This window comes from Sphingomonas sp. IC-56, from assembly GCF_021043375.1.
Classification (GTDB): Bacteria; Pseudomonadota; Alphaproteobacteria; order Sphingomonadales; family Sphingomonadaceae; genus Sphingomonas.
Map to the genome: position 1 here is coordinate 1 of NZ_JAJNDV010000008.1, position 43,927 is coordinate 43,927.

Annotated in this window: 34 protein-coding genes, 1 pseudogene and 2 riboswitches; of the genes and pseudogenes, 16 read left to right on the forward strand and 19 right to left on the reverse strand. The window is 66.6% G+C overall.

Features of this window, described 5'->3' with window-relative positions; all coding sequences use genetic code 11:
- Positions 1–118 precede the first annotated feature (118 nt).
- A complete protein-coding gene (gene rnr / locus LQ953_RS11570) occupies positions 119–2,425 on the reverse strand; it encodes a ribonuclease R (protein ID WP_231031061.1) in 2,307 nt (768 codons plus the stop codon).
- A gap of 136 nt (positions 2,426–2,561) precedes the next feature.
- Here rnr and LQ953_RS11575 point away from each other — a divergent pair, with 136 nt between their 5' ends.
- Complete coding sequence (locus LQ953_RS11575) at positions 2,562–2,894, forward strand: PilZ domain-containing protein (protein ID WP_231031062.1); 333 nt, start codon at positions 2,562–2,564, stop codon at positions 2,892–2,894.
- A 4-nt stretch (positions 2,895–2,898) separates the two neighbouring features.
- Here LQ953_RS11575 and LQ953_RS11580 read toward each other — a convergent pair whose 3' ends face one another.
- Entirely contained in the window at positions 2,899–3,498 is a 600-nt protein-coding gene (locus LQ953_RS11580; protein WP_231031063.1) for a TIGR02466 family protein, read from the reverse strand.
- Positions 3,499–3,503: 5 nt separating this feature from the next.
- Positions 3,504–5,036, reverse strand: coding sequence for a proline--tRNA ligase (gene proS, locus LQ953_RS11585; protein ID WP_231031064.1), 1,533 nt, complete (start codon positions 5,034–5,036; stop codon positions 3,504–3,506).
- 483 nt (positions 5,037–5,519) lie between these two features.
- On the opposite strand from proS, the gene LQ953_RS11590 reads away from it, so the two are divergent.
- Positions 5,520–6,425 carry a DMT family transporter gene (locus tag LQ953_RS11590; protein WP_231031065.1) on the forward strand — a complete coding sequence of 302 codons (906 nt, stop codon included), beginning with the start codon at positions 5,520–5,522 and terminating at the stop codon, positions 6,423–6,425.
- On the opposite strand, the gene LQ953_RS11595 is transcribed toward LQ953_RS11590, so the two are convergent.
- The 6 genes from LQ953_RS11595 to LQ953_RS11620 all read right to left on the reverse strand — a co-directional run bounded on the left by LQ953_RS11595 (position 6,426) and on the right by LQ953_RS11620 (position 12,753).
- The gene (locus tag LQ953_RS11595) at positions 6,426–6,947 is read right to left on the reverse strand and encodes a CcdC protein domain-containing protein (RefSeq protein ID WP_231031066.1); all 522 of its coding nucleotides are present in this window, start codon (positions 6,945–6,947) and stop codon (positions 6,426–6,428) included. It abuts the gene before it with no gap.
- A 60-nt stretch (positions 6,948–7,007) separates the two neighbouring features.
- Positions 7,008–8,579 carry an aminomethyl-transferring glycine dehydrogenase subunit GcvPB gene (gene gcvPB, locus LQ953_RS11600; protein ID WP_231031067.1) on the reverse strand — a complete coding sequence of 524 codons (1,572 nt, stop codon included), beginning with the start codon at positions 8,577–8,579 and terminating at the stop codon, positions 7,008–7,010.
- Complete coding sequence (gcvPA, locus tag LQ953_RS11605) at positions 8,576–9,934, reverse strand: aminomethyl-transferring glycine dehydrogenase subunit GcvPA (RefSeq protein ID WP_231031068.1); 1,359 nt, start codon at positions 9,932–9,934, stop codon at positions 8,576–8,578. The genes gcvPB and gcvPA overlap by 4 nt, the downstream gene beginning before the upstream one ends.
- A gap of 230 nt (positions 9,935–10,164) precedes the next feature.
- Positions 10,165–10,536: a glycine cleavage system protein GcvH gene (gene gcvH, locus LQ953_RS11610; RefSeq protein ID WP_184088529.1), complete on the reverse strand. Its 372-nt coding sequence runs from the start codon at positions 10,534–10,536 to the stop codon at positions 10,165–10,167.
- A gap of 3 nt (positions 10,537–10,539) precedes the next feature.
- Positions 10,540–11,703: a glycine cleavage system aminomethyltransferase GcvT gene (gene gcvT / locus LQ953_RS11615; RefSeq protein ID WP_231031069.1), complete on the reverse strand. Its 1,164-nt coding sequence runs from the start codon at positions 11,701–11,703 to the stop codon at positions 10,540–10,542.
- A 70-nt stretch (positions 11,704–11,773) separates the two neighbouring features.
- Positions 11,774–11,862: riboswitch (glycine riboswitch) on the reverse strand.
- A gap of 1 nt (position 11,863) precedes the next feature.
- Positions 11,864–11,955: riboswitch (glycine riboswitch) on the reverse strand.
- A 159-nt stretch (positions 11,956–12,114) separates the two neighbouring features.
- A complete protein-coding gene (locus LQ953_RS11620) occupies positions 12,115–12,753 on the reverse strand; it encodes a hypothetical protein (protein WP_231031070.1) in 639 nt (212 codons plus the stop codon).
- 113 nt (positions 12,754–12,866) lie between these two features.
- Here LQ953_RS11620 and ispH point away from each other — a divergent pair, with 113 nt between their 5' ends.
- From ispH to rnhA, 3 genes are all read left to right on the forward strand, one after another.
- A complete protein-coding gene (ispH, locus tag LQ953_RS11625; protein WP_231031071.1) occupies positions 12,867–13,820 on the forward strand; it encodes a 4-hydroxy-3-methylbut-2-enyl diphosphate reductase in 954 nt (317 codons plus the stop codon).
- Between the two features lie 89 nt (positions 13,821–13,909).
- On the forward strand, positions 13,910–14,866 hold the full coding sequence (gene thrB / locus LQ953_RS11630; protein ID WP_231031072.1) for a homoserine kinase: 957 nt from the start codon (positions 13,910–13,912) through the stop codon (positions 14,864–14,866).
- Positions 14,863–15,306: a ribonuclease HI gene (gene rnhA, locus LQ953_RS11635; protein ID WP_231031073.1), complete on the forward strand. Its 444-nt coding sequence runs from the start codon at positions 14,863–14,865 to the stop codon at positions 15,304–15,306. Before thrB ends, rnhA begins: the two co-directional genes overlap by 4 nt.
- A 75-nt stretch (positions 15,307–15,381) precedes the next feature.
- Here rnhA and LQ953_RS11640 read toward each other — a convergent pair whose 3' ends face one another.
- The gene (locus LQ953_RS11640; RefSeq protein WP_231031227.1) at positions 15,382–18,336 is read right to left on the reverse strand and encodes a TonB-dependent receptor plug domain-containing protein; all 2,955 of its coding nucleotides are present in this window, start codon (positions 18,334–18,336) and stop codon (positions 15,382–15,384) included.
- A gap of 187 nt (positions 18,337–18,523) precedes the next feature.
- Complete coding sequence (locus LQ953_RS11645) at positions 18,524–21,574, reverse strand: glycosyl hydrolase family 28-related protein (protein WP_231031074.1); 3,051 nt, start codon at positions 21,572–21,574, stop codon at positions 18,524–18,526.
- Between the two features lie 161 nt (positions 21,575–21,735).
- Here LQ953_RS11645 and LQ953_RS11650 point away from each other — a divergent pair, with 161 nt between their 5' ends.
- Positions 21,736–22,281 carry a gluconokinase gene (locus LQ953_RS11650; protein ID WP_330999421.1) on the forward strand — a complete coding sequence of 182 codons (546 nt, stop codon included), beginning with the start codon at positions 21,736–21,738 and terminating at the stop codon, positions 22,279–22,281.
- 3 nt (positions 22,282–22,284) lie between these two features.
- Here LQ953_RS11650 and LQ953_RS11655 read toward each other — a convergent pair whose 3' ends face one another.
- Positions 22,285–22,962 (reverse strand): FadR/GntR family transcriptional regulator, encoded by a 678-nt coding sequence (locus LQ953_RS11655; protein ID WP_231031075.1) that lies wholly within the window; start codon positions 22,960–22,962, stop codon positions 22,285–22,287.
- Between the two features lie 24 nt (positions 22,963–22,986).
- The gene (locus LQ953_RS11660) at positions 22,987–24,333 is read right to left on the reverse strand and encodes a GntP family permease (protein ID WP_231031076.1); all 1,347 of its coding nucleotides are present in this window, start codon (positions 24,331–24,333) and stop codon (positions 22,987–22,989) included.
- Between the two features lie 274 nt (positions 24,334–24,607).
- On the opposite strand from LQ953_RS11660, the gene LQ953_RS11665 reads away from it, so the two are divergent.
- Positions 24,608–24,868 (forward strand): helix-turn-helix domain-containing protein, encoded by a 261-nt coding sequence (locus LQ953_RS11665; RefSeq protein ID WP_443026576.1) that lies wholly within the window; start codon positions 24,608–24,610, stop codon positions 24,866–24,868.
- A 101-nt stretch (positions 24,869–24,969) separates the two neighbouring features.
- Entirely contained in the window at positions 24,970–27,969 is a 3,000-nt protein-coding gene (locus tag LQ953_RS11670) for a glycosyl hydrolase family 28-related protein (protein ID WP_231031078.1), read from the forward strand.
- 103 nt (positions 27,970–28,072) lie between these two features.
- Here LQ953_RS11670 and LQ953_RS11675 read toward each other — a convergent pair whose 3' ends face one another.
- From LQ953_RS11675 to LQ953_RS11685, 3 genes are all read right to left on the reverse strand, one after another.
- On the reverse strand, positions 28,073–28,480 hold the full coding sequence (locus LQ953_RS11675) for an acyl-CoA thioesterase (protein ID WP_231031079.1): 408 nt from the start codon (positions 28,478–28,480) through the stop codon (positions 28,073–28,075).
- Between the two features lie 99 nt (positions 28,481–28,579).
- Entirely contained in the window at positions 28,580–29,653 is a 1,074-nt protein-coding gene (locus LQ953_RS11680) for an NAD(P)/FAD-dependent oxidoreductase (RefSeq protein ID WP_231031080.1), read from the reverse strand.
- The gene (locus tag LQ953_RS11685) at positions 29,650–30,597 is read right to left on the reverse strand and encodes an alpha/beta fold hydrolase (RefSeq protein WP_231031081.1); all 948 of its coding nucleotides are present in this window, start codon (positions 30,595–30,597) and stop codon (positions 29,650–29,652) included. Before LQ953_RS11685 ends, LQ953_RS11680 begins: the two co-directional genes overlap by 4 nt.
- A 49-nt stretch (positions 30,598–30,646) precedes the next feature.
- Between LQ953_RS11685 and LQ953_RS11690 the strand changes: the two genes are divergently transcribed.
- The 8 genes from LQ953_RS11690 to LQ953_RS11725 all read left to right on the forward strand — a co-directional run bounded on the left by LQ953_RS11690 (position 30,647) and on the right by LQ953_RS11725 (position 38,421).
- Positions 30,647–31,120: an A24 family peptidase gene (locus LQ953_RS11690; protein WP_231031082.1), complete on the forward strand. Its 474-nt coding sequence runs from the start codon at positions 30,647–30,649 to the stop codon at positions 31,118–31,120.
- 53 nt (positions 31,121–31,173) lie between these two features.
- Positions 31,174–32,217 carry a Flp pilus assembly protein CpaB gene (gene cpaB / locus LQ953_RS11695; RefSeq protein ID WP_231031083.1) on the forward strand — a complete coding sequence of 348 codons (1,044 nt, stop codon included), beginning with the start codon at positions 31,174–31,176 and terminating at the stop codon, positions 32,215–32,217.
- Positions 32,217–33,857 (forward strand): type II and III secretion system protein family protein, encoded by a 1,641-nt coding sequence (locus tag LQ953_RS11700; protein WP_231031084.1) that lies wholly within the window; start codon positions 32,217–32,219, stop codon positions 33,855–33,857. The genes cpaB and LQ953_RS11700 overlap by 1 nt, the downstream gene beginning before the upstream one ends.
- Positions 33,858–33,877: 20 nt before the next feature.
- Positions 33,878–34,507, forward strand: a complete 630-nt coding sequence (locus LQ953_RS11705) for a CpaD family pilus assembly protein (RefSeq protein WP_231031085.1) — start codon at positions 33,878–33,880, stop codon at positions 34,505–34,507.
- Positions 34,504–35,781: an AAA family ATPase gene (locus tag LQ953_RS11710; RefSeq protein WP_231031086.1), complete on the forward strand. Its 1,278-nt coding sequence runs from the start codon at positions 34,504–34,506 to the stop codon at positions 35,779–35,781. Before LQ953_RS11705 ends, LQ953_RS11710 begins: the two co-directional genes overlap by 4 nt.
- A gap of 51 nt (positions 35,782–35,832) precedes the next feature.
- Positions 35,833–36,807 carry a type II secretion system F family protein gene (locus LQ953_RS11715; protein ID WP_231031087.1) on the forward strand — a complete coding sequence of 325 codons (975 nt, stop codon included), beginning with the start codon at positions 35,833–35,835 and terminating at the stop codon, positions 36,805–36,807.
- Between the two features lie 4 nt (positions 36,808–36,811).
- Complete coding sequence (locus LQ953_RS11720) at positions 36,812–37,798, forward strand: type II secretion system F family protein (protein ID WP_231031088.1); 987 nt, start codon at positions 36,812–36,814, stop codon at positions 37,796–37,798.
- A gap of 77 nt (positions 37,799–37,875) precedes the next feature.
- Complete coding sequence (locus LQ953_RS11725) at positions 37,876–38,421, forward strand: hypothetical protein (RefSeq protein WP_231031089.1); 546 nt, start codon at positions 37,876–37,878, stop codon at positions 38,419–38,421.
- 138 nt (positions 38,422–38,559) lie between these two features.
- On the opposite strand, the gene ppdK is transcribed toward LQ953_RS11725, so the two are convergent.
- The 3 genes and pseudogenes from ppdK to LQ953_RS11740 all read right to left on the reverse strand — a co-directional run.
- A complete protein-coding gene (ppdK, locus tag LQ953_RS11730; RefSeq protein ID WP_231031090.1) occupies positions 38,560–41,220 on the reverse strand; it encodes a pyruvate, phosphate dikinase in 2,661 nt (886 codons plus the stop codon).
- 163 nt (positions 41,221–41,383) lie between these two features.
- A complete protein-coding gene (glyS, locus tag LQ953_RS11735) occupies positions 41,384–43,588 on the reverse strand; it encodes a glycine--tRNA ligase subunit beta (protein WP_231031091.1) in 2,205 nt (734 codons plus the stop codon).
- A 235-nt stretch (positions 43,589–43,823) separates the two neighbouring features.
- Positions 43,824–43,927, reverse strand: a pseudogene (locus LQ953_RS11740) (glycine--tRNA ligase subunit alpha); the annotation flags it as partial.

Sequence of the window (43,927 nt, forward strand, 5' to 3'; positions counted from 1 at the left end):
GGGCTTGATGGCCTGGCTGGGGCTTTGGCCGTGACGGTTCTGCGTCTTCTTGGCGCGCAGACGCGCGCACCCACCCCCCTGCCCCTCCCTGCATACAGGGAGGGGTGAGAAGGAGGGATTATCGCCGTTTGCCTTGGTGGCGGATGTTGCCCGGGCGGCCGCGGCGTTTGAGGACGCGGGGTGGGCCGGACTTGCCTCGGCGAGCTTCGCTTGCCGGGCTGCCGGCTGAGCCTTTGCCGTCGGGGAGTTCGAAACGCAGCGCGCCGGAGACCGGGCTAGCCTCGGCCAGGCGCAGCTGGAGCCGCTGGCCGAGCTTGAACGCCTCGCCCGAATGTTCGCCGATCAGCTGCTGGCTCGCTTCGTCGTATCTGAAATACTCCGAGCCGAGATCGCGCACTGGCACGAGGCCGTCGCCGCCGATGCCTTCAATGGTCGCGAAGAAGCCGAAGCTCTGCACGCCGGTGATGCGCGCGTCCATGACCGAGCCGACATGCTCGGAAAGATACGCCGCGACATAGCGGTCGACGGTTTCGCGTTCGGCCTCCATCGCGCGGCGTTCGAGCTGGCTGATGCTTTCGCCGATGCGGTCCATGCTGCCGGCTTCTTCCGCCGTCAGCCCGCCCTGGCCCAGGCGATAGGCGTCGACCAGCGCGCGGTGGACGACGAGGTCGGCATAGCGGCGGATCGGCGAGGTGAAGTGGGCGTAGCTGCCCAAGCCAAGGCCGAAGTGACCGGTGTTGTCGGGGCCGTAATAAGCCTGGGTCTGGGTGCGCAGGACCTGCTGCATGATCTCGTCGCGAGCGTCCGACTCCCCTACGCGCTCAAGGATGCGGTTGAAGGTCGCCGGGCGGATCACCTGGCCGAGCGCGAACTCCAAGTCGAAGGTGGCGAGATAGTCCTTGAGCGCGGTCAGCTTTTCGCGCGTGGGCGGTTCGTGGTCGCGGTACATGACCGGGGCCTTCTTGGCCTCCAGCGCCTTGGCCGCCGCGACGTTGGCGGCGATCATGTAATCCTCGATCAGCTTGTGCGCGTCGAGGCGCTCGCGCGGGGCGACCGACATGATGCGCCCCTTTTCGTCTAGGACGATGCGGCGCTCGGGGAGATCCAGGTCGAGCGGCTCGCGCTTCTGGCGGGCGCGGTAGAGCGCGTTCCAGCAATCCCAGAGCGGCGCAAGGATGTCGCGGAGCTGCGTTTCCTCAGGCGACGGGCTGTAGGGCGCGTCGGCGTCCACAGGCTCGGCAGCGTCTGCGGCGCCGTAGGGCAGCGGACGCTTGTCGATCAGCGCCTGGGCGTTCTCGTACGGGATGTTGGCGGCGATGCGGACCAGCGCGCGGGTGAAGCGCCAGCTCTTGAGCGTGCCGTCCTTCGACACCTGAAGGTGGCAGGCCATGGCGGCGCGGTCGGCGCCCTGCTTGAGCGAGCAGACTTCGGCCGAGAGGATCTCGGGCAGCATCGGCACGACGCGGTCGGGGAAATAGACCGAGTTGCCGCGCTTGCGCGCCTCGCGGTCGATGGCGGAGCCGGGGCGGACATAGAAGGACACGTCGGCGATCGCGACGACGGCCTTCCAGCCGCCTTCGTTCTTGGGATCGTCGTCGGGGGTGGCCCAGACCGCGTCGTCATGGTCGCGCGCGTCGGCGGGGTCGATCGCGACAATCGGGAGATGGGTGAGGTCTTCGCGTTCGCCTAGCGGCTGCTTCGACACGCGCTCGGCCTCCGCCAGCAGCTCGTCGGAGAAGACGTTGGGGATGCCGTGCTTGTGGATCGCGATCAGCGAGAAGCTGCGCGGGGCGAAGGGATCGCCCAGGATCTCGGCCACGTGCGCGAAGATGCGCGGCGGCTTGCCGGCCTTGTTGGCAAGGACGAGGTCGCCGGGCTCGGCGCCGTTGCGCTCGGAGATGGGGTAGACAGTGCGCTCGCGCTTGTCGACGGGGTGGAGGTAGAGCCGGCCTTCCTCTTCGCGGACGACGCCGAGGACCTGTTCCTGGCCGCTGGCGAGCTTCTTCATCGGGTGGGCGATCAGGCCGCTGCCGGCTTCTTCGGTGCGTGCGAGGATACGGTCGCCGACCGCGAGGGCGGCGCGCTTGCCGCGCGGTTCGCGGACGCGCAGGCGGGGCACGGGAATACCCTCGGCCTCCCAGCGCTCGGGCACGGCCCAGACGGTGTCGCCGTCATTGTCGACGACGCGCAGCACGGTCACCTTGGGCACGCCGCCCATCTTGTGAAAGGCGCGTCCGGGGCCGCCGTCGATCAGGCCTTCGTCGGCCATGTCCTTCAACAGCGCCTTCAATGCGATCTTGTCCTGCGCGGACAGGCCGAACGCCTTGGCGATCTCGCGCTTGCCCGCGGGCGTGTCGGAGGAGGTGATGAAATCGAGGATCTGCTGCCGGGTGGGCAGGCCTGCTCTTGTCTTGGTTCTTGCCATTCAACCCTCACATAGGGACTCGCGTGCGATGTACCAACTTCCAAGCGGGCTTCGGTGTCCTGCGGCACGATTGGGTAAACGCCCGTTAAGCTCCTGTTGATGAACCTAGGTTATGGTGCGGCGCGAGGGAGCACGCATGGCGACGAGGTTTTCGCAGTATCGCGCGGTTGCGCCCGCGCTGGTGGAACAGCGCGGCGAGCCGCGGCACCGCATTCTGGTGACGCCTGCAACCGTGCGCGCCCATGGCGAGGAGCCCGATGAGGCGATGCTGCGCGACCTGTCGGTCTATGGATGCCGCATCACCTGTTCGGCCGGGTATCCCGAGGGCGAGCGGCTGTGGCTGCGCTTCAGCGGAAGCATGCCGATCGCGGCGACCGTGGTGTGGAACGATGGCGAGCAGGTCGGCTGCCGCTTCGACGCGCCGATCGAGCGCAGCCTGATGCGCGCGCTGACCTTAGTGCTCTGCTGAGAGCTCACCAGCGGTAATTGAAGCTGACGCTGATCCGCTTGGCGCTGCCCGAGCCGGGCGGGACTTCGTGGCGCATCCAGCTTTCCCAGAGCAGCACGGTGCCGGGTTCGGGTGCGATCTCGACAAAGGTCTGAAGCTGCTCGGGCGCGTCTTCGCGGCGGGTAGGCGCGGCCATCATCATCGCCAGACGCGGGTCCTCAAGCTTCAGCCCGCGCGAGCCTGGGGGCAGCGCCAGGTACAGCGTGCCCGAGACCACGCTGTGCGGGTGGAGATGCGCGCCGTGCCCGCCCTTCCCGTCCAGCACGTTGACCCACAGGCTGTCGAGCTTGAGCTTCTTGCCCGCCAGTTCGAAATGGCAGGCCTGCGCGAAGCGGGCGACGTGGCGGTCGAGCAGGCGCTTCAAGTCCGCGAAGGCCGGATCGCGGATCGGCAAGTCGTTCAAGGAGGCGTAGGAGGTGTAGCCGCGATAGCCATGCGCCTTGCACCAGCGGCGCCCGGCCAGGTCCTCTTGCGCCAATTGCAGGCAGGACGCCTCCAGCTCCTTCAGGAGGTCGGCGTCACCGAGCGGCTCCTGATAGAGCAGAGAGGCGAACAGCGTGCGCATGGGGATCAGTAGGCTCGCGCGACCAGGATGCGCTCGACGGCGGGCTGGCCGGTGAAGACGCACGCGCCCTCCGCCGGGGCCGCATTGCCGGGCACGTTGCGCATGGTGAGCTTGAGCTTCTTCAGACGTTCCACCACCTGGTCGAGATCGGCGCCGGTCGGCTTGGACCAGTTGACCTCGACCCAACCGGGATAGCGGATCTTGTCATCGAACGCGGCAGCGAGCCCGTCGAAATCGGTGACGTCGCGGCGGATGTTCGCGTCGAGGCGCCCGCGGGCCTGTTCGTGCAGCGCAGCCTGGATGCTTTCCAGCGTCTGCGCAGCGCCATCGACGAAATCGGCGCGGGCGATCACGGCGCTGTCGAGCTTGCCGTCCTCGCGGTACAGGCGATCACGGCGGACCACCGAGACATTGCCGCCGGCGACGTCGCGGCCGCCCACTTCGACGATGATCGGCGCGCCCTTCTTGACCCAGCCCCAGCGCTTGGTCGCGGCCTTGGCGGGCTTGAGGTCGAGCAGCGCGCGAACCGGCTCGCCGAGCGCCGAGAGTTTGGCGAGATCGGCCTGGAGCGCCTTGCAATAGTCGACGATCGCCTGATCCTCGGGCACGTCGCGCAGCATCGGCACGATCACGATCTGCCAGGGGGCGACGCGCGGCGGCACGCGCAGGCCGTCATCATCGCCATGGACCATGATGAGGCCACCAATCATGCGGGTCGACACGCCCCAGCTGGTGGTCTGGGCGAGTTCCTGCTGCCCCTCGGCATTCTGGAACTTGATGTTCTGCGCGCTGGAGAAGGTGGTGCCGAGGAAGTGGCTGGTGCCCGCCTGAAGCGCCTTGCCGTCCTGCATCATCGCTTCGATCGAATAGGTCGCGACGGCGCCGGGGAAGCGCTCATTCTCCGGCTTTTCGCCCGCGACCACGGGCATCGCCAGGCAATCCTCGGCAAAGCTGCGATAGACCTCAAGCATCTTCATGGTCTCTTCGCGCGCTTCCTCCACCGTGGCGTGGGCGGTGTGCCCTTCCTGCCAAAGGAATTCGGCGGTGCGCAGGAACATGCGGGTGCGCATTTCCCAGCGCACGACGTTCGCCCATTGGTTGATGAGGACGGGCAAGTCGCGCCAGCTCTGCACCCAGCGGCTGAAGGCGGCGCCGATCACGGTTTCGGAGGTGGGGCGCACGACCAGCGGCTCTTCGAGCTTCGCCTCGGGATCGGGAACGAGCTTGCCGTCCTTCTGCACCAGACGGTGATGGGTGACGACCGCCATTTCCTTGGCAAAGCCGTCGACATGCTCGGCCTCCTTTTCGAAATAGGAGAGCGGGATGAAGAGCGGGAAATAGCAATTCTCGTGGCCCGTCGCCTTGATACGATCGTCGAGCAGGCGCTGGATGCGCTCCCAGATGCCATAGCCCCATGGCCGGATGACCATGCAGCCGCGAACGCCGCTATCCTCGGCCATGTCGGCTTCGGTGATGACGGTCTGGTACCAGGCTGCGAAATCGGCTTCGCGGGTGACGTTGAGGGCGCGCTTGATCATGGCGTGCCTCTAGCGCGGCGGGTGGTCGGAGCAAAGGGTGCACGGTTCATGCGGGTTGAGGGGGAGGCGCGGGAGGCTTAGGGCCCTCGCAAAGCAGTGCTCCCCTCCCTGCAGGGGAGGGGCTTGAGGGTGGGTGCGCGCGTCTGCGCGCCTAAAGATTCCTTCAAGCGTTTCGTTGAAGGCGGCAGTCGGGGCATCGAGCCCCGCCTGTCGCTGAACCCACCCCTTGATCCCCTCCCTTCCCGGGAGGGGAATGAACAGGCAGGAAGTTGCCGCCGACCATGCAATCTGACCGACCGCCACACAGATCCTCCCCCGGAGGGGGAGGGGGACCACGCGAAGCGTGGTGGAGGGGTATTCTCCGCGAGCGGCCCAGCTCGTGGATAGCTACCCCTCCGTCAGCCCTGCGGGCTGCCACCTCCCCCTCCGGGGGAGGATTTATCGCTACGCTGGATGTTCAAGCGGTCTTGAGTCCCCTGCCCCATGCAATCTGACCGCATCTTTACCGGGCTGGGGCTGCGGCTGTTCGCGATCCTGTGCATGTCGACCATGTCGGCGCTGATCAAGCTGGCCGAGACGCGCGGCGCGACGTTGGTCGAGACGATGTTCCATCGCCAGTTGTGGGCGGTGCCGCTGGTGTCGGCGTGGATCGCGATGGGGCCGGGACTGGGATCGGTGCGGACCAAGCGGTTCAAGGCGCATCTGTCGCGCACCGCGGTGGGGCTGACCGGCATGGTCTTCACCTTTGGCGCGGTGCTGCTGCTGCCGCTGGCGGAGGCGACCACCTTTCAGTTCACCGTGCCGATCTTCGCCACGCTGCTGGGCGCGCTGGTGCTCAAGGAGGCGACCGGCTGGCATCGCTGGGGCGCGGTGATCGTCGGGTTCCTCGGCGTGCTAGTGGTGGCGCAGCCAGGGAGCACGCATATCTCGCTGTTCGGGGCGGCGGTGGGGCTGCTCGCCGGGCTGTTCGTCGCGATCGTCGCGATCCTGTTGCGCCAGATCGGCAGGACCGAAAGCGCCGGCACGACGGTGTTCTGGTTCTCGGTGCTGTCACTGCCGCCGCTTGGGATCGCCTATGCCTTTCAGTTGCAGGCGCATGACCTGGGCACCTGGGCGATCCTGATCGGCATCGGGCTGGTCGGGGGCGTGGGGCAGCTGGCGCTCACCGGATCCCTGCGCTTCGCGCCGGTCTCGGTGGTGGTGCCGATGGACTATTCGAGCCTAGTGTGGGGCACGCTCTATGGCTGGCTGCTCTTCGCGGCCTGGCCGACGCCCTATACCTGGCTTGGGGCGCCGGTGATCATCGCGAGCGGGCTGTACATTGTCTGGCGTGAGCGGGTGCGCAAGGTGGAGCAGACAGTGGCGGCGAACGACGCGCCGGCCAGCTGATCAGGCGCGCGCCGCCCGCGCGCTCTCCAGCATACGCCGGGCGCGCAGGTACATTTCCAGCCGGGTGGCGGCGACCAGGCCGAGCGCGAGTGCGACCAGGATGTCGGTCAGCGTCATGGCGTTGAGGTGGAGGAACGTGTCCCCTGCCCCGCTTGCCAGCGCCGAACGGGCGGCGAAGCGCACCGCGATCAGGCCGACGATGAACAGCAACGCCGCGGGCGAGGACCGCTGGTTGAGCATGTGCGTCTCGGGATCGATCTGGATGCGCATGAAGCGGCCGCGCTGCCAGCCAAGCGCGGCGCCGATGACGAGCGCGACCAGGCTGAGCGCCCAGCCGAGCGGCGATGGCGGGGCGGCGATGAACATGGAGGCAGTGGCGAGCGCGAGGATCGCGGGGACGATCCACAGCCGCTCGATCCTGAGCGGGCGGACCTTGTTCATCCGCCAGATGCGGATGCCGAGCACGAGCGCGATGATCGTGCCGCTGATCGCGTAGCTGATCCACGAATTCTGATACTGCATGCCGTTCCCCCCGGAGCCGAGGGGAACGGCATAGCAGCGTGGTTCAGCGAAGCGCCACGCTTATTCGGCGGCTTGCGCCTTGGGCGTGTCCTTGTAGGCCAGGATCGGCTTGCGCGCGGCCAGCGTCTCGTCGAGGCGGCGGCGGGGCGCGAAGTGCGGCGCGGACTTGAGCGCGGGCTCGCCATTCTTGGCGCGCGCCGCGACCGAGCAGAAGGCGCCGATGAACTGGTCGAGCGTCGCCTTGCTCTCGGTTTCGGTCGGTTCCACCAGCATCGCGCCGTGGACGACCAGCGGGAAATACACCGTCATCGGGTGATAGCCCTCGTCGATCAGCCCCTTGGCGATGTCGAGCGTCGAGAAGCCTTCGGCCAGGCCCTTATCGCTGAAGATCGCTTCGTGCATGCACGGGCCCGACTTGGCGAAGGGCGCGTCGAGCACGTCCTCCATCGCGCGGAGCACATAGTTGGCGTTGAGCACCGAATCCTCGGCGACCTGGCGCAGGCCATCGGCGCCGTGGCTGAGGATGTAGGTGAGCGCCCGCGTGAACATGCCCATCTGGCCGTGGAAGGCGACCATGCGGCCGAAGCTGCCGGCGTGATGCTCGCCCGCGGTCTCTTCCTCGACCAGCACGAACTGGTCGCCCTGCTTCTCGACGAAGGGCAGCGGCGCATAGGGGGTGAGTGCTTCGGAAAACACCACCGGGCCCGAGCCGGGACCGCCGCCGCCATGGGGGGTGGAGAAGGTCTTGTGCAGGTTGATGTGCATCGCGTCGACGCCGAGGTCGCCCGGGCGGACCCGGCCGACGATGGCGTTGAAGTTCGCGCCGTCGCAATAGACGTATCCGCCCGCGGCGTGGACCGCGTCGGAGATCGCCTTCAAGTCAGGTTCGAACAGGCCGCAGGTGTTCGGGTTGGTGATCATCACGCCGGCGATGTCGGGGCCCAGGCGTGCCTTGAGCGCATCCAGGTTTACGCGGCCTTCGGCGGTGGCGGGGATGTCCTCGACCGTGAAGCCGGCGAAGGCGGCGGTGGCGGGGTTGGTGCCGTGGGCGCTTTCGGGAACCAGGATGACCTTGCGCGCCTGCTGGCCCTTGGCATCGAGCGCGGCGCGGATCGCGAGGATGCCGCACAGCTCGCCATGGGCGCCGGCCTTGGGGCTCATCGCCACCGAGTGCATGCCGGTGAGCGTCACCAGCCAATGCGCGAGCTGGTGGATCACTTCGAACGCGCCCTGCACCGTGTCGACAGGCTGAAGCGGGTGGACGTCGGCGAAGCCGGGCAGCCGGGCCATGCGCTCGTTGAGGCGCGGGTTGTGCTTCATCGTGCACGAGCCGAGCGGGAACAGGCCGAGATCGATGGCGTAGTTTTGGCGGCTGAGGCGGGTGTAGTGACGAACGGTCTCGGGCTCGGACAGGCCGGGCAGGTTGATCGGCGCGGTACGGGCGAGCTTGCCGAGGCGCGACGTGGCAGCGGGCACTTCAGCAAAGTCGACGCCGGTGGTCTCGTTCGAGCCGATCTCGAAGATCAGCGCTTCATCGAGCATCAGCGCGCGGTTGCCGGTGAAGGTTTCGCCGGCGCTCTCGCCCTTTTCGGGCGTGGTCGGACGCCAGCCGGACTGGTTGATCGTGCTCATGCCAGCACCTCCTGGAGCGCGGAGGCAAGCGTCTCGACGTCCTCCGCCGTGGTGGTTTCGGTGACCGCGACGACCAGGCCGTTGGCGAGATCGGCAGCGTCGGGATAGAGGCGGCCGAGCGAGACGCCGGCCAGGATGTTCCTGTCGGCGAGCGCGCGGACGACCGGCCGGGCCTCGACCGGCAGCTTCAACGTGAATTCGTTGAAGAAGGTCGGGGTCACCAGTTCGACGCCGGGGATCTGCGCCAGACGGTCGGCGGCGGCACTAGCCTGGGCGTGGTTGATCGCGGCGAGCTGACGCAGGCCGGCTTCACCGAGCAGGGTCATGTGCGCCGACATGGCGAGCGCGCACAGCACCGAGGAGGTGCAGATGTTCGACGTCGCCTTTTCGCGGCGGATATGCTGCTCGCGGGTGGAGAGCGTCAGCACGAAGCCGCGCTTGCCTTCCGCGTCCACGGTTTCGCCGCAGAGGCGGCCCGGCATCTGGCGGACCAGCTTTTCCGAGCAGGCGAACAGGCCGACATAGGGGCCGCCGAACTGGAGGCCGACGCCAAGCGACTGGCCTTCGCCGACGACGATGTCGGCGCCCATCTCGCCCGGGGACTTGATCGCACCAAGGGCGACGGGCTCCGTGACGACGGCGATCAGCAGCGCCTTCTTGGCGTGCGCGGCTTCGGCGAGGGCGGACAGGTCCTCGATACGGCCGAGAATGTCGGGATACTGGACCACGACGCAGCTGGTGCCGTCGTCGATCTGGGCGATCAGATCCTGGGTGTCGGGCGCGGGGCTGAGCGTCGGCAGCGACGTCACCAGCTGGTCGCCGGTGAACTTGGCCATGGTCTTGGCGACCGAGACATAATGCGGGTGGATGCCGCCCGAGAGGATCGCCTTGCCGCGCTTGGTGAGGCGGCGGGCCATCGAGATGGCTTCCCAGCACGCGGTCGAGCCGTCGTACATCGACGCGTTCGCCACGTCGCAGCCGAGCAGACGCGCGACCTGGCTCTGGAATTCGAACATCACCTGGAGCGTGCCCTGGGCGATTTCAGGCTGATAGGGCGTGTAGGCGGTGAGGAACTCGCCGCGCTGGATGATGTGGTCGACGCTGGCCGGCACATGGTGGCGATAGGCGCCGGCGCCGAGGAAGAAGGGCACCTCCCCTGCGACCACGTTCTTGCGGGCGAGCGCGGTCATGTGACGCTCGACCGCCAGTTCGCTAGCGTGCGGCGGCAGTCCGGCGATCGGGCCCGACAGGCGGGCGGACTCAGGAACGTCGACGAACAGGTCGTCCACGGAAGCCGCGCCGATGGTGGCGAGCATCGCCTGGCGGTCGGTGTCGGTCAGGGGCAGGTAGCGCATTTCGACCATATCTCCCCCCTCCCTACTCAGGGAGGGGACTTTGTCGGGTCGAAATGCCTCCCAGGCATTTCTGGGCCATGCGGGGCATGGCCCACCCGAACAGTGGGTGGGTACCAGCGGCGGCGGAGGCTCGATGCCTCCGGCGTCGCTCTTTGGGGGTGCGGCAGGCGCTCGCTGCGCTCGCGACCCACCCCCAACCCCTCCCTTGAAAGGGAGGGGAGCAGTTCAGCTTACAGGCCGGCGACGAAGTCCTTGTAGGCGGCTTCATCCATCAGGGCTTCGACTTCCGCCGCGTTCGACAGCGTCAGCTTGAAGAACCAGCCTTCGCCTTCGGGGTCTTCGTTGACCAGTGCGGGGTTGTCGGCGAGCGCGGGGTTGCCTTCGACCACGGTGCCGCTCGCCGGGGCGTACACGTCCGAGGCAGCCTTGACCGATTCCACGACCGCGGCGTCGTCGCCCTTGGCGACGGTCTTGCCGGCGTCGGGGGTCTCGACGAACACGATGTCGCCGAGCTGGCTCTGGGCGTAGGTGGTGATGCCGACGGTGGCGGTGTCGCCGTCGACCTGGATCCATTCATGGTCTTGGGTGAAGTAACGGCTCATGTCTCAGGCTCCCTTGCGGACATAGCGGTGGGGGACGAAGGGCATCGCAGTGACCTCCGCGGAATGGGTCTTGCCGCGCTGGCTCAGCGTCACGCGCGTGCCGGGGGTGGCGAGCGCGGCGGGGACATAGGCCATGGCGATCGGCTTCTGGACCGACGGGGCGAAGCCGCCGCTGGTGACCTTGCCGATCTCCGCACCGCTGTCATCCACCACGGTGGCGCCTTCGCGAACCGGCTGGCGGCCCTCGACGATCAGGCCGACGCGCTTGGTGGCGGAGCCGTTGGCGCGGTCGGCGAGGATCGCCTCGGCACCGGGGAAGCCGCCATCCTCGCGGCGGCGCTTGGACAGCGCGAAGCCGAGATCGGCGGCGACCGGGTTGGTGTCGAGATCGAGGTCGTGGCCGTAAAGCGGGAGGCCGGCTTCGAGGCGCAGCGAATCGCGCGCGCCCAGGCCGATCGGCTTGACTTCGGGCTGGGCGCAGAGCGCTTCGGCGAACGCTTCGACGGCATCGCCCGGGATCGAGATCTCGAAGCCGTCCTCACCGGTGTAGCCCGAGCGGCTGACCCAGAGCGGGTTGCCCTGCCATTCAAAGGCAGCGGCGGTCATGAAGACCAGCGACGCCACGCCGGGAACGACGCGCTCAAGCGCAGTGACCGCTTCGGGACCTTGCAGCGCGAGCAGCGCCTGTTCGTCGAGATGGTTGATGACGACATCGTCGGGCAGCGCTTCGCGGAACACGCCCAGATCGTCCCACTTGGTCGCGCCGTTGACGACCATGTAGAAGGCGCCGGCGTCGATCTCGAACGCGTTGTCTTCGCCCAGGCGCGTGACCATGAGGTCGTCATGAATGCCGCCATTGTCGGCGAGCAGCAGCGAATAGCGCATGCGGCCGGGGGTCAGCCCCTTGATATCGCCGGGCAGCAGGGTCTCGAGCTGAACGTCGGCGTCCGCGCCCGAGAAGAGCAGCTGGCCCATATGGCTGACGTCGAACAGGCCGGCATGCTCGCGGGTCCATAGATGCTCGGCCATGATGCCTTCATACTGGACGGGCATTTCATAGCCGGCGAACGGCACCATGCGGCCGCCGCGGGCGCGGTGCCACTGGTCGAGCGGAAGCAGCTGCGGGGCGAGCGCTTCGCCTTCGGGTTCTTGGACGTCCTGGCTCATCACACACGGTTCCGGCGCAGTGGATCGACGACGGAACGCGCGCCTGCGTGTGCGCCCTGGTTCCATCGCCCCCTCTGTCACGGGACCTGAGAGCTTTCACGAGCCTTGGACTCGCTTACCCCTTCGGTGGCTACTTCTTCAGCAGCGCTTTCCAGAGTGTCGTGCGCGCGCGGTCCTCGGTGCCTGAGAGATTCCGGGGCGGTTGCTCCTTCGGCGGCCCGGTGAAACCGGACACTCTCCCGCGCGTGCCCATGCCGGTTGCCCGGCATCGACGCGGGGAGCCTTGGCGGGGCGGCGAGCGCGAGTCAATCGGGGTTTGCGTGCCGAAAAAGTAAAGGCCGGGGCATCGAGCCCCGGCCTTTGCTGTACCCACCCCTTGATCCCCTCCCTTGCAGGGAAGGGAGAGTGTCATCAGCGCGTCGCGTTGTACTTGAGCTGGTCCTGGGTGAGCTGGAAGCCCACCAGCGCCTCGAACGTGGCGGCGAGGACGGCGTCGCGCACTTCGGGCGTGGAGAGCGGATCCATCGCGGCGGCCTCGTCGCCGGCCTTGCGGCGCTCGGTCAGCTTCTTGCGGACCTCCTCGGGCAGCGTCGCGGCGGACTTGGCCACCGATCCGCTCACCTGGGCGCGCGTCTGGGCGCGGATCTGACCTTCCTCGAAGCGCAGAGTGACCTGGTTCACGGTCTTGGCAACTACCGACGAGCCGCCGCGGACGATCGCCAGGTAATAAGGCAGCGTCACTTCGCGCGCCGGGCCAGGCTGCGCGCGGCGGGCGAGCACATCGAAGGTAACGGTGGTGACGATCGGATCGAGCGAGTCGACGCAGGTGGACTGGAGATTGGTCAGCGTCGCGGTGACGTCGATCGCCGACGCCTCACGGCTGGCCGGCGGGTTGAACAACGTGATGTCGCCGGTGCCGGCGGTGACGCCGACGCGCGGGCAGGCGGAGCGGACCGCGGAGATACCACCCGCAGTGATCTCGCCGGTGCGGGCGCAGCCGCCTGCGGCGAGCAGGACAAGGGCAGGAACGGCGAACTTGGCGAGCGACACGGGCGGAACACCTTTCACAAACACGGGCCGCGATCAAAGGCGGCCCGGAAACGGGCGGCACCATAGGAACCGCCTTTCGCCCGCGCAAGCAATCGCGTAGAGCGCGAGGCGTGATGGACCAGGCCCCGAAACCCGCTCTCGAACTGCTGATCGCCGCCCCGCGCGGCTTCTGCGCCGGCGTCGACCGAGCGATCCGGATCGTCGAACTGGCGATCGAGAAATATGGCGCGCCGGTCTATGTCCGGCATGAGATCGTGCACAACAAGTTCGTGGTCGACACGCTGAAGGCGCAGGGCGCGATCTTTGTCGAGGAACTCGACCAGGTGCCCGATGGCGTGCCGGTGGTGTTCTCCGCGCACGGCGTGCCCAAGGCAGTGCCGGCCAAGGCGGCCGAGCGTGGGCTCTCCTATCTCGACGCCACCTGTCCGCTGGTTTCCAAGGTGCACCGCCAAGCCGAGCGGCTGGTCGCGGGCGGACGGCATATCCTGTTCATCGGCCATGCCGGACACCCCGAAGTTATCGGTACGTTCGGCCAAGTGCCCGAAGGCGCGATGACGCTGATCGAGACGCCCGAGGATGCCGAGCGCGTGCAGGTCGCCGACCCTGACAACCTAGCCTTCCTTACCCAGACCACCTTGTCGGTGGACGACACGGCGGCGACGCTCGACGTGCTCAAGCGGCGCTTCCCGGCCATCCTGGCGCCCGGACCCAACGACATCTGCTACGCGACCACCAATCGCCAGGGGGCGGTGAAGGCGATCGCCTCGTCGGTCGATCTGGTGCTGGTGATCGGCGGGAAGAATTCGTCCAACTCGCTGCGGCTGGTGGAAGTGGCCGAGCGTGAGGGCACCACCGCTTATCTGATCCCCCGCGCGGAAGATGTGGACTGGGCGTGGTTTGAGGGTGTGCGTTCGCTGGGGGTGAGCGCAGGCGCGTCGGCGCCCGAGCTGCTGGTGCGCGAGCTGGTGGCCAAGTTGTCCGAACGGTTCGATGTGCGCGAGCGCGAAGTCGAGACGGTGGAAGAGAACGTCGTCTTCAAGCTGCCGCGCGGGCTGGAAGCCGCCTAGCGGCTATGCCTGCCCCAAGCACAACTGCGGTTGTGCGCGGGGCGCTTTCGCGGGATGGCTGCTCCAGGGTCGCGGGCAAAGGGGCAGGAATGGCGGTCTACACACAGGTCTCTTCCGAAGCATTGGCAGGCTTCCTGGCGAAGTTCGATGCAGGCGAGCTGGTGTCTGCCAAGGGTATCGCGGAGGGGGTGGAGAATTCCAACTACCTCGTCGACACCAGCCGTGGCCGCTACATCCTCACCCTGTACGAGCGGCGGGTTGCCGCCGATGACCTGCCCTATTTCATGGCGCTGCTCGACCATCTTGCCGGCAAGGGGCTGCCCGTGCCGCCGGCGATCAAGGACCGGAGCGGACGCGAGATCCACGAGTTGGAAGGGCGGCCGGCCTGCCTGATCCAGTTCCTGCCCGGTGTGTCGGTGACGGCCCCCTCCCCTTCCCAGGCCGAAGCAGCCGGTGCTGCGCTGGGTACGATGCACGCGGCGCTGTCGGACTTCGGCCTCGATCGGCCCAACACGATGGGGGTGGATAGCTGGCAGGCGCAGTTCGACCGCTGCGGGCGGGATCTTGACGCGATCGAAGCGGGTCTGTTCGACCGGGTGGGCCGCGCGCTGGACCGCATGCTTGCCCGCTGGCCGCGCGACTTGCCAGTGAGCGCGATCCACGCCGATCTGTTCCCCGACAATGTGCTGATGCTGGGTGACACGGTCACCGGGCTGATCGACTTCTATTTCGCATGCACCGATCTGCGCGCCTATGACCTTGCCGTCACGCACGGCGCCTGGGCGTTTGACGGCAGCGGGCGCAGCTTCTCTCCGGAGATCGGGACTGCCCTGCTCCGGGGGTATGAACGTAGCCAGAAGCTGAGCGCCGCGGAGCGGGCTGCCCTGCCGACCCTGGCGGAGGGCGCGGCGCTGCGCTTCGTGCTCAGCCGGGCCTGGGACTGGCTCAACACGCCGGCGGACGCACTTGTCACCAGGAAAGATCCGCTGGCCTATCTCCGCCGGCTGGACTTCTACGCTGCGAAGGGCGACGCGCTGTTCGCATGAGCGAACTGCAACATGTCGAGATGTTCACCGATGGCGCGTGCAAGGGCAACCCGGGCAAGGGCGGCTGGGGCGTGCTGCTGCGCATGGGCGAGACCGAGAAGGAATTATCGGGCGGCGAGCCGCACACCACCAACAATCGCATGGAGCTGATGGCGGCGATCCAGGGGCTGAAGGCGCTCAAGCGCCCGTGCCGGGTCACGCTGTCGACCGACAGCCGCTACGTGATGGATGGGCTGACCAAGTGGATCCATGGATGGATGAAGAATGGCTGGCGCACCGCCGACAAGAAGCCGGTCAAGAATGCCGAGCTGTGGCAGGAACTGCTTGCCGCCGCCGAGCCGCACCGCGTGGAATGGGTGTGGGTAAAGGGCCATGCCGGGCATCCGGGCAACGAGCGCGCGGACAAGCTGGCGAGCGACGCGGCGGTAGCGCAGCGATAGATGCTGCATGGCGGCTCCCATTGTGGGCCGCCAAAGCTGCCGGGCTGGCGGCATGCCACCAGCCCGGCCAATTACTTAGAACCGCACGCGGAAGCCCGCGCGGTAGGTCCGGCCCAGCGTGTCGTAGAGCGCCGGGTTCACGTCCAGGCCGGTGTTGGTCTGGGGTGCGGGCGCGGGATCATGGTCGAGCAGATTGTCGACCTTGAAGAAGAACGCACCCTGTTCGCCGACATTGATCGACCCGCCGAGATCCAGGTAGAACGCGCCCTTCATCTTGTTGAAGTCGATGGTCGGGTTGTTGCCGGTCGAGACCGGGCAGGTTCCGACCGAGCAGACCACATACTGGTTACCGAAGGTGCCATCGGAGAACCAACGCTCCTGAAGGAACAGGCTGAAGGCGTCGTTGCTGTAGGTTTGGACGCCCAGCACCTTCCAGTCGGGCACGTTGCCGTTGTTGGCACCTGCCTGATCCACCACGGCAACCCCGGCGATGCCCGAGTCCACCAGGAACTCACGCACATGCGTGGCGAGCGCGCGGAAGGTGAAGGAGCCCGGCATGCCGAGCGGCTGCTTCCACTGATAGCTCGCCTCGATGTCGAAGCCGCTGGTCTTCCAGGACGCCAGGTTGAACGGCTGGACGTTGACGAAATTGCCGCCCTGGATCGGGCTGTTCAGCTCGAAGCCGCCGCAGAATGCCTGATTGCCTTCGAAGCAGAAACGGACGATCTGGTCGGGCGACAGGCTGGACACGACGTCGTCGAGCTTGATGGTGTAATAGTCGAACGACAGGCTCAGGCCCGGCAGCCAGGACGGATTGGCATATACGGCGCCGATTTCGGTGTTGCGGGCAATTTCGGGCCGGAGGTTGGGATTGCCGACCGTGTTCTGGAACACCTGCACCGCGACGTTGCGGAACGGATCGCCGAAGTTCGGCAGGGTGGTGACCGTCGGCGCTGCGAACAGTTCGGACAGATTAGGCGCACGCACGTCGCGTGACGTAACCGCGCGCAGGCGGAAGCCGTCCAGCGGCGTGTCCCAGGTGCCGCCGACCTTCCACGCCCATACGGTGCCCGAGGTCGAGTAATCCGTGACGCGCGCGGCGCCGTTCAGGTTCGCGCGACCGATGCTGTCGTTGTTGAACAAGGGCAGGTTCAGCTCGGCGAAGCCTTCATAGACATGGTAGCTGCCGCGGCCGTTCTTGTAGTTGCCCGCTGCCCAGTTGCTGCCCAAGGGCGCGTTGAGCAGGGGGTCGGCGGGATATTCGGGGCTGTTCGGGCTGATGCCGGTTACGCCCGCGCCGTAGGGATCGCCGTTCACCCGGTAGAACTCGCTGCGATATTCGCCACCAAAGGCGATCGACAGCGGGCCTGCCCACAGGTTGAACAAATCGCCCGACACGTTGACGCTGGCGACTTCCTGCGTGAGCTTCGTGTGCTGGAACGGCCCGTTTTCGGGCGTGACATAGGCCAGGGCCGCGGCCGAAGGCGTGAAGCCGCCAAAGATGTTGATCGGCTGGCATCCGCCCGCCCGCGCTGCGGGATTGGCGCAGACGATCGCGCCGTTCAGGCTGATCGCGTTGGTCGCGGCGTTATAGCGCTCCTGAAGCACGATATCATCGACATTGATGTCGGCGATGGTGGTGCCATGCTCGTAATAGGCGTCGTAGTTCCAGTCGGACCCCATGAGGCCGAACCTGCCCTTCGCGCCGGCTACGATGCGATACTGGCGGCGGTCGGTCGACACCTTGGGATCGGGAAATGCCCCGTTGCTTGAACCGAAGTTGAAGGACGTGATCCCGGCGACTGCGCAGCGATCGCGGATCGACTGCGGCAGGAACGGATTGGCGCACTGCACCGTCAGGTTGGGGCGATTATAGCCGGGGCTTGGCTGGTTGTTGCTGGTGACCTGGGCGATGTTGACGGTGACGTACACCTCGTTGTTCTCGGCAAAGTCGAAGCCGAGGCGTCCGAAGCCGTTGATCCGCTCCAGCTCCGACTTGAGCGACGCGCCCGAGCCCGGCGCACCCGAAAGATCGCCGCCGACGCAGAAGCTGTTGCCAGGGAAGCAGTTCGATACCCGGCCGTTGCCGAGCGGCTGGCCGTTCGAACCATAGTTGAAGGCATAGGGCACGCCGTTCACGTCGAACGCGGTACCCTGGAGTGGGCCGTTATTGATCAGGCCGTAGCGCGCATATTGGTAGGGCTGCGCATAGTCGCGGTAGAGGAACTGGGGCGAGCCGTTGTTGGTGATGCCGGTGTTGACCAGCGTGGTCGCGCGATACCAGTCGCGGCTACCGGCGAGATCGGTGCCGAAATCGCCGGGGCCGACGCCGCCTTCATGCGAATATTCGCCGCTGACGATCACGCGCAGGCGATTGTCGAGCAGCGCGCCGCCATAGGCCGCCTGGACCAGTGCCTGACCATCATCGCCATAATGCGTGACGCCGCCCTGCACATTGGCCTTGAACCCAGTGAAGCGGGTGTCGGTGATGAAGTTGACCACACCGCCGACCGCGTCTGACCCGTAAGACGCCGATGCGCCGCCGGTGACAACGTCGACGCGCTTGACCAGCAGCTGCGGGAACATGCTGATATCGGGAACGCCGGTCACGTTCGCGCCGACGACACGCTGGCCGTCGAGCAGGGTCAGCGTGCGGATGGGACCGAGACCGCGCAGCGAGAAGGAGCTCAGCCCCTGCGTGCCGCTGGAGGTGCTGAACGTGCCGGTGCTCGCGCCGGTGGAGCCTTGCAGCGAGGGCAGCTGCGCGACGGTGTTGAAGATGTTGGGCTGTGCGTTCGCCGCGATCTGCTCTTCGCCGATCACCGTGGTGGGCGTTGGCGCAGTGAACCCGCTGGAGATGATGCGCGTGCCCGTGACGACGACTTCGCCCGGCGCGGACTGAGTATCCTCGGCCAGCGTCTCTTGTCCGGTCAGCGGAACGGACGGGCTGGCCTGATCCTCTGCAGGCGCGGGCGCCTCCTGCGCGAAGGCCGGAGAGGCTGATGCGAGCGCCGCAGCCAGCACCAGCATGCTGGTAGCGGTAACATACCGACGCGGCTGGCGGCGGCGATCACCCATAACCTTGTTCATCCCTGCATCCTCTCTGGCAGCGACCTCCCGCTGATACGGCGTGGAGGTCGCTCATTGTTTCTGTAGGGTTACTGTAACGGATGCAGAGCCGGGCAGCATCTACGACCAAAGTCGCACGACAGTGTTGTCAGGGGCGCGCGGAGAACAGCGCCTTGTGCGTGAGGATGAACAGGGTGCGGCCATCAGGCCCGCCAAACAGCAGTTGAAGCGGACGTTGCGGCACGTCGATGCGGCCCTGTTCCTGCCCATCGGCGCCGTAGACGAAGATCTGTCCGTTCGCGACATAGACTCGCCCGTCCGGCCCCACCGCGACGCCTTCGCCGCCGCGCGATGCGAACGGCTTGAGATCGGTCACCGCGCCCCCTGCCCCGAGCAGCCCGCTATAGGTGCGGTCCTCCGACCCGTTGGCGATGTAGACGCGCGATCCGACCTTGCCGGTGACAAAGCCATAGGTGTCGAGCGTGTCGGAGAAGCGCCAGCCGATATGATCCGCGGGCCCCTGTTGCCAGACGCGGAAGGCGGGCAGGATCAGGCTGCCATCGGGCGAGCGATATTCCTGCGCCTTGGGCACCGCCATGTCGCGGGCGAACATCTCCTCCAGCGTGACGAACTGGTCACGCTCCGGATCATATTGATCCCGGAATTCGCCATTGTTCCAGAAGCTGGCGGGCAGTGCCACGCTGGCCGCCGCCCGGTTCGCGACCGGCGTGGGCGTGATCACCCGCACATCCTGCGGCTTGGCGGAATCGATGCTGTACACAGTCGCGGCCGCGCCCGCCGAGGACAACACCATCAGATTGCCGGAGCGGTCCACCGCCAGATTAACCGGGTCGAGCGGGGCATCGGCGACGATCGACAGCCCTTCCTTTTCCGACCAGCCATGGATGCGGTGAAAATAGCGGTCGACGAAGTAGAGCTTGCCCGCGGGATCCACAGCGCCGCCGCCTAACGAGTAGAACCCCTCCGACAGCATCCGCACCGGCGTGAGCGACGGTGTCGGCGCAGGCGCGGGTGCGTCGTTGACGTCCAGCACGGCGAATTCGCGTTCGCGCACTTGCGTGCCGCGCGTCACGTCGGTGATCGCATTCTCGTAAGGATATTTGCTGGCGCGCAGATAGGTGCCGCAGCCATTGGTGTCGCACGTCGCAAAGCCGCTCTCCGCATTCACATGGACGTTGCGGAAGCGGATGTTGGTCGACCCATAGAGCAGCACCGCAGAGGGTGCCGGTTGGAGCGAGCGCGTCACGCGATAAGCGTGGAGATTGGCGAACAGGATGTCGCGCGAATTGCGCACCTCCAGCGCCACGGTGTCGCGACTCTCACCGGCCTCCTCTTCAGTCTGCGGCGCCAGGAACTCCCAGTTGCGCACGCCATCGAGTACGATTTCGGCCCGGCGGTGATGCTCGGCCGACATCTGGTACACATAGCCCGGCGTGCTGGTGTTGGTGACGTACAGCCCGGCCTGGGAATAGGTGTTCGGCGTCCAGAGCTGGTTAAAGGTGCCGCCGCCGCCATCGGTCACCCACAGGCTGGCATATTGCCCGTCCCAGCGCTTGGCAGGGTCCTGGTCCGCGGTGTGGTTGGCGTTGTACGGGTCGAAGCGGCTGCCATCGGCCAGGAACGTGCCGTGCCCGCCCTGAAACTTGACGTCGTCAACCAGCGAGCGCTCGCCAGCGCGCCACACCAATGCGGTCGCGCGTGGATTGCTGCCGCCGGTGAACAGGCCCAGGCCGGAGACGATCGCTGCGCCGCCCTTGGCGCTTTCGATCATCGCGCGCGGGCTGCCGACGCCGCGATAGGCCGGGCTGTCCTCGGCCAGGACGATCTGCGTCAGGCTGGGGTGCAGGCCGATCAGCACGGTGTCCGCGCGCAGCTTGAGCGTGTCCGACACCTTGTAGAAGCCCGCCGGGAAGTAGAGCACCTTGCGGCTGTCGATCGCGCGCTGGATCGCGGCGGTGTCGTCGGCGGCGTTGTCGCCCTTCACGCCCAGATCGCGGACATTGGTCCATTGCGACACCGGCGGCAGCGCGCGGATGGCGGGGTCGCGGCGGCGGTCCTTGCCGGAAAGCGGCGCTGCGTCCATCTTCGTCGCGAAGCTGCCGGTGGCGCCGAGCGAAGGCACGTGCAGGCCATAAGTGAACTCGCGGACGCGGTAGCGGGCAGCGGGGCCGGTCACGGTGCGGCCGCTGTCGCGGAAGCGCGCGAACACCGGCGTGCCCGTGCTCACGGCATTGTCGAAGCCGACCTGGGTATAGGCATTGCCTTCATTGCTGATGATGACGCCGGCGCGGGCGACGTTTTCGAACCGCACATCCTTGCCCCACAGCCAGTCGCCATAGCCGCGGTCGATCTCGATCCCGACGGGCACGTTGCGAAACACGGTGTTGACCAGAGTCAGCCCCGCTTCATGCTCGCGGATTGCGGCGTCGCGCTGTCCCTCGAACGTCGAATCGAGCAGGGTGTACTGCCAGGCGGGCGACGTCTTTTCGGCAAGAATGCCGTAGCGGCCGCCGAAGAAGCGCAGGTCCTGGCCGATATTGCCGACCTGATAGACGCCGGCCAGCGCCGAGCCGAGATGGAAGTCCATATGGCTGAGAAAGGTGTGCTGCGCAGTGTGCGAGCGCACTGCGGTCGCCGCCGGATTGCCCTCGCCGATCTGGAAATCGACATTGGTCATCGCCGAATAGAAGGTGCCCGAATTGGCATCGCCGATATTGGGGTTGAACGGCACACTGGTGGGCGGCGGGACTGGTATGGGGCGGCTGTCGGCGCCGAGTTCCGGCTTGTTGCCGGTGAAGAAGACCATGCTGCCGACGCCGCGCTGGAAACCGGGCGTGTTGGGGGCGAGCACGAACACCGGGCGTTTGCGGCCGACGCCGAACAGGCGGACGCCCGGCCACATGTAAATGGTGCGGCTGATCCGGTAGCGTCCCTCGGGCAGGAACACGATGCCGCCGCCGCCCTTTGCGGCAACCGCGTCGATCGCCTGCTGGATCGCGGCGGACGCGTCTGCCACGCCGTCGCGTGGGGCGGACACGGTCACCGCGCGCGGATCGGCAGGCGCTGTGACGTAGACGGAGGTCGATCCCGATGCAGCCAGCGCAGGTGCGGCGACCCCGGCGAGGAGCAGCGATGCAATGGCGAGACCGCTTGGCCGGGCGCGCGAAATGGCAATCATGATCGTACGTCCTCGCAAAATCGCTATGGTAGCAGCCTGTGCCGGATACCCCCAGGGACGCGAGCGGGCGACTGCGACCAAGGTCGTAATGGTCAAGGGCGCTCCGACACGGGATACCGCTGATGGTCCGGCCAACTGGCTGAGTGAGAGCAGGGGCGGCGGTGCACAAGCTTCAGGAACAATCCGCAGGGACGCATGCCATCGTCCTGATGGGCGTCAGCGGTAGCGGTAAGTCAACGCTGTCAGAGCATCTGGCGACGATGCTCGACTGCCCCGTGCTCGAGGGTGACGCGTTCCATTCATCCGCTAACGTCGCCAAAATGACGGCGGGTCATCCACTCACTGATGAGGACCGCTGGCCCTGGCTCGGTGCCCTTGGCAACGCGATCGGCCAGGCGGCGATGGAGCATGGGCGGGCGGTTGCCGCCTGCTCGGCGCTGAAGCGTAGCTATCGCGAACGGTTGTGCGCCACCTCGTCCGTGCCATTGTTCTTCGTGCTGCTCGACACCGACCGGGCGGAGATCGCACGCAGGCTGGCTAACCGCCCGGGCCATTACATGCCGCCCAGCCTTCTCGACAGCCAACTGGCGACGCTGGAGCGCCCCGCTGCAGACGAGTACGCGCTGCGGGTGGATGCGACCCGCTCCCCTGCCCTGCTGTCCGCCGATGTGCTGGGCTGGGTTCAGTCGGTTACCGCGCTTGGCTGAGCGTTACGGCATCAGGCGCTTGCGTCCCTGTGACAGGTGCCAGCGCATTGCCAGCGCTGCGCCGTCCGCATCGCGCGCGCGGATCGCCTCCACAATCGCGTCATGTTCTTCCATCATCGCGCCGATCACCTCAGGCGGGCGCGAGCGCGAGATTTCGACGCCGGCGCGCAGGATCTGCATGACGGCGTCGTGCAGATGGTCGAACACCGGCAGGAATGCCGCATTGCCCGTCGCTTCGAAGATCGCGCGGTGCAGCAGCCAGTCCTCGTCGTGCGCAGGCGCGTTGGAAAGCAGCGCGCCACGCAGCGCGGTCAGCGCCCTCTCGATCGTGTCGAGCTGCTGGTGCGAGCGGCGCTGGGCGGCCAGGCGCGCCGCCTCTGCCTCCAGCACGAAACGGACCTCGTAGGTGCCGAGCGTCGCGGCAAGCGCGTCCATGGCGACATGGGTGCCCAGGCGTTCGGACGGACGGCGCTTCACATAGGATCCAGCGCCCAGCCGCGCCTCCGTCACACCATCGGAGGCGAGCCGCGCGAGCGCTTCGCGCACAATGGTGCGCGACATGCCGAACATCTGCGCGAGCCGCGCCTCCGACGGCAGGCGATCGCCGCTGACCAGCCCTTCATCGTTGATGATCTGCACGATCGCCGCGTAGGCGCGATCGGCCAAGCGGCCTTCGCTCACCGATGCCCTCCACGCTGCCCCTGATCAGAGCACATAGGACAGCGCCATCACCAGTGCGAGGCCGACGACCGAGATCGCGGTTTCCAGCAGGGACCAGGTGCGGAACGTGTCCGCCGTGCTGGTGCCGACATAGCTCTTCACCAGCCAGAAGCCGGGATCGTTGACATGGCTGAAGAACACCGAGCCTGCGCCGATCGCCAGCACCACCAGTTCGGGCGATACACCCGAACTCGCGACCACGCCCGGCATGATACCCACCGCAGTGATCGTCGCCACCGTCGCCGAACCGGCGGCCAAGCGAATACCCACCGCGACCAGCCAGCCCAGCAGCAACGGTGAGATGGCGTGCATCAGCACCAGTCGCGCCAGCAGATCGGACAAGCCCGCAGTCACCAGCACCTGCTTCAAGGCGCCGCCTGCCCCGATGGCGAGCAGGATGGCACCGGCCGCCTCCATGGTCTCATGCCACACCGCGTCCTGGATCTTCGCCTCACGCAGCCGCCGCCCGAACAGTGCCGGAAGCGCAATGAGGTTGGTCACGAGCAGCGCGATCACGGGGTTGCTGGCCGCAACCAGCGCCGGCGCGCGACGAAAGCCGGGCACCATCTGCCCCAGCTCGCCCACCGCGATCAGCAACACGGGCAGCAGCACGATCAGCAGCGACAAGGCGCGCGACGGGGTGGCGATCGCCAGGCGGTGGTCGTGAAGCACCGGCGGCGTCAGCCGCACTCCGCGCGTGGTGAAGCGCGCGAGCACCGGACCCGCGATGATCGCCGTTGGGATAGCAATGAGCGTCCCATAGAGCATCGTCTTGCCCAGATTGGCGCCCAGCGCCTCGACGGCGAGCAGTGGGCCGGGGTGCGGCGGAACCAGCGCGTGCACCACGCCCAGGCCGGCAAGTGCGGGCATGATCAGCCGCAGCTTGGCCGCATCGCGGGTAGCGGGATCGGGACCAGCCATCTCCTCTGCCGCGGCGATCACGATCGGCAGCAGCAGCACCATTCCCGTTTCGAAGAACAGCGGCAGACCGATCACGATCGCTATTCCCAGCGTCGCCCAAGGCGCGGCGCGGATGCCGGTCAGCTGCAACGCCCCTTTGGCGAGCGAAGCCGCCGCACCGGACAGATGGAGGATCGCGCCGAGCGACAGGCCGAGCGCGACCACCAGCCCGGTACCGCCGATGATGTCGCCGACGCCCTTTTGCACGGCCTTGGCCGTATCGGGCAACGGCAGCCCGGCGAGCAGGCCCACGGCGAAGGCGCCGCACAGCAAGGCGAGGAAGGGGTGCAGCCGGCCGCGAACGATCATCACGACCGCGAGCAGGATACCGACCAAGGCCGCGACAACCAGGCGAATATCGCCGCCGGTCATCGGACGCCTCCCCGCGCGCACCCGAAAAGCTTCCGTGCCTGGACCATGCCAGCCTCTCCCTTTGTGGTGGCGGCGCATTCGCCTGCCTGAACGATCTGTAGGACAGCTTTTTGATAGTCGGCAACAAAAAAGGCTTGCCGGCAAGCAAAGTAGGGGATCATACATAAAACCTGTCCAACCGAATCTGCGAAAAGATGGATTGGTGGATAGCAATCTCGCCTGGTGCGAACGCCGCGGCGAGCAACGGCCACAAGCCGATCAGGAGAGGATGACGATGAAAGGGATCGCCCAGGATCTGAGCAAATCGGATACCGACGCTGCCACGCCGCCGCCGGTTCTGCAATTGACTCCCACCCAGATCAAGGTGCTGCGCGGTGTCCGCTCGGGCCAGCTCAACAAGCAGATCGCCTATGATCTTGGGATCGCCGAGACCACGGTGAAGGCGCACATGACCGCGCTGATGCGCAAGCTGAACGTGCGCAACCGTACCCAGGTCGCAATCGCCGCCGAAGCACTGAGTTTCCGCGCAGCCTGATGCCGGCGCACCGCGGCGGGCACCTGCTACGACTTTGGTCGTGCATGCCGCATCGCGCGTGAACCTATACGACAAGAACATAAAAAATGGGGAGCGGAGATATGAAGGCGAAGTGGCTGCTTGGCGCAGCGATGATCATGGCGCCGCTGCCGGTGCTTGCGCAATCTCCCTCCGTGTATCGCAGTGCTCCCAACGATCCGCGCGCAATAACCGTGCGCGGTGTCGGCGATGGGGTCGCCGACGACAGCGCCGCGATCCAGCAGGCGATCGATGCCGCCGCCAAGAGCGGCCATGGGGGCGTCGTCTTCCTGCCCTCTGGCCGCTACCGGATCAGCCGCACGATCTTTGTGCGATCAGCAGTGCGGGTGTTCGGCGTAGGCCCCACTCGGCCCGAGATCGTGCTGGCCGACAACAGCACGGGCTTTGGCTCGGGCGTCGCGGCGATGGTCAGCTTCACCGGCGAGGACCAGTACCGCGCTGGCAAGGTGCCGGTTCCGCCGCCCACCAGCGTACCCTTTAATCCCAACATCTTCGATGCGACGTCGAGCACCTTTTACTCGGCACTTTCCAATGTGAATTTCCGGATCGGTGCGGGGAATGCTGGTGCGGTCGCGGTGCGATTCCGCGTCGCGCAGCATGGCTATCTGCGCCATGTCGACTTCCACACCGGATCGGGCCTCGCCGGCGTCTATCAGGCCGGCAACGAGTTCGAGAATCTGCGCTTCTTTGGCGGGCGCTATGGCATCATGTCGGAAAAGACGTCGCCCGCCTGGCAGTTCACGCTGATAGATTCCGAGTTCCAGGGCCAGCGCGACGCGGCGATTCGCGAGCATGAAGTGGATCTGACCCTGGTCAACGTGTCAATCAAGGACACGCCGGTCGGGATCGAGATCGATCGCGGTTATTCGGACTCGCTGTTCGGCAAGCAGGTGCGGTTCGAGAATGTGTCGAACGCAGCCGTGCTGGTTTCCGAGGAAAACAGCGTCTTCACCCAAGTCGGCTTTGCCGATGCGGTGGCGGTCAACACGCCGACCTTTGCGCGCTTCCGCGACAGCGGGAAGACCGTGGCGGGCTCCGGCGCCCGCTATCAGGTCAAGGACTTCTCCTACGGATTGAAGCTGCCGGGGCTGGGCACGATCGGCGACTATGCGACGGACGTGGAGATGGCGCCGCTCCGCCGCGCGCCGGCGCGGCCTGCACCGAAGATCCGCGCGCTACCGCCGGTGTCGCAATGGACCAATGTCCGCGACCTGGGCGTAAAGGGCGACGACACCACCGACGATACCGCCGCGCTCCAGCGGGCGATCGACACCCACCGCGTGCTGTATTTCCCGATGGGCCGCTATCGCGTGACCGATACGCTGAAGCTGCGGCCCGACAGCGTGCTGATCGCGCTCCACCCTAGCCTCACCCACATCTATCTGCCTGACGAGACGCCCGCCTATATGGGCGTGGGCGGCCCCAAGGCGCTGATCCAGAGCGCCAAGGGCGGCAACGCCATCGTGCACGGCCTGGGGCTGTGGACCGGGGGCGTGAACCCGCGCGCGACTGCGCTGCTATGGCGTGCCGGCGAAGCGTCGGAAGTCAACGACGTCAAGATCCAGGGCGGTGGCGGCACCGTGCTGACCAAAGGTAGTCCGATCGGTTTTGGGGATCCGCGTGCACGCTTTGACGGCCAATATCCCAGCATCTGGGTGACGGATGGCGGCGGCGGTACCTTTGCGGCGCTGTGGTCGCCCAACACGCTGTCTTCGGCGGGCTTCTATGTGTCGGACACCAAGACGCCGGGCCATGTCTACCAGCTGTCGGCCGAGCATCATTACCGCGCCGAAATCGTGCTGAAGAACGTCGAGAATTGGGAGTTCCTGGCGCCCCAGACCGAGCAGGAAGTGCAGGACGGCGTCAACGCGGTCTCCACCGAGTTCCACAACTCGCGCAACATCCTGTTCGCCAATTATCACGGCTATCGCGTGACGCGGACGATCAAGCCGATGGACGCGGCGGTGAAGCTGTACAATTCGGCAGAGATCCGCTTCCGTAACGTCCATGTGAACGCCGAGAGCGGCTTTGCGAGCTGCGACACCAAGGGCTGCGGCACGTTTCTGCGCGCGAGCAAGTTCCCGTTCGAGAACTCGATCAAGGACATGACGCGCCAGCAGGAGGTCCGCGAGCGCGAGTTCGCGCGGCTCGACCTGCCGGCAGCACCCACGGCCGCTGCGACGCAGCCCGCGATCCCGGTATCGCCGGGGGTCCAAAAGCTGGCCGACGGCTTCTATTCGATCGCCGGCGGGGCGGTGGACGCCAACGGCAAGCTGTACTTCATTGACCGCTTCTTCCAGCGCATCCATGGCTGGTCCAAGGCCGAAGGGTTGTCGATCGTCGCCGACGCGCCGGTTGACGGGGTGAACCTGGCGGTGGACCGTTCGGGTGACCTGATGGTGCTCTCTTCTGCCGGGCGCGATGGCACCGTCTTCAGCATCGACCCCAAAAAGCCGCATGATGTTCGCGTGATCGCCCCCACGGCCACGCGCGCGCGCAAGGGAGCAGCGACGCTGCTGCCGGTGAATGTCTGGGCCAATGGCGAGTTTGCGGACCGGATCGATCCCAAGACCTATGCCTATCCGCCACTTTCCGAGTTCTTCACCTCGAAGATGGGGGAAGCCAAGCCGCAGGAATATGTCTCGCCCGATGGATCGCTGGTGCTGCCTGCCTTCCGGGTGTGGAACCAGGGTCCGGACGATCATCGCGGCTGGCGCTGGTCGGATACGCTCGACGCGCATGGGCTGGTGGCGGCCGATGCGAACGGCCGTGTCGTGCTGACCAACGCGTCGGAGAACCGGACCTATAGCGGCGTGGTGGGCGATGCCGGCCGCGTGACCGATTTGAAGGTCGTCGCCGATCGCGGTGGCGAGAGCGTGGCCCGCGACGATGCTGGCAATCTCTATGTCGCGAATGGGCAGGTGTTCGTCTACGGGCCGGACGGACGGCTGTTACGCCGCATCGACGTGCCCGAGCGCCCGCTCCAGCTGGTGCTTGGCGGGTCGGACCGGCGCACGCTGTTCATCCTCACCCATCATGCGCTGTATGGAGCGGCGCTCTAGCCGAGCGATGACCTGCGTTCCGGCCGCACCCGTGTGATTGCAGAGGCGGCGCGCCATCCCGCCGCCGCCTCTGGATACTTAACTTCCGGCGACTTGAGGAGGCTCAGCCTTCCTTGACGAAGAAGCGATCGATGACGTTCTGGGCCAGACGCGCAGGCTTGAGCGTTTCTGCGTCCAGGCAGCACCAACTCGACTTCACTTCGGCGAGCACTTCCGAACCGCGCTTGATAACGGTTTCGTAGAAAGCGCGGGCGCCATGCACCTTTTCGAGCAGCACGGTGGCGACCACTTCGTCCTCAAGGAACGCGGGGCGGCGATAGGTGATCTCGTGCTTGAGCGCGACCCACAGATGCTGGCCGACGACGTCGCTGGGCGCGAGGCGCTGCCAATGGTCGATCACCGCGGCCTGCACCCATTTCAAATAGCTGGCGTTGTTCACATGCCCCATGAAGTCGATGTCATCCTGTGCCACATCGACGGAGAAATCATGCGGAAGTGCGGTTGCGGCCATGTTCGTCATTCTAGCCGATACGCAGCGTCCTAGCGAGTCGTTCCCGCCAAAAGCTTTGATATCCCTGATGCTCGAAATGCTTGGGGGCCGCGCGTCCATCTAGAAGCGGGTTGGAGCATAGGGTGCCGGGTCGATGCCGGTATCGCTGGTCCGACCCACCAGCAGCGCGGCGGCAAGCTTGGCGGCGGCGGGCGCGGTCTGGATGCCGAACCCGCCCTGCCCCGCGCACCAGAAAAAGCCGGGCACCTGCGCATCGAAGCCATAAACCGGCAGGCGGTCGGGCGCGAAGCTGCGTAGCCCCGCCCATTTATGCTCCAGCCGGGCGACGCGCCAATCGACCACCTGCTCGAACCGGTGGATGGCGAGCGCGACGTCCAGTTCCTCGGGCGCGGCATCGCACGGGTCGCTGGCGGTTTCATCATGCGGGCTGAGCCAGAGGCGGCCGCCGGCTTCGGGCTTGAAGTAGAAGCTGCCGCCGATGTGCTGGACATGCGGGGCCGATGTCGGGGGCGCCGGATCGGTCTCGAGCTGGAGCATGGTCCGGCGGTACGGCTGGATGCCGAGCGGGCGCGCGCCCGCGGCTTGCGCGACCGAGTCGGCCCAGGCGCCCGCGGCGTTGACCAGCAGCCCAGCGGAGAAACTGTCCGCTTCGGTGCGCAACTGCCAGCCTGCGCCATCGCGCTGCGCGGTCTGAAGGCCGGCGGATACGGCGAGGTCTGCGCCGCCGTTGCGCGCCGCCGCCAGATACCAGGCGTGCAGTGCCGCCACGTCGATATAGGCGCAACTCGGTTCGAAGACCCCGAGCGTCCAGTCGGGGCGCAAGCCAGGCAGATAGCCGCGCGGATCGACCGCGTGCAACTCGACGCCGGTGCCGGCGAACTCGGCCAGGAACGCGTCGACTGCCCCCGCCTCCGTACTCCGGGCGATGTGCAGCGCGCCGAGCGGGTCGAGAAAGCCGCCTTCGCGCAGGGACGGGCCTGAGGCCGTGGTGAGCGGCTGGATGCCCGGCCCGCCATAGGTTTCCGACCAGAAGGCAGCCGAACGGCCCGTCGCGTGGTAGCCGGGCCGCTCCTCGGCCTCGAGCAGCAGCACGCTGGTGTGCGGTGCGAGCTCGGCGGCCAGGCTGGCGCCGGCGATTCCCGCGCCGACAATGGCGATGTCGTACCGCTTCACGGCGTCGGGGCCCGCTGTGCAAGGAAGGCGTCGATCTCGCCGAGTGCGCGGTTTCGCACGGCGTCCACCTCGCGCAGGATTTCGTGCGCGCTCTCGGCGCCAAAGGTGACGACCCCGCAAGCGGGGATGCGCGGGGCGAGGCGCAGCGCCGCGCGCGGATCGACCAGCGCGTCGGCGGTCGCGACCAGCATCAGAACCGGCGTGGCGATGCGCTCCAGGCGCGGATCGCCGGCGAGTTGGCGCATCGACTTGAACCCCTCGATCACCCAGCGCCAGCTTGGCGGGCCGGTGAGGAGGTCGCTCTGGTGCGTCTGCCACCATATCTCATCGGAATAACGGTCGGTGTCGTGTGTCAGCAGCGTGTTGCGGGTGGTGGTGGTATAAGGCTTTTCATTACCCTTCCAAGCGGGGCGCGCCATGTCGCCCATGCCGCCCATCAGCTGCGCGGCACGTTCGGCAAACGGGCCGAAGATGCCGTGGCGGAAGCCGAGCATCGGCGCCACCAGCACCGCCGCGTCGGGTGCAATTGCCTCCTCGGCCAGCGCGCGCAGCAGGACGTGCCCGCCCATCGAATGCCCCATGACCACATGCGGCCCCGGCGTGGCGGCGGCCCATTCCGCATAGAACGCAGCCAGGTCGGCGACGTAGCGGCCATAATCGTCGATGTGGCCGCAGTTCGCGGCCTTGGTGCAGCGGCCCGATCCGCCCTGCCCCCGCCAGTCGAACGACGTGACGTGCCACCCCTGTGCGTGCCAGTGGGCAAGCGACTCGAGATACTTCTCAGCCATGTCGCCGCGCCCGCCCTGGAACAGGATGGAGCCGCGCGGCGCATCCGAGTCGGAGCGCCAATCGAACACCCGCATTTCCCAACCGTCCTGAGCGGCCCAGCGGCGGACCTGCGCACCGGGCGGCAGCGCGCGGCGGTCTATCAGGGAAGTTGCCATGGGGGGTGGTTACGTTTTGATAAGCCGTCCCGTCTAGGGATTAACCGTGATGGGGGACTCGTTCGCACTCTTTCTGATCGGCGCGCTGGCGCTGTTGCTGGTCTCCGCCGGGGTTCAGGACGCGCGCACGCGTGAGATCGCCAACTGGAAGAATGCGGCGATCGCGCTGCTGGCGCCTGCCTGGTGGTGGGTGAACGGAGTTGCGCTTTGGCCCGACTTGGCGGTCCAGTTGGGTGTCGCGCTCCTGGTCTTCGCGGTTTTCTTTGGCGCCTTTTGTGCCGGACAGATGGGGGGCGGCGACGTGAAGATGATCGGCGCGCTGGCGCTGTGGCTGCCGTTGCAGCCGCTGATCTGGATGCTGATCGTCATGTCGCTGCTGGGCGGCGCGCTGACGCTGTTGTTCCTGGTGGAGCGCTGGATTCGCCACCGTCGCGAGGTGCCGATCGAGATCCCGTACGGCGTCGCGATCGCGATTGCCGGACTACTTACCCTCAACGAACCGATCTTTAACCAGTTTCTGTGATGTTTAACGCCGACGCAACCAGTGGGTGGCGTTCTTGAAAAGGCTCGAAGCGAATGGATGCACGCAAGCTCTTCCTGCTGTCCGGCGCGTTGGTGGTGGCTATCGTCACTGCCTTCATGGCGCGCAGCCTGGTGATCGGCGCGCCTGCCCCTCAGGCAGCCGCAGCACCTGCGGCTACGCCGGCGAACACCACTGAAGTGATGGTCGCGACTCGTGCGCTGCCGGTCGGCACCATCCTCGACGCAGAGGCCGTCAAGTTCGTTGCCTGGCCCAAGGATCTGGTCGAGGGCGCCTATATCGTGAAGGGCGAAGGCGAACCCGCCAAGCTGCAGGGCACAGTGGTGCGCTTCGCGATCCCCGCGGGGCAGCCGATCACCCAGGGCGCGCTGGTGAAGCCCGGCGATCGCGGCTTCCTGGCGGCAGCGCTGGGGCCGGGCATGCGCGCGGTGACCGTGCCGGTGTCGGCGCAGAGCTCGGTCGCGGGCTTCGTGTTTCCAGGCGACCGAGTCGACCTGGTGCTCACGCAGTCGGTCACCGGCGGGGGCGATGGTCCGCCCCTCAAGGCGTCGGAGACGATCCTGCGCAACCTGCGCGTGCTCGCCACCGACCAACGCACCGACAAGCAGACCGATGAAAAGGGCAACACGGTTGTCAGCACCTATTCCAACGTGACGCTGGAGGCGACGCCCAAGATCGCCGAGAAGATCGCGGTGGCGCAGACCGTCGGCGACCTGTCGCTGTCGTTGCGCTCGATTGCGGACAATCAGAGCGAGCTGGAGCAGGCCATTGCCAGCGGCGAGGTCGAAGTTCCCGCCGATGGCGATCCGCGAAAGGAAAAGGCGATGCTCGCTCGGATCGCCGCGCGACCGATGGAAGGCGCGTCCACCTTTGCCACCGGCGCCGATGTGTCCCGCTTCCAGCGCAGCACCGTGCCGGGCAAGAACACCAGCAGCGCGTCCGAAAGCAGCGGCCCGGTCAGCGCCGCACCCGCGCCGGGCGCTCCGGCCGCCGCAGCCGCCCCGGTCCGCCGTGGCCCGGTGGTCACCGTGGTGCGCGGCAACAGCGAAGCCGAAGTCCAGTTCGGGGGTTCCAAGTGATGCGAATGACCAATCTGCCGGCGCGCGCGCTTGCCGCCACCGCGCTGACCGCCATGCTGGCAACCGTTCCCGCCGAGGCGATGGCGCAGAGCCGCCAGCGCGCGCGGGTGGGCCAGATGCCAGCCGGCTCGCAGCGTCCGACCAGCGAAGTGATGCTCTCCATCGGCGAGGGTGAGATGATCACCCTGCCGCAGAGCGTTGCCAATGTCTGGGTGTCGAACCCGACTGTGGCTGACGTCTATGTGACCAATCCGCGCCAGATCAACCTGTTCGGCAAGGCCGATGGCGAAGCCACGATCTTTGCCACCAGCGCAAGCGGGGCTGTGGTCTATTCCACCACCGTGCGCGTGAACGCGAACATCACCGCCCTGGACCGCATGCTGAAGATCGCGATGCCCGACGCGGCCATCCGCGTCACCACCGCGGGGCAGCTGGCGGTGCTGACCGGCACCGTCGCCTCGCCCGACGAGTCGCAGCAGGCCGAACGGCTGGTCACTGCCGCGCTCAATCCCGGCGTGAATACCAGCGAACCCAATGCCACGCTCAAGATGGCGGTGATCAACCGGCTGAAGACCGCCACCCCATTGCAGGTCAACCTGCAGGTGCGCTTCGCTGAGGTAAGCCGCAGCTTCGTCAAGAACATCGGCGTGAACCTCACCAACCGCGACAGCGGTGGCTTCCTGTTCGGCATTGCCCAGGGCCGCCAGGGATCCTTCACGTATAACAACGGAACGACCACGACGCCGCAGGGCGTCGCGCCTGGTGGGTCGCTGGTCACCTTCCCGGCACAGAACAACGGCAACACCGTGATTGGCGCGGCGGGCCGGTTCCTCGGCACCGACCTGCTCGCCTCGCTCGACCTGGGTGAGACCATCGGTCAGGTGACCACGCTGGCCACCCCGAACCTGACGGCGATTTCGGGCGAGACGGCAAACTTCCTGGCGGGCGGCGAGATCCCAATCCCGATCGCGCAGGCGCTTGGCACCGTTTCCATCGAGTACAAGCAATATGGCGTCAGCCTGGCGTTCACGCCCACCGTACTCGCGGATGGCCGCATCTCGCTTCGCGTACGCCCGGAAGTGTCGCAGCTTTCGGCGTCGGGGGCGGTAGCGTTCAACGGCATATCGATTCCCGCCCTGACCACCCGCCGCAGCGAAACCACCGTGGAGATGGGCTCGGGCGAAAGCATGGTCATCGGTGGGCTGATGCAGAACACGCACAATAACAGCTTCACCAAGACCCCGGGCGCCGCCGACATCCCGATCCTGGGCGCGCTGTTCCGCTCCAATGCGTTCCAGCGCAACGAGACCGAGCTGATGATCGTGATCACGCCGTATCTCGTGAAGCCGGTCAACGCTAACCAGATCGTCCTGCCGACCGACGGGTATCAGGCGCCCAATGACCTGCAACGGATTATCGGCGGCCAGTTGAGCGGCATGAGCGGGGGCGAGCGGCCCAAGCCCAGCATGTCGCCTGACAGCGCCATGCCGACGGTGGGCGCGATGGCGCCGGCGCCAATCACGCCCGCCGCACAGGGCCCCGCGCGCCCCGCCACGCAGGCGGTGAAGCCAAGCGCGGTACCTGCCTCCACCAACAAGAAGAAGAAGGGCGCCTCTGCGGCCCCCGGCTTCGGCTTCTGATGTCCAGGAGACCCGCAACCATGTCGCGCTTCACTCCCCTGCTCCTCGCGCCCGTGCTGATGCTCGGCGCGTGCGGCACCTATAATGGTGGCGTGGATTCGGTGTACCAGCCGGTGGTCCAGCGAAACTTCTATGTGCTCGACCTTCAGACGGCTGACTATGCGCTGGCGCCCGGCGAAGGCGAACGGCTGGCCGGATGGATGGCGTCGATGGGCCTGCGCTATGGTGACCAGGTCGCCGTGGACGATGGCGGCGCCGGCACTGCCGGACGCGAGGAAATCGGTGCAGAGGCAGGCCGCTATGGCCTGTTGCTCAACGAGAAGGCGCCGGTCACGGTTGGCCAGATCGCGCCGGGCACCGTTCGGGTGGTCGTGACACGCATGCAGGCCAGTGTGCCCGGATGCCCCGACTTCTCGCGCCAGTATCAGCCCGATTTTTCGGCAAGCACGACCTCCAACTATGGCTGTGCCACCAACAGCAACCTGGCGGCGATGGTGGCCGATCCGGGCGATCTGGTGAAGGGCGCACCCGGCTCGGCGACTGCCGACCCGCGCACCGCAAACAAGGCCATCAACGCGCTGCGCAATGCAACGCCGACCGGCGCTGGCGGCACGGCCGTTCGCAGCGAAACCACTGGAGGTGGCCGATGAACGCGCCGTTCAACCCGTCGCGTACTGCGCACCGCGACCCGTTCGTCGCCTTTGTCTGCGACGAAGCGACTGCCGAGGCGCTGCGCCCGATCGCAGTCGAACTCGGCTGGTCGCCTGAAAAGGTCAATAAGGGCGGGCTGCGCAACGCGGTCCAGACCCTGTCGGTGTCGGCCAGCCCCAACATCCTGTTCGTCGACCTGTCCGAATCCGGCGATCCGCTGAACGATATCAACGCGCTGGCCGAAGTGTGCGAACCCGGCACGGTGGTCATCGCATCGGGTCAGGTCAACGACGTCCGGCTGTACCGCGACCTGCTGGCCAGCGGCATCCACGATTACCTGCTCAAGCCGCTTAATCCGGACGCCCTGCGCGACGTGTTCGCGCAGGCGCAGAGCGCGATGAATGCCCCCAAGCACGTCGATGCGACGGTCGAGCGGGCGCATTGCGCGATCGCGGTGATCGGCACGCGCGGCGGCGCCGGTGCGTCCACAATCGCGACCTCGCTCGCCTGGCTGCTCAGCGACAAGCATGCCCGCTCTACCGCGCTGCTCGACTTGGACGTGCATTTCGGCACCGGTGCGCTGGCGCTCGACCTGGAGCCGGGCCGCGGCCTGACCGATGCGATCGAGAATCCCAGCCGTATCGACGGACTGTTCATCGAGCGTGCAATGGTGCGCGCTTCAGAACGGCTGGCGGTGCTCTCGGCCGAAGCGCCGATCCATTCGCCGATCATGAGCGACGGGGCTGCCTTCTACCAGTTGCAGGAAGAGATGCGCAGCGCGTTCGAGTGCACAGTGATCGACTTGCCGCGCGGCATGCTGGTCAACCATCCGCACCTGATCACCGATGTGCAGGTGGCCGTGCTGGTCACCGATCTCACCCTGGCGGCGGCGCGCGATGCGATCCGCATCCTTAGCTGGTTCAAGTCCAACGCGCCCCAAACCCAGGTGATCCTTGCCGCCAACAAGGTGCAGCCCGCGGCGGTCCTGGAGATCAGCCGCAAGGACTTCGAAACCTCGATCGAGCGCAAGATCGACCTGCTGGTGCCGTTCGACGCGAAGCTGGCCAGCCAGGCCGCCAAGCTGGGCAAGCCGCTTGCCGAGATCGCGAAGAACGCCAAGGCGATGCAGCCGCTTGCCGATCTGGCGGCGCGGATCACGGCGATGAGCGAGGCCGAACTGGCCGCCGACAAGGCCGCGCCGGGCAAGACTCCGCGCGGATCGTCGCTGCTCGACAAGCTGAAGATCAGCATGGCGGGCAAGGCAAAGAAGTAACCTTCGCGGGCGCATGGTCGCCCCGATGAACGAGGCTGGAGGCGGACGGACGTGAACATGCTGCCATTCATGATGCTGGGCGGCGCCGTCTTCCTGGTGCTGGCGATGGTGATCGCGGCCTTTTCGGGTCCTTCCACGGCGCGCGCGGGATCGCGGCGGCTGAGCAGCGTGCGTGACCGCCATGTCGGCGGTATCGGCCCTGCCGCGGTGGAAACGCAGATCCGCCGCGTGACCGCATCGCGCTCGGGCGCCGACTCCGCCGCGCTGCGCCTGCTGCCCAACCCTGCCGAGCTTCAGAAGCGGCTGGCCATGACGGGCAAGCCCTGGACCGTCGGCCAATATGGCATGGTGACGCTGGGCCTGATCATCGTCTCCGCCTCGCTGCTGATGCTGCGCGGCGCGCCTTTGTGGCTGGCGCTGTTCCTCAGCCTGGCGCTGGGCATGGGGCTGCCGCACTTTCTGGTCGGGTTCTTCGTCAAGCGCCGCGTCGCCAGCTTCACCGCCAAGTTTCCCGATGCGATCGAACTGCTCGTGCGCGGCCTGCGCTCGGGCCTGCCGATCACCGAAACCATGGGCGTAGTGGGTGCCGAAGTGCGCGGTCCCGTGGGCGAGGAGTTCCGCGCGGTCGCCGATAAGATGAAGATCGGCCGGACGCTGGATGCCGCCCTTCAGGAGACCGCCGACCGCCTGGGCACGCCGGAGTTCCAGTTCTTCGTCATCACCATTGCCATCCAGCGCGAAACCGGTGGTAACCTGGCCGAAACGCTCGCCAACCTGGCCGATGTGCTACGCAAGCGCAGCCAGATGAAACTGAAGATCAAGGCGATGTCTTCGGAGTCCAAGGCTTCTGCCCTGATCGTCGGCTCGCTTCCCTTCATCGTGTTCGGGCTCGTGTGGTTCATCAACAACAATTACATGGCCAACTTCTTCGCCGATGAACGACTGATGGTCGCTGGCGCGGGCGGGCTGATCTGGATGAGCCTGGGCGCCTTCATCATGGCCAAGATGGTCAATTTCGAGATCTGATGCGATGAACAACGGACCAACTTTGCTAGGCGTAGACGTGCTGTGGGTGGCCACGCTGCTTGCCGGCGTGTGTGCCGCCGCGGTGATGTTCGCTCTCTACACCGCGCTGTCGGTGCGAGATCCCATGGCCAAGCGCGTCAAGGCGCTGAATGACCGGCGCGAACAGCTCAAGGCCGGCATCACTGCCTCCACCAGCAAGCGCCGCGCCAAGCTGGTCCAGAAGAACGAGACCACCGACCGCATCCGTTCGCTGCTCTCAGGCATGAAGGTGCTGCAGGACGAACAGGTCAAGGCCGCGCAGATCAAGCTGCTCCAGGCCGGCATCCGCCGTAAGGAATGGGCCGTCGGCGTGATCTTTGGCCGGCTGGTGCTGCCGATCCTGCTCGGCGGCTTCATGGGCTTCCTGGTTTATGGCACCGACACGTTTGCCGATTACTCGGGCCTCAAGAAGTACATGATCGTCGCGGGGGCGCTGATCCTTGGCTATAAGGGCCCCGACATTTACCTGAAGAACGCGATCACCAAGCGCAGCCATGCCATCCGCAAGGGGCTGCCCGACGCGCTCGACCTGCTGGTGATCTGCGCCGAAGCCGGCCTGACCGTCGATGCCGCCTTTGCCCGCGTCGCCCGCGAGCTGGGCCGCGCCTATCCCGAACTGGGCGAGGAATTCTCGCTGACTGCGATCGAGCTGGGCTTCCTGACCGAGCGGCGGCAGGCGTTCGAGAACCTGGCCACGCGTATCGATCTGGAGGCGGTTCGCGGCGTGGTAACGACCATGATCCAGACGGAGAAATACGGCACCCCGCTGGCCTCTGCCCTGCGCGTGCTGTCGGCTGAGTTCCGCAACGAACGCATGATGCGCGCGGAGGAAAAGGCCGCGCGCCTGCCCGCGATCATGACCATACCGCTGATCCTGTTCATCCTGCCGGTGCTGTTCATCGTCATCCTGGGCCCGGCGGCGTGCTCGATCAGCGACAACCTGATGCGCTGAACTGAACCCGCGTGGCGACGGCGCGTTGGCATGTGGGGCAGGCGCAGGCCGCCCCCAGGTCAACAAGGGAGTCGTCCATGCAGGATTTGCCGTTTCAAACGCCGACGCAATGGGCCGCGCTGGCGATCGCGCTGATCGCCGGCCTGCTGCTTGGGCTGGCGCTGGCGCCCCGGCACCGCAAATGGCGCGAACGGTTCCACAATGAGGAACTGGCGCACAGCAGCTTCCGCACCCGCGCCGAAACCGAGCTGAAGGAACGCAACACCCGCGTGCGCGCGCTGGAGGAGGAGAACCTTCATCTGCGCCAGGCTTTGGAAAAGGGCGGCGTGGCGGTCCCCGCCGGCACCGCCGCGGTTGCGGCAACGGGATCGAGCGGCTGGTTCGGGCGCGGCGGCGATGACCTGACCCGCATCCGCGGCATCGACGAAGCGCGCGCCAAGCAGCTCCACAAGCTGGGCTATAAGAGCTTTGCCGATATCGAGGACATGCGCATCGATCAGGCGCTGACCGCCGAGCAGAAGCTGGGCATGGGCCCGGGCGCCATCGCCGCGGCGAACTGGCGCGAGCAGGCCGGCCTGCTGCGCGCCGGCCGGCACGAGGAACACGCCAAGCATTATGGGTAAACCTCAATCCTCCCCCGGAGGGGGAGGGGGGACCAGCAAAGCTGGTGGAGGGGTAGTCTCCGCAGGCGATGCAGCTTGCGGAGACTACCCCTCCGTCACGCTTGCGCGTGCCACCTCCCCCTCCGGGGGAGGATCTGACTACTTCCTGAGCGCCGCCTGCGCCGCCGCCAGCCGCGCGATGGGTACGCGGTAAGGCGAGGCCGAGACGTAATCGAGCCCCGTGGCTTCGCAGAACGCGATGCTCGCCGGGTCGCCGCCATGTTCGCCGCAAATGCCCAGCTTGATGTCGGGCCGCGTCGCCCGGCCCCGCTCGGCCGCCAGCGCGATCAGCTCGCCCACACCTTCGACGTCCAGGCTGACGAACGGGTCCTTCGCGTAGATGCCCTTCTCGACATAGCTGGTGAGGAAGCGTGCCGCATCGTCGCGGCTGACGCCCAGCGTCGTCTGAGTCAGGTCGTTGGTGCCGAAGCTGAAGAACGCGCCCACCTCAGCGATCTCGCCTGCCTTTAGCGCCGCACGCGGCAGTTCAATCATCGTGCCGACCAGATATTCGATCGTCCGGCCGCGCTCCGCGAAAACCGCCTGTGCGGCCTGGTCGACAACGATCTTCATCAGTTCCAGCTCGCGCCGCGTGGCGACCAGCGGGATCATCACCTCTGGGATCGGCGCGTCGCCCGACTTTTCCGCGACGTCGATCGCCGCCTCGAAGATCGCGCGCGCCTGCATCTCGTAAATCTCAGGGTAAGTCACGCCTAGCCGGCACCCGCGATGCCCCAGCATCGGGTTGAACTCGTGCAGCTCGGCCGCGCGGCGCTTGAGCACCTCGACATCGACCGACGCCGCCGCCGCCACTTCGGCGAACTCGGCTTCCTCATGCGGCAAGAATTCGTGCAGCGGCGGATCGAGCAGACGGATGGTGACCGGCAGCCCCGCCATCACCTCGAAGATCTCGGCAAAGTCGCTGCGCTGCTCGGGCAACAGTTTCTCGAGCGCGGCGCGGCGGCCCGCCTCGTCCTCCACCAGGATCATCTGGCGCACTGCGGTGATCCGCGCGCCTTCGAAGAACATATGCTCGGTGCGGCACAGCCCGATGCCTTCGGCGCCGAAATCGCGCGCGGTGCGGCAATCGAGCGGCGTCTCGGCGTTGGCGCGGACCTTCAGCCGGCGCTTGGCGTCCGCCCATTCCATCAGCGTTGCGAAATCGCCCGACAGTTCGGGCTGCACGGTCGGCACTTCGCCAGCCATCACTTCGCCGGTCGACCCGTCGATGGTCACGGTATCGCCCTCGCGCACTTCGCGCCCGCCGACGCGCAGCATCTTCTCGCGCGCGTTGATCGCCAGCGTGCCCGCGCCCGAGACGCAGGGACGCCCCATGCCGCGCGCCACCACCGCGGCGTGGCTGGTCATGCCCCCGCGCGCGGTCAGGATACCCTTGGCCGCGTGCATCCCGTGAATGTCCTCGGGGCTGGTCTCGGTACGGATCAGGATCACCGACTCGCCCGCCGCCGCGCGCTTCTCGGCAGTGTCGCTGTCGAACACCGCGAAGCCCGACGCGGCGCCCGGCGACGCCGGCAGCCCCTTGGTCAGCACGTCGCGAGCCGCATTCGGATCCAGCGTCGGGTGCAGCAGCTGGTCGAGCGCGGCGGGATCGACGCGCAGGATCGCCTCCTCGGTCGAGATCAGCCCCTCATTCGCCATGTCCACGGCGATCTTGAGCGCGGCCTTGGCGGTGCGCTTGCCCGATCGCGTCTGGAGCATCCACAGTTTGGCGCGCTCGACCGTGAACTCGATGTCCTGCATGTCGCGGTAATGGGTTTCGAGCGTGTCGAAAACCGCGGCGAGCTGCTGGTACACCTCCGGCATCGCCTCTTCCATCGACGCGGGCTTGGCCCCTGCCCGCTCGCGCGCCGCGCGCGTCAGATATTGCGGCGTGCGGATGCCCGCCACCACGTCCTCGCCCTGCGCGTTGATCAGGAACTCGCCATAATAGGCCCGCTCGCCGGTCGAGGGATCGCGCGTGAAGGCGACGCCGGTGGCGCTGGTCTCGCCCATGTTGCCGAACACCATCGCCTGCACGTTGACGGCCGTGCCCCAGCCGCCGGGAATGTCGTTCAGCCGGCGATAGACCTTGGCGCGCTCCGACTGCCACGATCCGAACACCGCGCCCACCGCGCCCCAAAGCTGGTCGTGCACGTCCTGCGGGAACGGCTTGCCCCACAATTCCTCGACCAGCCCCTTATACTCGGCGACCAGCCCCTGCAGGTCCTGCGCGGACAGCTCGGTGTCGAGCGTGAAGCCGCGATCCTCCTTGGCGATCTCCAGCGCTTCCTCGAAGCGGCCGTGATCCAGTTCCAGCACCACGTCGGAATACATCTGGATGAAGCGGCGATAGCTGTCCCAGGCGAAACGCGCGTCGCCGCTTGCCTCACACAGCCCGACCACGGTCTGATCGTTCAGCCCCAGGTTCAGCACCGTGTCCATCATGCCCGGCATCGACACCCGCGCGCCCGAGCGCACCGACACCAGCAGCGGATCGGCCGCGTCGCCGAAGCGCTTGCCCGTAATCCCCTCGATATGCGCGATCCCGTTCGCGACTTCGGCCTTCACGCTCTCGGGAAAGGTCTGGCCTTCCTCGTAGTAGCGCGTGCACATCTGAGTCGAGATGGTGAAGCCCGGGGGCACCGGCAGGCCGATCGAGGCCATCTCCGCCAGGTTCGCGCCCTTGCCGCCCAGAAGATTCTTGTCGCCCGCGCCGCCGTCGGAAACCCCACCGCCGAAGCGGTACACATATTGAGTCATCAACATCCCTTCATGCCGAAGCGCCACGCGCGAGCGGTCGTTTCGCTATCGCACCTGCGAACATGAAGGAAGCGCTGACCACGTTGTCAGGTTCCAAGTAGAGGAAGATGATTGCGGTTTCAGCGAAGCCCTTGGGCAGAAAGGCAGAATTGTCCGATAAATCTTAGCCGTCGATCCGGGCGAAATCGGCCACTTTGTGCACCGCGTCACGCATGCGCGCGAGCAGCGCCAGTCGCGCCGAGCGCTTGGCCGGATCGGGGTCGTTCACCGTTACCTTCTCGAAGAACGCATCGATCGGCCCACGCAGCGTGGCCAGCGCGGCCATGGCGCCTGCAAAGTCCTCGCGCTGGATCGCCACGGTCGCGATCGGCTCGGCAGCGTCGAGCGCGGCGATAAGGTCGGCTTCCTCGGGCAGCGGCTCATAGGTGAGCGGCTTGGCCTCGACGTCGACCCATTCCTCCTTCTTGAGGATGTTGGCCGCACGCTTGTACCCGGCGAGCAGGTTGGCGCCGTCCTCCGTGGTGACGAACGCCTGGAGCGCATGCACCCGGGCAAGCAGGCGGACGAGATCGTCCTCGCCGCCCAGCGCGAACACTGCATCAATCAGGTCGTGGCGAACGCCCGCCTCGCGCTGCTGGACCTTGAGGCGGTCGGCGAAGAAAGCGAACAGAACACGACTGTCAGTCACCCCCTCTTCGACATACCGGGCTGCATCTTCGTTAGCCCGATCAGTAGCGGATTGCATGAGTCGGAAGAAATCATCTCGGTCGATCAGCTTACGACTAATAGCTTCGTATTCAGCGATAGCGGGCCAAACTCGATCGATCGGGCTCCGCTGCTGCCTGAAGTGAATGTCGGCGCACGCTTGGAAGAGAGGCTTAAGCAAACCGAATCTCAGATCATTGACGATGACGAGCCGGATGACTCCCAAAACTGCTCTTCTAAGCGCAAATGGGTCCTTCGACCCCGTTGGACGCTCGTCGATCGTGAAGAAAGCAGCGAGCGTATCGAGCTTGTCCGCCAAGCTCACCGCCACCGTTGTCGGCGCAGTCGGCACGTCGTCGCCCTGCCCGACCGGCTTGTAGTGGTCGCGCACCGCTTCGGCTACCGCGGGGTCCTCGCCCTGCGCAGCGGCGTAATAGCCGCCCATCAGTCCCTGGAGCTCGGGGAATTCGCCGACCATGCCGGTGACGAGATCAGCCTTGGCCAATTCGGCCGCACGGCGCGCCAGCCTGGGGTCGCAGTTCGAGACGATGCCTTCGCTCGCCAGCCACTCAGCCAACTTGGCGACGCGCTCGACCTTGTCGGCGACGGTGCCCAGCTTTTCGTGGAAGACGATCTTCTCAAGCTTGGGTTGGAGATCCCCCAGCCGCGTCTTCAAGTCGGTGTCGTAGAAGAACTTGGCGTCCGACAGCCGCGCCGCCAGCACCTTCTGGTTTCCCTCGACAATCTTGGCCCCGTCGTCGGACGGGTCGATATTCGCGGTGCACACAAACGCGTTGGCCAGCTTGCCCGAAGCGTCCGAACACACGAAATACTTCTGGTTCACGCGCGCGGTGAGCTGGATCACCTCGGGCGGCACTTCCAGGAAGCTTTCGTCGAAGCGGCCGAGCAGCGGCACCGGCCATTCGGTCAGCCCCGCATTTTCGAACAGCAGCCCTTCGTCCTCGATCAGCGTCAGGCCGGCCTTCTTCGCCGCCATCTTGGCGCCCAGCGCGATGATGTTGCGGCGCTCGGCACCGTCTACCACGACATGGCACATGCGCAGCTTCTCGACATAATCGTCGGCGCTGCCGATGGTGATGATTCCCGGATGATGGAAGCGGTGGCCGACCGTCGCCACCCCACTCTGCACGCCGGCAACTTCGAACGGCACTACCTCTTCGCCCAGGATGGCGACGATGCCCTGGAGCGGGCGTACCCAGCGCGGGCTCTCGGTCGATTGCGAGGGTGCGCCCCAGCGCATCGACTTGGGCCAGGCAAAGGCGCGGATCACCGCCGGCACCGCTTCGGCAATCACCGCCGCGGTCGCCCGACCCGGCTTGTTCACCACGGCGAAGTACACGCCGTCGCGCTCGACCAACTGGTCCTGGGTCAGCCCCGTCTTGCGCAGGAAGCCTTCCAGCGCCTGCGGCGGCGCGGAGGTGCGCGGCCCCTTGCTCTCCTCCGACATGGCCGCCGTCTGCTCGGGCAGCCCGCGCGCGATCAGCGCCAGTCGGCGCGGCGTCGCATAGGTAACGATTTCGGCGGCCTTGAGCCCCGCCTTGTCCAGCTCGGCGGCGAACAGCTTGGCCAGGTCCTCACGCGCACGCTCCTGCATGCGCGCGGGGATTTCCTCGGAGCGGAGTTCGAGAAGGAAGTCTGTCATTTCGATCCACGCGAAGGCGCGAAGGCGCAAAGAGAGGAAGTTAAGAGGTTCGCGCAGAGGCGCAGAGGCGCAGAGACACGCCCTCCGGCGGCGTCAGCCGCCCCTGTGACCCGAAGCAGCTTGGTAAGCGCTGCGTGTTGAGGGCCGCTGGCGCGGCGAGCATGCATCTCTGCGCCTCTGCGCCTCTGCGCGAACCTCTTCTGCTTTGCGCCTTCGCGCCTTCGCGTGAAACCAATCACGCCACCCACCCCGGATACTTGGCCTGCCAATCGGCCGTGTTCTTCTCGATCCACGCCGCGCAAGCGCCCTTCGCCAGGTCGCGTACCCGGCCCATATAGG

Excerpts from the sequence above, each read along its gene's own strand:
- rnr (WP_231031061.1), bottom strand. The coding sequence starts at position 2,425 with ATGGCAAGAACCAAGACAAGAGCAGGCCTGCCCACCCGGCAGCAGATC.
- LQ953_RS11575 (WP_231031062.1), top strand. The coding sequence starts at position 2,562 with ATGGCGACGAGGTTTTCGCAGTATCGCGCGGTTGCGCCCGCGCTGGTG.
- LQ953_RS11580 (WP_231031063.1), bottom strand. The coding sequence starts at position 3,498 with ATGCGCACGCTGTTCGCCTCTCTGCTCTATCAGGAGCCGCTCGGTGAC.
- proS (WP_231031064.1), bottom strand. The coding sequence starts at position 5,036 with ATGATCAAGCGCGCCCTCAACGTCACCCGCGAAGCCGATTTCGCAGCC.
- LQ953_RS11590 (WP_231031065.1), top strand. The coding sequence starts at position 5,520 with ATGCAATCTGACCGCATCTTTACCGGGCTGGGGCTGCGGCTGTTCGCG.
- LQ953_RS11595 (WP_231031066.1), bottom strand. The coding sequence starts at position 6,947 with ATGCAGTATCAGAATTCGTGGATCAGCTACGCGATCAGCGGCACGATC.
- gcvPB (WP_231031067.1), bottom strand. The coding sequence starts at position 8,579 with ATGAGCACGATCAACCAGTCCGGCTGGCGTCCGACCACGCCCGAAAAG.
- gcvPA (WP_231031068.1), bottom strand. The coding sequence starts at position 9,934 with ATGCGCTACCTGCCCCTGACCGACACCGACCGCCAGGCGATGCTCGCC.
- gcvH (WP_184088529.1), bottom strand. The coding sequence starts at position 10,536 with ATGAGCCGTTACTTCACCCAAGACCATGAATGGATCCAGGTCGACGGC.
- gcvT (WP_231031069.1), bottom strand. The coding sequence starts at position 11,703 with ATGAGCCAGGACGTCCAAGAACCCGAAGGCGAAGCGCTCGCCCCGCAG.
- ispH (WP_231031071.1), top strand. The coding sequence starts at position 12,867 with ATGGACCAGGCCCCGAAACCCGCTCTCGAACTGCTGATCGCCGCCCCG.
- thrB (WP_231031072.1), top strand. The coding sequence starts at position 13,910 with ATGGCGGTCTACACACAGGTCTCTTCCGAAGCATTGGCAGGCTTCCTG.
- rnhA (WP_231031073.1), top strand. The coding sequence starts at position 14,863 with ATGAGCGAACTGCAACATGTCGAGATGTTCACCGATGGCGCGTGCAAG.
- LQ953_RS11640 (WP_231031227.1), bottom strand. The coding sequence starts at position 18,336 with ATGCTGGTGCTGGCTGCGGCGCTCGCATCAGCCTCTCCGGCCTTCGCG.
- LQ953_RS11645 (WP_231031074.1), bottom strand. The coding sequence starts at position 21,574 with ATGATTGCCATTTCGCGCGCCCGGCCAAGCGGTCTCGCCATTGCATCG.
- LQ953_RS11660 (WP_231031076.1), bottom strand. The coding sequence starts at position 24,333 with ATGACCGGCGGCGATATTCGCCTGGTTGTCGCGGCCTTGGTCGGTATC.
- LQ953_RS11665 (WP_443026576.1), top strand. The coding sequence starts at position 24,608 with ATGAAAGGGATCGCCCAGGATCTGAGCAAATCGGATACCGACGCTGCC.
- LQ953_RS11670 (WP_231031078.1), top strand. The coding sequence starts at position 24,970 with ATGAAGGCGAAGTGGCTGCTTGGCGCAGCGATGATCATGGCGCCGCTG.
- LQ953_RS11675 (WP_231031079.1), bottom strand. The coding sequence starts at position 28,480 with ATGGCCGCAACCGCACTTCCGCATGATTTCTCCGTCGATGTGGCACAG.
- LQ953_RS11685 (WP_231031081.1), bottom strand. The coding sequence starts at position 30,597 with ATGGCAACTTCCCTGATAGACCGCCGCGCGCTGCCGCCCGGTGCGCAG.
- LQ953_RS11690 (WP_231031082.1), top strand. The coding sequence starts at position 30,647 with ATGGGGGACTCGTTCGCACTCTTTCTGATCGGCGCGCTGGCGCTGTTG.
- cpaB (WP_231031083.1), top strand. The coding sequence starts at position 31,174 with ATGGATGCACGCAAGCTCTTCCTGCTGTCCGGCGCGTTGGTGGTGGCT.
- LQ953_RS11700 (WP_231031084.1), top strand. The coding sequence starts at position 32,217 with ATGCGAATGACCAATCTGCCGGCGCGCGCGCTTGCCGCCACCGCGCTG.
- LQ953_RS11705 (WP_231031085.1), top strand. The coding sequence starts at position 33,878 with ATGTCGCGCTTCACTCCCCTGCTCCTCGCGCCCGTGCTGATGCTCGGC.
- LQ953_RS11710 (WP_231031086.1), top strand. The coding sequence starts at position 34,504 with ATGAACGCGCCGTTCAACCCGTCGCGTACTGCGCACCGCGACCCGTTC.
- LQ953_RS11720 (WP_231031088.1), top strand. The coding sequence starts at position 36,812 with ATGAACAACGGACCAACTTTGCTAGGCGTAGACGTGCTGTGGGTGGCC.
- LQ953_RS11725 (WP_231031089.1), top strand. The coding sequence starts at position 37,876 with ATGCAGGATTTGCCGTTTCAAACGCCGACGCAATGGGCCGCGCTGGCG.
- ppdK (WP_231031090.1), bottom strand. The coding sequence starts at position 41,220 with ATGACTCAATATGTGTACCGCTTCGGCGGTGGGGTTTCCGACGGCGGC.
- glyS (WP_231031091.1), bottom strand. The coding sequence starts at position 43,588 with ATGACAGACTTCCTTCTCGAACTCCGCTCCGAGGAAATCCCCGCGCGC.